This is a genomic window from Campylobacter felis (assembly GCF_030250085.1).
Taxonomy (GTDB): Bacteria; Campylobacterota; Campylobacteria; order Campylobacterales; family Campylobacteraceae; genus Campylobacter_D; species Campylobacter_D upsaliensis.
In genome coordinates this window covers 112116-158318 of record NZ_JANURX010000003.1, presented here as the reverse complement: position 1 = coordinate 158318, position 46203 = coordinate 112116, and the positions used below count along the sequence as shown (strand labels likewise).

Annotated in this window: 53 protein-coding genes, 1 tRNA gene and 5 pseudogenes (1 of these 59 cut by a window edge); 44 read left to right on the top strand and 15 right to left on the bottom strand. The window is 34.3% G+C overall.

Translation table 11 applies throughout. The features are described from left to right. The first annotated feature begins 100 nt into the window (after positions 1 to 100). The 9 genes and pseudogenes from NYG92_RS03120 (at position 101) to traT (ending at position 6261) form a co-directional block, all read left to right on the top strand. Positions 101 to 238: a globin family protein gene (locus NYG92_RS03120; RefSeq protein WP_289233502.1), complete on the top strand. Its 138-nt coding sequence runs from the start codon at positions 101 to 103 to the stop codon at positions 236 to 238. A 71-nt stretch (positions 239 to 309) separates the two neighbouring features. Then, positions 310 to 1432 (top strand): annotated as a pseudogene (locus NYG92_RS03115) (aminotransferase class I/II-fold pyridoxal phosphate-dependent enzyme). Beyond that, a pseudogene (locus NYG92_RS03110) lies at positions 1429 to 2027 on the top strand (pimeloyl-ACP methyl esterase BioG family protein). Before NYG92_RS03115 ends, NYG92_RS03110 begins: the two co-directional pseudogenes overlap by 4 nt. Continuing rightward, positions 2024 to 2707, top strand: a complete 684-nt coding sequence (locus tag NYG92_RS03105; protein WP_289233501.1) for a methyltransferase domain-containing protein — start codon at positions 2024 to 2026, stop codon at positions 2705 to 2707. The pseudogene NYG92_RS03110 and the gene NYG92_RS03105 overlap by 4 nt, the downstream one beginning before the upstream one ends. A gap of 49 nt (positions 2708 to 2756) precedes the next feature. Further along, on the top strand, positions 2757 to 3506 hold the full coding sequence (modA, locus tag NYG92_RS03100) for a molybdate ABC transporter substrate-binding protein (protein WP_270976509.1): 750 nt from the start codon (positions 2757 to 2759) through the stop codon (positions 3504 to 3506). Between the two features lie 26 nt (positions 3507 to 3532). Next, the gene (locus tag NYG92_RS03095; protein ID WP_289233500.1) at positions 3533 to 3895 is read left to right on the top strand and encodes a molybdenum-pterin-binding protein; all 363 of its coding nucleotides are present in this window, start codon (positions 3533 to 3535) and stop codon (positions 3893 to 3895) included. After that, complete coding sequence (gene modB / locus NYG92_RS03090; RefSeq protein ID WP_270976508.1) at positions 3888 to 4565, top strand: molybdate ABC transporter permease subunit; 678 nt, start codon at positions 3888 to 3890, stop codon at positions 4563 to 4565. The genes NYG92_RS03095 and modB overlap by 8 nt, the downstream gene beginning before the upstream one ends. A 2-nt stretch (positions 4566 to 4567) precedes the next feature. Further along, positions 4568 to 5452 (top strand): ABC transporter ATP-binding protein, encoded by an 885-nt coding sequence (locus tag NYG92_RS03085; protein WP_289233499.1) that lies wholly within the window; start codon positions 4568 to 4570, stop codon positions 5450 to 5452. A 38-nt stretch (positions 5453 to 5490) separates the two neighbouring features. Beyond that, on the top strand, positions 5491 to 6261 hold the full coding sequence (gene traT / locus NYG92_RS03080) for a complement resistance protein TraT (protein WP_289233498.1): 771 nt from the start codon (positions 5491 to 5493) through the stop codon (positions 6259 to 6261). Here traT and blaOXA read toward each other — a convergent pair. After that, entirely contained in the window at positions 6258 to 7022 is a 765-nt protein-coding gene (gene blaOXA / locus NYG92_RS03075; RefSeq protein ID WP_289233497.1) for a class D beta-lactamase, read from the bottom strand. The genes traT and blaOXA overlap by 4 nt on opposite strands. Before the next feature lie 156 nt (positions 7023 to 7178). Between blaOXA and NYG92_RS03070 the strand changes: the two genes are divergently transcribed. Both NYG92_RS03070 and NYG92_RS03065 read left to right on the top strand, forming a co-directional pair. After that, the gene (locus tag NYG92_RS03070; RefSeq protein WP_004277167.1) at positions 7179 to 7514 is read left to right on the top strand and encodes a F0F1 ATP synthase subunit C; all 336 of its coding nucleotides are present in this window, start codon (positions 7179 to 7181) and stop codon (positions 7512 to 7514) included. 30 nt (positions 7515 to 7544) lie between these two features. After that, positions 7545 to 7630: transfer RNA gene (locus NYG92_RS03065), tRNA-Leu, on the top strand. Between the two features lie 109 nt (positions 7631 to 7739). Here the strand turns inward: NYG92_RS03065 and ppa are convergent. Next, entirely contained in the window at positions 7740 to 8261 is a 522-nt protein-coding gene (gene ppa, locus NYG92_RS03060; RefSeq protein ID WP_289233496.1) for an inorganic diphosphatase, read from the bottom strand. 338 nt (positions 8262 to 8599) lie between these two features. On the opposite strand from ppa, the gene NYG92_RS03055 reads away from it, so the two are divergent. From NYG92_RS03055 to NYG92_RS03045, 3 genes are read left to right on the top strand one after another with little or no spacing between them, the layout of a single operon-like run. Next, a complete protein-coding gene (locus tag NYG92_RS03055; protein ID WP_289233511.1) occupies positions 8600 to 9376 on the top strand; it encodes a pyridoxine 5'-phosphate synthase in 777 nt (258 codons plus the stop codon). Beyond that, complete coding sequence (pdxA, locus tag NYG92_RS03050; protein ID WP_270960218.1) at positions 9360 to 10379, top strand: 4-hydroxythreonine-4-phosphate dehydrogenase; 1020 nt, start codon at positions 9360 to 9362, stop codon at positions 10377 to 10379. Before NYG92_RS03055 ends, pdxA begins: the two co-directional genes overlap by 17 nt. A 48-nt stretch (positions 10380 to 10427) precedes the next feature. Next, a complete protein-coding gene (locus tag NYG92_RS03045; protein WP_270972695.1) occupies positions 10428 to 10733 on the top strand; it encodes a hypothetical protein in 306 nt (101 codons plus the stop codon). 19 nt (positions 10734 to 10752) lie between these two features. Here NYG92_RS03045 and nusA read toward each other — a convergent pair whose 3' ends face one another. Beyond that, positions 10753 to 11829: a transcription termination factor NusA gene (nusA, locus tag NYG92_RS03040; RefSeq protein ID WP_270976504.1), complete on the bottom strand. Its 1077-nt coding sequence runs from the start codon at positions 11827 to 11829 to the stop codon at positions 10753 to 10755. A 114-nt stretch (positions 11830 to 11943) separates the two neighbouring features. On the opposite strand from nusA, the gene NYG92_RS03035 reads away from it, so the two are divergent. The 17 genes and pseudogenes from NYG92_RS03035 (at position 11944) to NYG92_RS02955 (ending at position 24598) form a co-directional block, all read left to right on the top strand. Then, positions 11944 to 12186 (top strand): HP0268 family nuclease, encoded by a 243-nt coding sequence (locus tag NYG92_RS03035; protein ID WP_004275100.1) that lies wholly within the window; start codon positions 11944 to 11946, stop codon positions 12184 to 12186. Then, positions 12183 to 13484, top strand: coding sequence for a tRNA (N6-isopentenyl adenosine(37)-C2)-methylthiotransferase MiaB (miaB, locus tag NYG92_RS03030; protein ID WP_289233495.1), 1302 nt, complete (start codon positions 12183 to 12185; stop codon positions 13482 to 13484). Before NYG92_RS03035 ends, miaB begins: the two co-directional genes overlap by 4 nt. Continuing rightward, the gene (locus NYG92_RS03025; protein ID WP_289233494.1) at positions 13468 to 14103 is read left to right on the top strand and encodes a lysophospholipid acyltransferase family protein; all 636 of its coding nucleotides are present in this window, start codon (positions 13468 to 13470) and stop codon (positions 14101 to 14103) included. The genes miaB and NYG92_RS03025 overlap by 17 nt, the downstream gene beginning before the upstream one ends. Continuing rightward, positions 14100 to 15110, top strand: a complete 1011-nt coding sequence (locus NYG92_RS03020) for a DUF8341 domain-containing protein (protein ID WP_270966420.1) — start codon at positions 14100 to 14102, stop codon at positions 15108 to 15110. Before NYG92_RS03025 ends, NYG92_RS03020 begins: the two co-directional genes overlap by 4 nt. Further along, the gene (locus NYG92_RS03015) at positions 15100 to 15624 is read left to right on the top strand and encodes a hypothetical protein (protein WP_139018189.1); all 525 of its coding nucleotides are present in this window, start codon (positions 15100 to 15102) and stop codon (positions 15622 to 15624) included. Before NYG92_RS03020 ends, NYG92_RS03015 begins: the two co-directional genes overlap by 11 nt. Beyond that, positions 15614 to 16132, top strand: a complete 519-nt coding sequence (locus tag NYG92_RS03010) for a hypothetical protein (RefSeq protein ID WP_289233493.1) — start codon at positions 15614 to 15616, stop codon at positions 16130 to 16132. Before NYG92_RS03015 ends, NYG92_RS03010 begins: the two co-directional genes overlap by 11 nt. Before the next feature lie 17 nt (positions 16133 to 16149). After that, a pseudogene (locus NYG92_RS03005) lies at positions 16150 to 16479 on the top strand (adenine-specific methyltransferase EcoRI family protein); the annotation flags it as partial. A gap of 38 nt (positions 16480 to 16517) precedes the next feature. Continuing rightward, a complete protein-coding gene (locus tag NYG92_RS03000; RefSeq protein WP_289233510.1) occupies positions 16518 to 17393 on the top strand; it encodes an adenine-specific methyltransferase EcoRI family protein in 876 nt (291 codons plus the stop codon). Between the two features lie 12 nt (positions 17394 to 17405). Then, positions 17406 to 18581, top strand: a complete 1176-nt coding sequence (locus NYG92_RS02995) for an HNH endonuclease family protein (protein WP_289233491.1) — start codon at positions 17406 to 17408, stop codon at positions 18579 to 18581. A 94-nt stretch (positions 18582 to 18675) separates the two neighbouring features. Then, complete coding sequence (locus NYG92_RS02990) at positions 18676 to 19503, top strand: substrate-binding domain-containing protein (RefSeq protein ID WP_139018185.1); 828 nt, start codon at positions 18676 to 18678, stop codon at positions 19501 to 19503. Positions 19504 to 19516: 13 nt separating this feature from the next. Further along, on the top strand, positions 19517 to 20359 hold the full coding sequence (gene pstC, locus NYG92_RS02985) for a phosphate ABC transporter permease subunit PstC (RefSeq protein ID WP_139018184.1): 843 nt from the start codon (positions 19517 to 19519) through the stop codon (positions 20357 to 20359). Further along, positions 20356 to 21171 (top strand): phosphate ABC transporter permease PstA, encoded by an 816-nt coding sequence (pstA, locus tag NYG92_RS02980; RefSeq protein ID WP_139022037.1) that lies wholly within the window; start codon positions 20356 to 20358, stop codon positions 21169 to 21171. Before pstC ends, pstA begins: the two co-directional genes overlap by 4 nt. 9 nt (positions 21172 to 21180) lie before the next feature. Continuing rightward, positions 21181 to 21933, top strand: coding sequence for a phosphate ABC transporter ATP-binding protein PstB (gene pstB / locus NYG92_RS02975; RefSeq protein ID WP_139018182.1), 753 nt, complete (start codon positions 21181 to 21183; stop codon positions 21931 to 21933). Positions 21934 to 21961: 28 nt separating this feature from the next. Then, positions 21962 to 22636, top strand: a complete 675-nt coding sequence (locus tag NYG92_RS02970) for a response regulator transcription factor (protein WP_270976496.1) — start codon at positions 21962 to 21964, stop codon at positions 22634 to 22636. Next, positions 22636 to 23997, top strand: coding sequence for a PAS domain-containing sensor histidine kinase (locus NYG92_RS02965; protein ID WP_289233490.1), 1362 nt, complete (start codon positions 22636 to 22638; stop codon positions 23995 to 23997). Before NYG92_RS02970 ends, NYG92_RS02965 begins: the two co-directional genes overlap by 1 nt. Positions 23998 to 24077: 80 nt before the next feature. Continuing rightward, positions 24078 to 24281 carry a hypothetical protein gene (locus NYG92_RS02960; RefSeq protein ID WP_270976494.1) on the top strand — a complete coding sequence of 68 codons (204 nt, stop codon included), beginning with the start codon at positions 24078 to 24080 and terminating at the stop codon, positions 24279 to 24281. Between the two features lie 5 nt (positions 24282 to 24286). After that, the gene (locus NYG92_RS02955; protein WP_270976493.1) at positions 24287 to 24598 is read left to right on the top strand and encodes a selenoprotein S family protein; all 312 of its coding nucleotides are present in this window, start codon (positions 24287 to 24289) and stop codon (positions 24596 to 24598) included. 22 nt (positions 24599 to 24620) lie between these two features. Here NYG92_RS02955 and NYG92_RS02950 read toward each other — a convergent pair. The 4 genes and pseudogenes from NYG92_RS02950 to rpe all read right to left on the bottom strand — a co-directional run bounded on the left by NYG92_RS02950 (position 24621) and on the right by rpe (position 28618). After that, a pseudogene (locus NYG92_RS02950) lies at positions 24621 to 25659 on the bottom strand (type I restriction endonuclease). Between the two features lie 96 nt (positions 25660 to 25755). Next, the gene (thiC, locus tag NYG92_RS02945) at positions 25756 to 27054 is read right to left on the bottom strand and encodes a phosphomethylpyrimidine synthase ThiC (protein ID WP_289233488.1); all 1299 of its coding nucleotides are present in this window, start codon (positions 27052 to 27054) and stop codon (positions 25756 to 25758) included. A 140-nt stretch (positions 27055 to 27194) separates the two neighbouring features. Next, a complete protein-coding gene (locus NYG92_RS02940; protein ID WP_289233487.1) occupies positions 27195 to 27974 on the bottom strand; it encodes a 3'-5' exonuclease in 780 nt (259 codons plus the stop codon). Further along, positions 27971 to 28618, bottom strand: a complete 648-nt coding sequence (gene rpe / locus NYG92_RS02935; protein ID WP_270976490.1) for a ribulose-phosphate 3-epimerase — start codon at positions 28616 to 28618, stop codon at positions 27971 to 27973. The genes NYG92_RS02940 and rpe overlap by 4 nt, the downstream gene beginning before the upstream one ends. A 109-nt stretch (positions 28619 to 28727) precedes the next feature. Here rpe and rpmB point away from each other — a divergent pair, with 109 nt between their 5' ends. The 7 genes and pseudogenes from rpmB (at position 28728) to NYG92_RS02900 (ending at position 32925) form a co-directional block, all read left to right on the top strand. Beyond that, entirely contained in the window at positions 28728 to 28922 is a 195-nt protein-coding gene (rpmB, locus tag NYG92_RS02930; RefSeq protein WP_004277192.1) for a 50S ribosomal protein L28, read from the top strand. A gap of 140 nt (positions 28923 to 29062) precedes the next feature. Continuing rightward, positions 29063 to 29278 carry an HP1242/YdcH family protein gene (locus NYG92_RS02925; protein WP_004277194.1) on the top strand — a complete coding sequence of 72 codons (216 nt, stop codon included), beginning with the start codon at positions 29063 to 29065 and terminating at the stop codon, positions 29276 to 29278. An 11-nt stretch (positions 29279 to 29289) separates the two neighbouring features. Continuing rightward, entirely contained in the window at positions 29290 to 30411 is a 1122-nt protein-coding gene (locus NYG92_RS02920) for a methyl-accepting chemotaxis protein (RefSeq protein WP_289233486.1), read from the top strand. Positions 30412 to 30536: 125 nt separating this feature from the next. After that, positions 30537 to 31061 (top strand): hypothetical protein, encoded by a 525-nt coding sequence (locus tag NYG92_RS02915; RefSeq protein WP_289233509.1) that lies wholly within the window; start codon positions 30537 to 30539, stop codon positions 31059 to 31061. A 9-nt stretch (positions 31062 to 31070) separates the two neighbouring features. Next, the gene (locus NYG92_RS02910; RefSeq protein WP_289233485.1) at positions 31071 to 31778 is read left to right on the top strand and encodes a hypothetical protein; all 708 of its coding nucleotides are present in this window, start codon (positions 31071 to 31073) and stop codon (positions 31776 to 31778) included. A gap of 31 nt (positions 31779 to 31809) precedes the next feature. Beyond that, positions 31810 to 31971 (top strand): annotated as a pseudogene (locus NYG92_RS02905) (site-specific DNA-methyltransferase); the annotation flags it as partial. 9 nt (positions 31972 to 31980) lie between these two features. Then, positions 31981 to 32925: a Ppx/GppA phosphatase family protein gene (locus NYG92_RS02900; protein ID WP_289233484.1), complete on the top strand. Its 945-nt coding sequence runs from the start codon at positions 31981 to 31983 to the stop codon at positions 32923 to 32925. On the opposite strand, the gene NYG92_RS02895 is transcribed toward NYG92_RS02900, so the two are convergent. Genes NYG92_RS02895 through NYG92_RS02860 form a run of 8 tightly spaced genes read right to left on the bottom strand, consistent with a single transcriptional unit; the run spans position 32907 to position 40539 of the window. After that, positions 32907 to 33848, bottom strand: coding sequence for an SAM-dependent methyltransferase (locus NYG92_RS02895; protein WP_289233483.1), 942 nt, complete (start codon positions 33846 to 33848; stop codon positions 32907 to 32909). The genes NYG92_RS02900 and NYG92_RS02895 overlap by 19 nt on opposite strands. Further along, positions 33848 to 34669 (bottom strand): peptidoglycan metallopeptidase Pgp3, encoded by an 822-nt coding sequence (gene pgp3, locus NYG92_RS02890; protein WP_289233482.1) that lies wholly within the window; start codon positions 34667 to 34669, stop codon positions 33848 to 33850. The genes NYG92_RS02895 and pgp3 overlap by 1 nt, the downstream gene beginning before the upstream one ends. Next, the gene (glyS, locus tag NYG92_RS02885; RefSeq protein WP_289233481.1) at positions 34666 to 36654 is read right to left on the bottom strand and encodes a glycine--tRNA ligase subunit beta; all 1989 of its coding nucleotides are present in this window, start codon (positions 36652 to 36654) and stop codon (positions 34666 to 34668) included. Before glyS ends, pgp3 begins: the two co-directional genes overlap by 4 nt. A gap of 41 nt (positions 36655 to 36695) precedes the next feature. Then, entirely contained in the window at positions 36696 to 37316 is a 621-nt protein-coding gene (locus NYG92_RS02880; RefSeq protein WP_289233480.1) for an HAD family hydrolase, read from the bottom strand. Continuing rightward, positions 37309 to 37644: a hypothetical protein gene (locus tag NYG92_RS02875; RefSeq protein WP_270960248.1), complete on the bottom strand. Its 336-nt coding sequence runs from the start codon at positions 37642 to 37644 to the stop codon at positions 37309 to 37311. The genes NYG92_RS02880 and NYG92_RS02875 overlap by 8 nt, the downstream gene beginning before the upstream one ends. 8 nt (positions 37645 to 37652) lie before the next feature. Beyond that, positions 37653 to 39275: a cation:proton antiporter gene (locus NYG92_RS02870; RefSeq protein ID WP_289233479.1), complete on the bottom strand. Its 1623-nt coding sequence runs from the start codon at positions 39273 to 39275 to the stop codon at positions 37653 to 37655. Next, on the bottom strand, positions 39275 to 39646 hold the full coding sequence (locus tag NYG92_RS02865; RefSeq protein WP_004275117.1) for a heat shock protein transcriptional repressor HspR: 372 nt from the start codon (positions 39644 to 39646) through the stop codon (positions 39275 to 39277). The genes NYG92_RS02870 and NYG92_RS02865 overlap by 1 nt, the downstream gene beginning before the upstream one ends. An 11-nt stretch (positions 39647 to 39657) precedes the next feature. Then, positions 39658 to 40539 carry a DnaJ C-terminal domain-containing protein gene (locus NYG92_RS02860; protein ID WP_257399432.1) on the bottom strand — a complete coding sequence of 294 codons (882 nt, stop codon included), beginning with the start codon at positions 40537 to 40539 and terminating at the stop codon, positions 39658 to 39660. Positions 40540 to 40690: 151 nt separating this feature from the next. Here NYG92_RS02860 and htrA point away from each other — a divergent pair, with 151 nt between their 5' ends. The 6 genes in view from htrA to NYG92_RS02830 are tightly spaced (at most 60 nt apart) and all read left to right on the top strand, a layout consistent with a single transcriptional unit that may run on beyond the window. Continuing rightward, positions 40691 to 42103: a serine protease HtrA gene (gene htrA, locus NYG92_RS02855; RefSeq protein ID WP_289233478.1), complete on the top strand. Its 1413-nt coding sequence runs from the start codon at positions 40691 to 40693 to the stop codon at positions 42101 to 42103. Between the two features lie 60 nt (positions 42104 to 42163). Next, positions 42164 to 42838, top strand: coding sequence for a response regulator transcription factor (locus NYG92_RS02850; protein WP_082199706.1), 675 nt, complete (start codon positions 42164 to 42166; stop codon positions 42836 to 42838). After that, positions 42835 to 44085: an ArsS family sensor histidine kinase gene (locus tag NYG92_RS02845; RefSeq protein WP_289233477.1), complete on the top strand. Its 1251-nt coding sequence runs from the start codon at positions 42835 to 42837 to the stop codon at positions 44083 to 44085. The genes NYG92_RS02850 and NYG92_RS02845 overlap by 4 nt, the downstream gene beginning before the upstream one ends. Before the next feature lie 54 nt (positions 44086 to 44139). Next, on the top strand, positions 44140 to 45117 hold the full coding sequence (locus NYG92_RS02840) for an agmatine deiminase family protein (protein WP_289233476.1): 978 nt from the start codon (positions 44140 to 44142) through the stop codon (positions 45115 to 45117). Then, on the top strand, positions 45114 to 46001 hold the full coding sequence (locus tag NYG92_RS02835) for a cation diffusion facilitator family transporter (protein ID WP_270960254.1): 888 nt from the start codon (positions 45114 to 45116) through the stop codon (positions 45999 to 46001). Before NYG92_RS02840 ends, NYG92_RS02835 begins: the two co-directional genes overlap by 4 nt. Beyond that, positions 45998 to 46203 carry the 5' end (the start) of an N-carbamoylputrescine amidohydrolase gene (locus NYG92_RS02830; RefSeq protein WP_289233475.1) on the top strand. It continues 667 nt past the right edge of the window, so 206 of the gene's 873 nt are visible here — the first part of the coding sequence; its start codon is at positions 45998 to 46000; the stop codon falls past the right edge of the window. Before NYG92_RS02835 ends, NYG92_RS02830 begins: the two co-directional genes overlap by 4 nt.

Here is a 46203-nt window from a genome sequence, read left to right as displayed (position 1 = left end):
CAAATTTTTGGGAGGGTTTATTGCTAGGAAGTGGAAATTTTAAAGGAAATCCTATGCGAACGCATATTGTTTAGCACCTTTTCCTAGAGAGCTTTTTGCTGTGTGGCTTAAGCTTTTTAAAGAAAGTATAGAATGCGTTTATAAAGAGCCAGAGCATCAAAGACTGATTTTTCAAAGAGCTGAAATGATAGCACAAAGATTTCAATATGTGCTGTATGAGAGTGAAATTGCATATTAAGATGATATTAAATTTATAAAGATATGAGATTTGAAGTTTATCTTCCTTAACTCTTATTTAAAAGGTTTTAAATGCAAGTGGAAAAAATTTTGCAAACTTTGGAAAATGAAGCGAATTTACGTACGCTTACCCCACTTAAACACGAGGGAAATTTCGTTTTTAAGCAGGGCAAAAAATTGCTTAACTTGGCTGGAAATGACTATCTGGGCTTGGCGACAAATTCCGTTTTAAAGAGGGAGTTTTTGGAGGTTGTGCGAGAGGAGGATTTGTATTTTTCAAGTTCAAGTTCGAGGAGTTTAAGTGGAAATTACGAAATTTATGAAAGGTTAGAAAATACGCTTAAACATAAAATTCAAAAAGAAGTTTTGCTTTTTAATAGCGGCTACCAGCTTAATAGTTCTTGCATCGCAGCCCTTGCTAGTGTGCCTCATACCCTTTTTTTGGCGGATAGACTTATTCACGCTAGTATGATTGATGGGCTTAGGGGGCAAATTTTTTGCGTTTTAGGCATAATGATATGGAGCATTTGCAAATCTTGCTAGAGAAAAATCACGCAAAATATGAAAACATCATCATTTTAAGCGAAGCACTTTTTAGTATGGATGGGGATTTGGTTAAATTACAAGAATTAGTTGGACTTAAAAAAAATATAAAAATGTTTTGCTTTACATTGACGAGGCACATAGTGTGGGGTGTTTTGGTGGAGGTTTGGGACTTGTAAAAGAATTAGAATTAGAAGTTGATTTTTTAATCTTTACTTTTGGAAAAGCCCTTGCCTTAATGGGGGCTTGTATGATAATAAGTAAGCAATTTAAAGATTTTTTTATCAATAAAGCTAGGGCTTTGATTTATTCTACCGCACTGCCACCCATTAATGTCGCCTTTAGCCTTTTTATCTTTGAAAAAATCGCTTCTTTTGAAAAGCAAAGGATAAAATTAAAAGCTTTAAGTGAGCATTTTAAGAAAATTTTAAGAGCTAAGGAGCTTGAATTTTTGGGGGATTATTATATCATCTCTCTTATTTTAAAAGAGAATCAAAAAGCCCTTGAAGTTGCTTTAAGGCTTGAGAAAAATGGCATTTTTGCTCCTGCGATTAAAACGCCCACTGTTCCTAAAAATAGTGCTAGAATTCGCTTTTCTTTGCATGCAAATTTGAGTGAAAGCGAATTGGATAAAATAGCGGAGCTTTTATGAAGATTGAGTTTTTACATCAAAATGCGAATTCTAAAGAGCTGATACTTTTTTTTCGCGGGTTTTGCTAGTCAGCCATCGCATTTTCTACATTTAAATTCACAAAAAAATGTGCTTATGGTTTATGATTATATGGATTTTGAATTCAAATTTGATCTTAATGCTTTTGAAAATATCACGCTTATAGCCTTTTCTATGGGGGTTTGTGTCGCTTCAAAAGTGCTTAAAAATTTTCATTTTAAAGCTAAAATTGCCCTTAATGGCACAAATTATGGCGTAGATAAAATAAGAGGAATTCCCCCTAGCATTTTTTTACGCACAGCACAAAATTTCAAGCTTGAGGACTTTAAAAAAGCTTTGCTTTACAAAAGGGCAAAATTTGAATTTAGAGCTGAAAAGGACCTAAAGGAGGAGCTTTTAGCTTTGTATGAGTTTTGTAAAAAGGACTTTGTCAAGAATTTTACTTGGGATAGGGCTTATATGAGCGAGGGGGACTTCATCTTTCCTAACCTAGCGTTAAAAAACACTTATGAGAATTTAATTTGCTTAAAAGAACCGCATTTTGCTTTTTGCTTTTGATAAGTGGGAGCAAATTTGAATTTTTTAAAAGCCAAAGATAGTTATAAATTTGCCGCTAAGGTGCAAGATATGATGGGGAAAAGCTTATGTGAGCTATTAAAAATTCATCGTTTGAAAGAATTTGATAGGGTGTTTGAGTTTGGTTGTGGGACGGGTGAATTTAGTCAGAAATTGCAGAAAAATATTATTTTTAAAGACTATGTGAGAAATGATATTTTAGATTATAAAAGCGAATTTGAGGTTGAAATTTTTGATATGAATTGTATCCCAAAAGCTTTTTTTGAAGGTCAAAAATTTGATCTTATCGCCTCAAATGCCACTTTGCAATGGCTTAAAAATGATATTTTTACAAATTTACACACCTTGCTTAAAAAAGACGGCTTTCTTTTGCTTTCAAGTTTTGGAGAAGAAAATTTAAAGGAAATTAAGAGTTTAACGGGACTTTCATTACCTTATAAAAGTCTTAAAGAGCATAGAACTTTGCTTAAGAATTTTGAAATTTTAGAGCTAAAAGAAGAATTAAACCAGCTGAAATTTGAAAGTGCTTTAGAGGCTTTTAGACACTTAAAACTTAGCGGAGTTAATTCTTTGGGGCGTTTTTATTTGGGGAAAGAAACGCTTTTAAAAATGCAAGAAAATTTTAACAATAGCTTAACTTATCATAGTATTTATATCTTATGTCAAAAAAGAATAAAATAGAAAAAAAATTTGTTATAATGTGCGAAATTTTAATAGTTAAGGAAAGATTATGAAACGCATTGTTGTTTTTTTGATTTTTAGCGTTTTTACGCTTCATTTACAAGCGGAGAAAATTAGCATTTTTGTTGCCTCTTCAGCTTCAAAGGCGATGAGTGAGCTTAGAGAAATTTTTATGCAAAATCACCCAAATGATGAGATAGAGCTTATTTTCGGAGCTTCCGGGAAGCATTATCAGCTTTTAAAAGAGGGTAGGGAGTTTGATTTATTTTTCTCAGCCGATGCAAAATATGCCGCACAAATCGCAAAGGATGGTAATGCCCTCAGTGAGCCTAAAATCTATGCTTTGGGCGTTGTAGTACTTTATAGTTTAGATGAAGCTTTGCTTAAGGGCGGGGTGGAAAAACTAGGCGAAAAAGCGGATAAAATCAAGCATTTAAGCATAGCAAATCCAAAGGTTGCACCTTACGGAGTGGCAGCTAGTGAAATTTTAAAAAATCTTCAATTAGAAAAACAATTTAAAAATAAAATCGTGCTAGGTGATAATATCTCTCAACCTGTGCTTCACATAGATAGTGGTGCGGCGGAGCTTGGGATAGTGGCTTATTCTCTCGTTTCTAGTGTGAATTTACCTAAAGGAAAAGCGGTTTTAATCGATCCTAAATTCTACACGCCGTTAGAGCAGTCTTTTGTCCTTACAAAATACTCTAAAGATAAGAAGTTAGCCTTGGAATTTGCGGACTTTATCATAAGTAATGAGGCAAAAGCTATTTTTAAAAAATATGGATTTGACACACCTTGAATATTTTAAAAGGTTATTTTAGCTCCTTGCAAAATGAGGGTGATGTTTTAAGCGTAAAGGTCGATGTTTTGGGAGTGGAATTTAGCGTTTTGATGCTGGATTTTTCTTCTTTTGATTTTAATGGCGAACTTGAGCTAATCTTTAAAGAACACGAACTTTGCTTTGCAAATTTAGGGGCAAATTTGAGTGTGGAAAACTGCTTTGAGGCTCGAATTTGTAGGATTAAAAAGGGGCGTATTTTATGGCATATTTTTTTCAAATTTAAGCATTTTGAATTAGGCTCTCTTATCGATGCTAAAAAGGGCGAAAAGCTTGATCTAAAGCTAGGAGAAAAAAGGCTTTGTTTTATTAAGGCAAATGACATCACCCTAAGGAAAGCAAGTGTTTGAGGTGGAATTTTTACAAACCTTATGGCTTAGTTTTAAGCTTTCTTTCATCACGACTTTTTTACTCTTTTTTGTCGGTGTGTTTTTGGCTTATTGTTTTGTTTTTACAAATTTTGCTTTTAAAAGCTTTTTGCAAATCATAGTCTCTATGCCCTTAGTTTTACCGCCTAGCGTTTTGGGCTTTTATTTGCTTATGAGCTTTTCGCCAAATAGCACACTTGGATACTTTTTAAAGGAGCAATTTAATCTTTCTTTAGTTTTTACTTTTGAGGGGCTTGTTTTTGCTTCGATGATTTTTTCTCTACCTTTTATGGTGCATCCTATACAAAGTGCTTTTGCTGCCTTAAATAAAAATTTGATTGAAGCTTCCTATACGCTAGGAAAAGGAAGATGGATAACTCTTTTTAAAGTTATTGTTCCAAATTCTAAGATTGGCATTTTTACAGGGCTTACTATGGCTTTTGCACATACTATGGGTGAATTTGGTGTTGTGATGATGATAGGAGGACACAAAAAAGGCGAAACTTTAGTCGCTAGTATAGCTATTTATGATGAGCTTGAAGCACTTAATTATACTCTAGCACATCAATACGCTTTCGCACTTTTTGCGGTAAGTTTTATCCTACTTTTTGCCCTTTATATGGTTAATAAAAAATTCACCTATCAAGGCTAAATATGCTAGAATTTTGTCTAAAACACACGATAAAAGGTATTGAGGGACCTATTAAACTTGATCTTGACATTATGCTAAATCAAGGCGAAATTAGTGCCATTTTTGGAGAAAGTGGAGCAGGTAAAACAACGCTTTTAAGGATACTTGCAGGTTTAATCACTCCACAAAAAGGCTTTATAAGAGTAGGAGATGAAATTTGGCTTGATCTTAAAAAGGGGATTAATCTCAGCCCACAAAAACGCTCCTTAGGCTTTGTATTTCAAGACTATGCCCTTTTTCCTAATATGAGCGTGAGAGAAAATTTAGCCTACGCTACTCAAAACCAAAGAAAAATTGACGAACTTTTAGAACTTATAGGTCTCAAGGAGCTAGCCAACTCACGCCCTAAAGAATTAAGTGGCGGACAAGCGCAAAGAGTCGCCCTTGCTAGAGCCTTGGCTAAAGAGCCTAAAATTTTGCTTTTAGATGAGCCTTTAAGTGCTTTGGATTTTAAAATGCGTTCACACTTGCAAGAAGAATTACTTAAAATTTTAAAACATTTTAAAACGACAGCCTTGCTTGTAAGCCACGATTTGGCTGAAATTTATAGGCTAAGTGCTAGAGTTTTGCAGCTAAGTGGCGGTAAAATCATCAAAGATTTACCAACTAAGCAATTTTTTACCCATCATAATTTAAGTGCTAAATTGCGTTTAAATGCCATTTTGCTTGAAATTAATCAAAGCGATATTTTAGTCGTTTTAACCCTTTTGCTAGGACAAGATATAGTTAAAATCACCCTTAGCGAAGAAGAATTTATAAAAGAATATAGCGAAATTAAAATAGGAGAAACCTTAATGCTTTCCATAAAAGCCTTTAATCCTCTTATCATAGGCAAGTTGAGCGATTAGATAAATTACGCTATACTTAATTAAAATTTAGGGAGTAAATGATGCGGTTTAAAATGATTTTTACTAGTGTTTTGGCGATGAGTTTATTAAGCGGGTGTTTGACAACAAGTTTGCAAACAAATAGCACGATGAGTCAAAGCATATTTTTAGATCCTGTGGCTAAGGAAAAAAGGGTGGTTTTTTTAAATATTAAAAATACTAGTTCTTGTCAAATTCATTTAGAGCATAAACTTAAAAGCAGTTTAGAGGCTAAAGGTTATCAAATTAGTGATGATTTAGAAAATAGCACCTATATTTTAAGCACAAATGTGCTTTATTGTGATAAAAAGCAAGAAAATAATACCGCAGGTGGAGCTTTAGCAGGTGGAGCTGTGGGTGCTGGCATTAGTGCTTATAATAGCTCTTCGGCAGGTGGGGCTATTGCAGCTGGTGCGGCTGGCGCTCTTTTGGGTGGGCTTTTGGCTAAGATGAGTGAGGATACGATTTATCAAATGCAAGTCGATGTTAATATCAAGCAAAAAATTCAAAATAAAGTCTTAAATCAAAATACAAATATCAATTCTCAAGCAAGTGTAAGAGACAAAAAGGCGAGTGGCTTTTTAAATAGCTTTGGCGGTAATGTAAGAAATGAAAAAGTAGGACAGCTTAATGCGAATTTGGCAAGTAGCACACAACAAAGCTATGAAAGCGATTATGTAGAAAGAAGCACAATTATCCTTGCAGAGGCTGTAAAAACTGGACTTAAGCTTGAGGAAGCGAGTGAAATTTTAGAAGATAAAATCATTGCTCAAATCGCAGGATTATTTTAAACCCTGCCCATTTTTATAAGAAATTTTAGATATTTTTCTAAAATTTCATCTCTTTTTGCCAAGCTTTTATAATCCTTAATGTCTAAATTAAGCCCAAAAGAAAAGGCTTGTTGATTTAACTCATAAAAACCCACAATACTAGCGATTTGTGCCTCATCATTAAAGCCTGTTTTGGCATAAATTTTAACCCCATTTATTTCTTTATAAAAGAGTAAATTTTTAAGAATTTTTTGACTTTTTAAAGAATAGGGCAAAGAAGTGGTGGCGAGTTTATAAAGCAAAATGGCTTGTTCTTTGGCATTAATTTTTAAAGAATTATCCAGCCAAAAGCTATCAATTTGAGAAATTTTTTGGTTACCATAATGGATTAAAGTTAAATTTTTTTGCATATTTTCTTTGCCGATTTTTCGAGCTAGAAATTTAAAAGCTGGGACTTGAGAGCGTTTGAGAGCGGAGCTTAAATTCGCGTCATTTTTCCAGCTTGGCAAAAAAACTTTTTCATTATTATAAAAATAAAAAATCTCTTTTTCATCTTGTATTATGCCCAAATTTAACGCAAAAAGAGCGTTGAAAATTTTAAAAGTTGAAGCTGGAGAAAAGCGTTTTTCCGCTCTTTTTTTATCGTTTGTAAGAAAGCTTTTGCCATCATAAAGAACAAAAACTCCTTTTGTTTCATAATCTTTAAAAAAATTAGGCAAAATATCCGCTTTTAAATTTGTAAAAAATGTAAAAATAATGAAAAATGTCAAAAAATTTTTCATTTTTATCCTTTCTTTTTGTATTATTATAATATAAATTGTATTATTATAATATAAATTTAAAGTTAAAATGTTAGAATATCGGCTCAAATTTGGGTTTTAAGTAGGGATACGCAAGCCGAACTAACTCAAATGAAAATTTCATAGAAAGGTTTTTCAATGAAAAAAGCTATTTTTTTATTGTTTGCTTTTGCAGCGGTTGCTTTTGCACAAACAAATGCTCCTGTTGAGCAAGAAGCTATAAATGTGTGGATTAAAGCGTTTTCTGTTTTAGCGGCTGGCTTGGGTCTTGGTGTGGCTGCACTTGGTGGAGCGATAGGTATGGGACATACAGCAGCAGCAACCATAGCTGGAACAGCTAGAAATCCGGGTCTTGGACCAAAATTAATGACGACAATGTTTATTGCCTTAGCGATGATAGAAGCTCAGGTAATTTATGCTCTAGTTATCGCTTTGATAGCTCTTTATGCAAATCCTTTTATCCCTTTTTCTTAAGTAGGGTTACTCCTCCTAAGGGGGAGTTTTGCGGTTATGGTGGAATTGGTAGACACGCCATCTTGAGGGGGTGGTGCGCTTCGCGTGTGCGAGTTCAAATCTCGCTAACCGCACCATATATTCAAATTTAGTTTGATTTTAAAATTTCATTAAATCCATTTTGCAGTTGTGAAGTAGTTTATATAAAATAGCAAAAAGAGAGATTAATAATCTCTCTTATCATCATTAAGCCTTGTAGTTTTTAACGGCTTTTTCTAAAATTTCTATTGCGGCATTAATATCTTTAAAATCTTGCACTTTAACCCATTTGTTAGGCTCTAAAATTTTGTAAGTTTCAAAGAAATTTTTAATTTTATTTAAAGTGGCTTGCGGTAGATCTGTGTAGCTTTTTATGTCTGTATATCTTGCGTCGATTTTATCTACTGGCACGGCTAAAAGCTTTTCGTCCATACCGCTTTCATCTTCCATTATCAAAACGCCTATTAAACGACAAGGAATCACAGCACCCGCTTGAATAGGATATTCATTTAAAACCAAAATATCCACAGGATCACCATCATCAGCTAAAGTATTGGCGATAAAGCCGTAATTTGCAGGATAAAACATCGCACTAGCCATTACTCTATCTACAAAAATCGCTCCGCTATCTTTGTCAAGTTCGTATTTGACGCTTGAGCCGTAAGGAATTTCTATTACGGCATTAATTTTATTTGGGATCTCTCCTACCTTGATTTTGCTTAAATCCATTTTTTCTCCTTATTTGATATAGTTTTTACAAATCGCTATTTAGCAACACTTTCTTTATAAAATGCTTAGACAGAATTTCTAAAAGTGCCATTAAACTTAGGATAAATTTATCATTTGTTTTTGCAAACGCTACTTTGCCACTGCATTAAGTTGCTTTTTCATTAGCTACTTTTTGAAATTAACCCTCAATTATAGCGGAAAAAGGTCTCTTTGGCAATGATCTATTTTAAAGAAGTTTAATTTGGCTTGACAAAAGAGCTGTTTTAACATACAATTTTTAGCGTTTGCGAAAAAAAGAATTTTACGCTTTTTTACAAAATTTATAAAAGGATTTGATGATGTTATTAGGTTTTAATATTGACCACATTGCTGTTTTAAGAGAGGCTAGAAGGGTTAATGACCCTGATGTTTTAGAAGCGGTTTTCTTAAGTGCTAATTTTTGCGATCAAATCACTCTTCATATAAGAGAAGATCGCCGTCATACGCAAGAATTTGACCTTGAAAATTTGACTCGATTTTGTAAAATTCCTATCAATTTAGAATGCTCAAATGATGAAGAAATGATAAAAATTGCCCTAAAATACAAGCCAAATCGCGTTACCATAGTGCCGGAAAAAAGAGAAGAACTAACGACTGAGGGCGGTTTAAATTTAGCAAATGACAAGCTAAAAACAAATATAGAGCTTTTACATAAGGCAAATATAGAAGTTTCGCTTTTTATTAATCCAAATTTAAAAGATATAGAGAAGTCAAAAGAGCTTGAGGCTGATTTTATCGAGCTTCATACGGGACATTTTGCAAATTTATATAATGCCCTTTTTAGCAATATTACAAAAACGCCTTATAAGGTGCTAGATATGGATAAAAAAGCGTTAGAATTAGGTCTTAAAGAGGAGTTGGCAAGACTTGAGCTTTGTGCTAAGAAGGGAGCAAATTTGGGACTTAAAATCGCCGCTGGACACGGACTTAATTATAAAAATACAAAAGAGCTTCTTTTCATAAAAGAAATTTGTGAGCTTAATATCGGTCAAAGCATAGTTGCAAAAGCTGTTTTTATCGGGCTTGAAAGGGCTTTAATTGAGATGAGGACTTTATTAAATGAAAGTGGCTATTAGCATAGGCGATTTAAATGGCATAAGCTTGGAGCTTGTGCTTAAGAGCCATAAAAAGCTTAGTCAAATTTGTACGCCTTATTATTTTTTACACGAAAGTCTTTTAAAGCAGGGCTTAAATCTTTTAAAAAAGAAAGAAATTGCCCTAAATTTAGTCGAATTTAGCCACGCGAAAATAAGCAAATTTGAAAAAATAAAAGAGGATAAAAATGTAAAAATTTTTTCCTTTCAAACTCCGCTTTCTTTAGAGCTTAATGCAAATTTTACTATTAAAGCTGGTGAGATTGATGCGCAAAGTGGAACATATAGTTTTTTGAGTTTTGAGGCAGCTTGTGCCTTTACTCATCAAAAACACGCCGCCGCTCTCATTACCTTACCTATCCATAAAAAAGCTTGGAATTTGGCTGGAATTTCGTTTAGGGGACACACGGACGCATTAAGAAGTTTTTATGGGAAAAATGCCATAATGATGTTAGGTTGCAAAAAGCTTTTTGTAGGGCTTTTTAGTGAACATATCGCCTTAAGAGATGTTTCAAGTCAAATTAAACTTGAGCCTTTAACGCAATTTTTAATCGATTTTTATCAAGAAAGTGGATTTAAAAAAATTGGTGTTTTGGGTTTTAACCCTCACGCTGGAGACTTTGGCACGATAGGGGGTGAGGAGGAGAGCATTATAGAAGAGGCGATTAGATGTGCAAATTTGCATCTTCAAAAAGAAATTTATTTGCCTCAAATTCTAGTCGCAGATAGTGCTTTTACGCCAAATTCTCTTAAAAAATGTTCGCGTTTGGTGGCGATGTATCACGACTTAGCTCTTGCTCCGCTTAAGGCTTTATATTTTGAAAAAAGTGTTAATGTGAGTTTAAATTTGCCTATTATCCGCACTAGTGTTGATCATGGAACAGCTTTTGATAAAGCGTATCAAAATGCAAAAATTAGCACGAAAAGCTATAAAGAAGCCGTTAAAATAGCTCTCAATTTGGCAAAGAAAAGAAAGAAGATATAAATTTGGAACAATTTTTGCTTGTATTTTTGTAAAATACAAGGAGGAAAAATGTTAGTCGATAAAGTGCAAAATAATGGCTCTTTTTTTAATGCAAAGATTAAAGAAAAGGAAAGGTCTGCTGAAGAATTTCAAGCGACTTTAAATGAGATTAAAGAGGAGCAAAAGCAAGAGCAAAAAGCTACTTCAAAAAAGGATAAAAGCCTTGTTAATGAGGACTTAGACCTTAGTGCTTTGCAAAATGACTTTAGCCTTTATGCTTGGCAGAAATTAAGAGAAAGTCAGCATAAGAAAAATGAAGAAACTATGCTAAACAATCTTTTTAGTATGATAGACGCCAACACGGCTAATCGCTAATTCCGCTTTATTTGCGGGTTTAGATTTTAAAGAGATCTTGTAAATTCTTCATCGCTTCTTCATTGCTTATTGTTTTAGCCCCAAGTTCTTTAAGCTCAATCTCAAAACCACTTAGCATAGAAGTAAGGCGTATATTAATGCCATTTTTTCCTATGGCTTTGCTTTTTTGTTCGCTATTAAGACTGACTACGGCTGTTTTATCTTCAATTTTAACGGAATTAATAATGGCTGGAGCTAAGGCACGAGCAATTAAGATTTCATTTTCGCTTGAGTATTCTATGCAGTCTATGTTTTCGTTATGAATTTCTTTACTCACAGCATTAATTCTCACGCCCTTAACGCCCACAGTAGCACCAACTGGGTCGATATTTGAGCTATTTGCTTGCAGTATGATTTTCGCTCTTTCGCCCGGAATTCTAGCGCATTTTACTACGCTTACAAGTCCGTCTTTAATCTCAGGCACTTCGGCTTCAAGTAAGCATTCTAAAAATTTGGGACTAGTCCTTGAAAGCTCCATTTTAATGCCCTTATCCGTATAAACACGGCGTATCACAGCCTTAACTACATCGCCGACCTTAAATTTTTCGCCTTTAATACGATTTTTACGCGGTAAAAAAGCTCTTAACTCATCGATTTCTATGAAGGTATTTTCCTCGCTATCCACACGCACAACGCTACCAAAGACTATTTGACCAACTTTGTTTTTATATTTCTCAAAAATAGTTTGCTCTAAAAGCTTTTGGATATGATATTCTAATTCTTTATGTAGGGTATTAACAGCTGTGCGACCTAAATTTTCTAAGGAACATTCATAAGTTAATTCATCGCCTATTTCTACATCTTTTGCCTCTTTTTTGGCTTTAGAAATGGCTATAAAACTTTCTTTATTTTCATCAAGCCTTTCATCATCATCTGCTACGATTAGTATTTTTTGATACAAGCTAAGCGTTTTTTTATCGACAAAAAATTCATATTCTTCGCCATAAATTTTTTTTGCCGTGTTTATAAGTGCCGTAATGACCTTATCTTTCACGCTTTCAAGTTCTAAATTTTTTTCATTAGCTATGGACTCTATGATGTCTGCTATTTTTTCCATTTAATACCTTTTTTGGGAATTTTTTAAAAAGTAGAGTAAAATTATAATTTAATAAGTTTAATTAAAAGTAAAATTTGCTAGAATTGGCGATTTAAAATAAGCTAAGGATAAATTATGGACTTAAAATTAGCAAGAAATTTAATCAATGACAAGCCTAAAAATATAAGCTTGAGTAAGATTGAGGATGCGGTGGAGAAGGAAGGGCAGAAATTTTTTTATTTTGATAAGGAAAATTCGCACAAGCAACTCATCGCTTTAGTAGAACATTTTGAAAAAAAAGGTTTAAATGTCTATCATAGAATTATTCGCTATGGACTTGACGAGCAAGATTATATGTATGAGGTGCATATTCTTTGAGTGCTAAGAAATTATTTATCCAAACTTTGGGTTGTGCGATGAATGTAAGAGATAGTGAGCATATCATCGCTGAATTAACGCAAAAGGAGAATTATAGCCTCACAGAGGACATAAAAGAGGCGGATTTAATTCTCATTAACACTTGTTCCGTGCGTGAAAAACCCGTGCATAAGCTTTTCTCAGAAGTCGGTGGCTTTGAAAAAGTGAAAAAGAAGGGTGCTAAAATAGGCGTTTGCGGTTGCACGGCTTCGCATTTAGGAGAGGAAATTTTCCGCCGTGCGCCTTATGTGGATTTTGTTTTGGGAGCTAGAAATATTTCTAAAATCACTCAAGCGGTCAAAACTCCAAAATTTGTTGGGGTTGATTTAGATTATGATGAAAGTGAGTTTGCTTTTAGCGATTTTAGAAATAGTCCTTACAAATCCTACATTAACATTTCCATAGGTTGCGATAAACATTGCACTTATTGCATAGTCCCACATACTAGAGGAGATGAAATTTCTATCCCTTTTGAATTGATTTATAATGAAGCTAAAAAGGCGGTAGAAAAGGGTGCGAAAGAGATATTTTTACTTGGGCAAAATGTCAATAATTATGGCAAAAGATTTAGAAACGCTCATAAAAAAATGGATTTTTCCGATTTGCTAAATGCCTTAAGTGAGATTGAAAATTTAAGACGCATTCGTTTTACAAGCCCACATCCTTTACATATGGACGATAAATTTTTACAAACTTTTAGTCAAAATGAAAAAATTTGCAAAGCTATGCATATGCCTTTGCAAAGTGGCTCAAGTGAAATTTTAAAAGCGATGAAAAGAGGTTATAGTAAAGAGTGGTATTTAGATAGGGCTTTAAAGCTTAGAGAGCTTTGCAAAGATGTCAGCATTTCAACAGATATTATCGTAGCATTTCCGGGAGAGAGCGAAAAGGACTTTGAGGACACTTTAGATGTTTTGGAAAAGGTGCGTTTTGAGCAAATTTTTTCTTTTAAATACTCCAAACGCCCCCTAACTAAAGCTGCTACAATGCCTAATCAAATTCCAGAAGATATTGCCTCAAAAAGACTAAGTTTTTTACAAAATCGCCACGCAGAAATTTTAGATGAAATCACAAAAAAGCAGGAAAATCAAACTTTTGAAGTGCTTTTTGAAGAGCTAAGGGCAAATAATGCCGTAGCAGGTCGCACGGATAATAATTTTTTAGTTCAAATCGAGGGCAGCGAAGAAATGCTAGGCACAATGAAACAAGTGAAAATCACAAACGCAAAACGCATGGTGCTTTATGGGGAAATTGTTTAAAAAAACGCTTTTTATAAGACTTGTCTTTTTTTTGCAATGGCTCATTTTTTTAAGTTGCTTTAAGCGTTATCATGGCAAGGAGGTCGATGATGAGCCTTGCGTTATCCTTTTTTGGCACGGACGCCTTGCTTTGATGCCATTTGCTTTTAGGCGTTTTAGAAAAAAAGGCAAAAGAGCTTTTGTGATGATTTCTCATCATAATGATGGGGAATTAATCGCCAGACTTATTCATCTTTATGGCTTAAATGTGATAAGAGGTAGCACTTTTAGGGGTGCTAGCACTGCTCTTCGCTCGGCTTTTAAAGTATTGGAGCAAAAAGACGATATAGTTATAACGCCTGATGGTCCAAGAGGTCCAAGACATAGCATTTCAGATGGAGCGATTTTAATCGCGCAGAAAAAAAATGTTAAGATAAGAATTTTAAACTACGAAGCGAGTCGCTTTTGGGAATTTAAAAGCTGGGATAAAATGCTTTTACCTAAGCCTTTTAGTAGGGTTGTTTATAGCTTAAGTGAGCCTTTTGATGTTTCTAATTTGGAGAAAGATGAGGCTAAAGTTTTGATTAAAAAAGAATTTGAAAAAATTTGCCAACGCGATAGTTTTAAGGAGAAGATATGACGCCATTTTTTAAAAAAATCTTGCCGCAAATTTTTATAAGTGCGATTTTAGAAGATAAAAAAAATACGCTTAAAATTTGCACTTATCGTAATAAAAAGCTCATTAAAAAATTAGAAAAAACCTTTGACAAAAGCGAACAACTCATTACCTTTATCAAAAATTATGATAAAAAATTTTTCCCCTATTATATAGCCTTATTTTTAGATAGCGAGGAGCAAGGAATTTTACCAAGTGGGGAGCAAAATTATGATGAATTTGGTATAGGCAAGATGAGCATTAAAACCCTGCCTTTGGCGAATGTTTTGCTTTACACGGCGACTGAGCATATAGAGTATTTTAGCGAGTTGTGTGAGGATTGTGGGGGGCTTGATTTTCTATTTTCACCTTTTGCCTTGCTTCATTTTTGCATACAAAAGGAAAAACAAGATGATAAAACAAGGCTTTATGTCTTTAAAAATTCTCAAAGTTTAGCTCTAATGGTCTATAAAAATGGCGAAATTCTTATAGGCTCTTACAAGCTTTTTGAAAAGACTTTAAGTTTTCAATTTGATGGTTTTGATGATGGTGAAATTTCAGGCGATGATGGTTTGAGTGCGGAAACTACGCCTTTAGAAGAGGGCGAAGAAAAAAAAGAAGGCGAAATCACTTTGGATAATTTTAACGAAATGTTAGGAGATAAAATAGACGCTTTAGACCAAGAGCAAAATGATGGTGAGAGTATCGTAGAAAAGCCGCAAGAAGATGTAGAGATGGATGATTTGGGAAAATTTGGTGCAGATATGGAAATTTGTCGCTTTATCATCTCAAGCATAGAAAGCTTTTATCGCGATTCGCATTATGGGGGAGATTTTATCGATGAGCTTGTTATTTTTAGTGATGAGATGTTACTACAAAGCACCTTAGAATTTGTGGAAAGTGAAATCTTTTTAAAGCCTCAAATTAAGCTCATTGATACCCATGAGCTAATGCAAGAAGTGATGCAAAAGGAGCTAAAATATGACTTATAGTTTTACAAAACCACAAAAAAGACCTTTATTTAGCCTTTTGGATAGAATTTGGATAGTGCTTTTTGGCTTTGCTTTTGTTTTTATCTTTTTTGTTTTTGTGATTTATGAATTTCGTATCATTTTTACGCATAATGCGATTGATAATAAAAAAGAAGAGGTGATTTTAACCACGCAGCAAATCAAAAAAAATGAGGAGCTTTATCTTGTCTTGTTAAAACAAAGTCAAATCGCTGCAGAATTTAAGGATAAAAATCAAAACACCAAAGATAGCCTTAAAAATCTTTTTGATATGACTTTAAAAACGGGTAGCATAAGCTTTGATAGTGTCGAGCAAAGTGCCACTATGCTTAAGCTCACGGGAGTAAGTCCTACGAAAGAAATGTTTGCCTTGCTTTTGGAAACCCCTTTAAAAAGTATATTTGACGAGACAAATACAAGTTATTATAAGTTGGGTAATGGCTGGTATCGTTTTGTAAGCATTAGTAAAATTTTAGGAATGAGTTATGAAAGATAAAAGTTTTGAAGAGATAAATATAGTCAAAATTCTTATATTAACTTTAAGTTTTATCAGCGTTTGCACGGCTTTGATTTTATTTTTACTTTTGCCGACTTTAAAAAGCTATAAAGAACTTAGCCTTAAGGATAATTCTCAAACAGCTCTTCTTAATGCCACCAAAGCGAAATTAAACGCAAGTGAAGACAAAATAGCCGTCCTAAGAGGCGAAAATAATAAAAGCTTAGAGCAGTTTCAAACGAATTTTAACGAGAAAAATTTTCAAACTTTTTTAACGCTTTTTTTTAAAAATATTAAGATAAAAACCCTTGAAAATGCGAACGAACTTTACCTAAAACACACGCTTTTAGTTCAAGCCGATTTAGCTTCTCCTAAAAATTTATATGATTTTATTGACGCTTTGCAAAATTATGATAATCTCATCAAAATAGACTATCCCTTAAACTTAAAAGCAAAAAAAAGCGGCATAGAGCTTAGTTTTATCGCTAAAATTTATGGGGAAAAGTAATTTTTAAAGGAGTAACAATGCAAAAAGTAGCCAACTCAAACCTCCACGATGCAAAGAAAAATAAAAAAGATGAGTTCTACACGCAACTAAGCGATATAGAAAACGAGCTGCAACACTACAAAACACATTTTAAGGACAAAATTGTGTATTGCAACTGCGATGACCCACTACAAAGTGCCTTTTTTGAATACTTTTTCAAAAATTTCAAATGGCTTGACTTAAAGGCTCTTATCACCACTTGCTATAAAAGTCAAAATTATAGAGAAGTAAGCACAGAAGATTCCCCCAAGAAAGCCTATGCGATAAAAATCCACAGAGATGATGTGATAAAAGATGAGCTTATCAACCCACAAAAGCACTCCATTGATGATGTAGATAAAGTTTTATCCCAAATGCACCCACTGCGAGAAGTGGAAGCTACTCTCTCTCTCTCTCTGCTAGCAAATCGCAATCCCAAGAAACGCTAAAAGCCTTTGAAAACAACAAACACAAGCTTTTTGAAAACTTTAGAGCCGAGCTAGAATCTGACCCCAAAGATTTACAAGCTACACAAAACAAAAGCACAAAATCCCCCAAAGAGCCTAGCCTTTTCCCACTTGATGAAGATAAAGGGCTAAATAATGCAGGGGATTTTAGAAGCAAAGACTGCATAGAGCTGCTTAAACTAGCCGATATTGTCGTTACAAATCCGCCTTTTTCACTCTTCCGTGAGTATGTCGCACAATTAGTTGAGTATAAAAAGAAGTTTTTGATAATAGGGAATAAAAATGCCATTACTTATAAAGAGACTTTTTCTTTAATCAAAGAAAACAAAATATGGCTAGGGATAACTTCCGCAAATGTCTTTTTAAAGCCTAATGAAAATCGCACAGGCTTTATACTTACCAAGCAAGTAAATGGACTTACAAGGTGGTTTTCAAATTTAACGCATAAAAAACGCACGGAGATTTTAGAAACTATCGCTAGTTACAAAAAGAATCCAGAGCAATACCCAAAGTATGATAATTATGACGCTATCAATGTGGATAAAACCATTGAGATTCCGCTAGATTACGATGGCATTATGGGCGTGCCGATAACTTTCTTAGATAAACATAATCCTAAGCAGTTTGAGATAGTGGCAAAAATGACTACAACAGGAATTGATGAATTTAATTTTGGCTATCCCTATATAAATGGCAAGAAAATTTACGCCAGAATCCTAATCCGCAAAATCGCCGAAGTAGCTGAGCTAAGAAAACTTGAATTTGAAAAAATGTAATAAGGAGCAACAATGCAAATAGACAAAACAGAAATCAAAATAAAAGAGCTAGTAGCAGGATACACAAGAGATGAGGAGAGTAGCCAAGTAGTCGCCTATGCAGATTCTAGCGGAGTAGCAAGGCTTAATATCCGCCCCAAATATCAAAGGGAGTTTGTGTATAAAGAAGCCCAAAGAAATGCCGTGATAGATACGATACTAAAGGGCTTTCCTTTAAATATAATGTATTGGGTGAAAAATGTGGATTTTGGTGCGGAGTGTGAATATGAAGTGCTAGATGGACAGCAAAGGACTATAAGTATATGCGAGTATGTTAAAGGGAGCTTTTCTATCCAGTGGAATGATAAATCGCAGTATTTTCATACTTTATCCAAAGACTTGCAAGAGAAATTTTTAGACTACAAGCTTGATGTGTATGTGTGTCAGGGGAGTGAGAGCGAGAAGCTAGAGTGGTTTAAGACTATCAATATCGCAGGAGAGACACTAACTAACCAAGAGCTAAGAAATGCGGTATATGCAAGTGTGTGGCTAAGTGATGCAAAAAGGCGATTTTCTAAGCCTAATGGACTAGCGGTGCAAAGGGGAGCTAAATATCTAAATGGCAGTGCATTGCGGCAGGAGTTTTTAGAGAGTGCTATTGCTTGGAAAGTGGATTCTAGGAAAGATGAAAAGATTTGTGAGTATATGGCTAAAAATGCCAAAGATTCTAAAAATGCTGATGAGCTGTGGGAGTATTTTGCAAAGGTGATAGACTGGGTGGAGATGAAGTTTGAAAAATATCGCAAAGAGATGAAAGGGCTAGAATGGGGGCTTTTCTATAATACATATAAAGATAAGCCACTAGATGCCAAAGAGCTAGAATCTAAAATTATAGAGCTTATGCAAGATGATGAGGTGGGGAATAAAAAGGGCGTGTATGCGTATGTGCTAAGTGGTGATGAAAAGCATTTAAGTCTAAGGGCATTTAGCGATAGTATCAAAAGGGCGGTGTATGAGAAGCAAGGGGGTGTGTGTGCCAATAGTGATGGGCATATAAAGGGCGTGAAATGCCCACACGAAAATGAAAAGTTAGAGCTAGAGCAAATGGAAGCAGACCATATAATCCCTTGGAGTAAAGGTGGAAAAACGGAAAAGGAAAATTGTCAAATGCTTTGTGTGGAGTGTAATAGGGCAAAGAGCGATAAATAAATTTAAACTTTACACAAATTTTACATTCCGCACATTTTGTTTTTACATCGTTTTTTTATACTTTCATCAACTTTTAATTTTTAAGGAGAGTTGTATGAAAAAATACGCATTAGGTTTATTAGCAGGATTGGTGCTTAGCACGAGTGTGATGGCTGAAAATATTTTTCCAATTTCTAGGGAACAGGGTTCTGGAACGCGTGGAGCATTTGTGGAAATTTTTGAAATTCAAAAAAAAGTTAAAGACAAAAAAGTCGATGCGACCACTCAAAAAGCTGAAGTTACAAATTCAACAGGAGTAATGCTAACAACGGTCGCAAATTCTAAAAATTCTATCGGCTATATTTCTCTTGGCTCTTTAAATGACAGCGTTAAAGCGTTAAAGATAGATAATGTCGCACCAAGCGTGGAAAATATCAATAATAAAAGCTATAAAATTTCTCGTCCTTTTAATGTTGTTACAAAAACAACAAATCCGCTTATTGAAGACTTCCTAAAATATAGCACTTCAATAGAAGCAAAAGCTATTGTAGAAAAAGCAGGTTATATTGCAGTTGCAAAAGATAGCTTTAAAAGCACTCAGCCGCAGGGAAAATTAATCATTTCAGGCTCTAGCTCTATCACTCCTTTAATGGAAAAGCTTACAGAATCTTATAAAATCATCAATCCTAACGCAACAATAGAAATTCAGCAAAGCGATTCTACAACGGGTGTAAATAGCGTTGTGGAGGGGATTGCGGATATTGGAATGGTAAGCCGTGAGCTTAAGGATAGTGAGCTTAAAAAGGGCGTAACGCCACTTGTTTTAGCCATTGATGGTTTAGCAGTAATTGTTAATAAAAGCAATGGCGTAGAAAATCTTTCTAAAGATTCTGTTAAAAAAATCTTTATGGGAGAAATTACAGATTGGCAGGATGCTAAATAAGAAAGCTTGACTAATGCAAGAAAAAATTTTTAAGGGCATTTTTGCCCTTTGTGCCTTACTTTCTATTTTTGCCGTTTTGATGATTTGTTTCTTTTTGTTTGCGAATGCTATTCCAACGATTACTCAAATAGGACTTTTTGATTTTATTTTTGGTTTAGACTGGTATCCCACAGAGGAGATTTTTGGAATTTTTCCTATGATAGTGGGAAGCATTTATGTAACAGCTCTTGCGATTTTAATCGGCGTGCCGCTTGGTGTTTTAAGCGCCATTTATCTTTCGCGTTTCGCAAATAAAAAGGAACAAAAATATATCCTACCAGCAGTAGAATTGCTAGGAGCGATCCCTTCTGTTGTGTATGGATTTTTTGGGCTTGTGGTAATAGTCCCACTTCTTGCGACGACTTTTAGCGGAATTCCGGGCAAAAGTGTCTTGGCAGCGGCTTTAATTTTAAGCATTATGATTTTGCCGACTATTATTTTGGTTTCAAAAGCTGCGATTGACGCTTTGCCAGAGAGTTATTATGAGGGAGCTTTAGCACTTGGAGCGAGTAAGGAGCGAAGTGTGTTTTTTGCACTAATTCCAGCCGCAAAGAGTGGAATTTTAGCCTCCATTATCCTTGGCGTTGGGCGTGCCATTGGCGAGGCTATGGCGGTGATTATGGTTGCTGGGAATCAGGCTTTAATCCCAACAAGCATCTTAGACGGCGTAAGAACGCTAACGACAAATATCGTGCTTGAAATGGGTTACGCGCAAGACTTGCATAGAGAAGTATTAATCGCAAATGCTGTTGTATTGTTTGTCTTTATCTTACTCATTAATACCTGCTTTAACGCACTTAAAAAGGAGGCAAAATGAAAGATAATGTAACGCTTATTTTATCCTTTTTAATGCGTGTTTCTATGCTTTGCGTGATGTTTATTTTTTTAATTCTCATCGGTTTTATTTTTGTGAAAGGAATGGCGCATTTAAATTTAGAAATGTTTGCTTGGGAATATAATAGTCAAAATATCTCAATGACTCCAGCCATTGTTAATACCCTCAATATGGTTCTTTTTGCTCTCATTCTTGCCATTCCGCTTGGAATTTTTGGGGCGATTTATTTAAGCGAGTATGGCAAAAAGAGTAGTAAAATTTTAAATCTAGCAAGAATCGCGTCCGAAACGCTTGTTGGAATTCCTAGTATTGTTTATGGTTTGTTTGGGTATTTGGCTTTTGTCATTTATTTTGGTTTTAAAACAAGTTTTGTGGCGGGGGCTTTAACGCTAGCGATTATGATTTTACCTCTTATTTTAAGAAGTGCAGAAGAGGCTTTAAAATCTGTCCCACTTAGCTTTAGAGAGGCGAGTTTTGCATTAGGTGCTGGGAAATTACGCACGATTTTCATTGTGATTTTACCCGTTGCGATTCCGGGAATTTTAGCGGGAATCATCTTAAGCATAGGTAGGATTGTGGGAGAGTCTGCTGCCTTACTTTATACTTCAGGAAGCGTTGCAAAAGTCGCAGGACTTATGGATTCTGGTAGGACTTTAAGTGTACATATGTATGCGATTTCGAGTGAGGGACAGCATATCAATGAAGCTTATAGCACAGCGATGATACTTATTATCATCGTGTTTTTAATAAATCTTGGCTCAAATTATATTGCGAAAAAATTGATTAAGGCGTAAGGAAATAAAATGAAAAATTGCTTTGAAATTAAAAAAATGTCTTTAAATTATGGAGAATTTCTTGCCTTAAAAGACATTAATATGGACATTAAAAAGGGCAAGGTAACTGCTTTTATAGGACCTAGTGGCTGTGGGAAATCGACTTTTATAAAAAGTTTAAACCGAATGAATGATTTGGTGGAAAATTGCAAAATTAAAGGCAAGATTTTATTTGATGGCAAAAATATCTATAAAGATTATGATGTCAATCTTTTGCGTAAAAAGGTGGGTATGGTTTTTCAAAAGCCAAACCCCTTTCCTATGAGTATTTATGATAATATCACTTTTGGACCAAAAACACACGGCATTAAGAAAAAGTCTAAATTAGATGAAATCGTAGAAAGCTCTTTAAAAGACGCAGCCCTTTGGGACGATTTAAAAGATAGGCTTAATAAATCCGCTCTTAGTCTCAGCGGAGGACAACAACAACGCCTTTGCATAGCAAGAACTTTAGCGGTTAATCCAGAAGTGATTTTAATGGACGAGCCAACATCAGCACTTGATCCCATCTCAACACTTAAAATTGAGGAGCTTATTTTACGCCTTAAGAAAGAATATAGCATTATCATCGTTACGCATAATATGCAACAAGCCGCTAGAATTTCGGATTATACGGCATTTTTTCTATTAGGAGAAGTGATAGAATTTGACGATACGAATAAAATTTTTAATAATCCTAAAAATAAAAAAACTCAAGATTATGTTAATGGAAGATTTGGCTAAAATATAGTTTTATTTTTAGGAGTTTTGTTTGGTTTTTGTTTTAGAAGATGATGCAAATATTTTAGAGCTTGTTTTATATGCGTTAAAAAGCCAAAACATTAACGCACAAGGCTTTTTAGATATAGAAAGTTTTAAAAAGGCTTTAAAGGCTGAAATTCCGCAAATTTTGGTGCTTGATGTTATGCTTCCTAATGCTAGTGGCTTTGAAATTTTAAAAGAGCTTAAAGCAAATGCTAATACTAAGGATATTTCTATTTTAATGCTCACGGCTTTAAATCACGAAATTGATAAGGTCAAAGGGCTTGATTTGGGTGCTGATGATTATATCACTAAGCCCTTTAGCGTAATGGAATTTATCGCTAGAATTCGGGCGATTTTAAGACGCACATCACAAGAGCAAAATGCTGAAAATATCGTTTTAGATGAGCTTGAGCTATCTTACAAAACGCGTGAGGTTAAGGTCTGTGGTGCGGTAATTGTGCTAACTCTTAAAGAATTTGAGCTTCTTGGCTTTTTACTTAAAAATCAAAATAGAGTCTTTAGTCGCGATGATTTGCTAGAAATTCTTTGGGGGTATAGTTATAGTGGTGAGAGTAGGACTATTGATATACATATCAAAACTTTGCGTCAGAAGCTAGGCGTTGCAAGTCGTTTTATTAAAACAATCCGCGGTGTAGGCTATAAAATTTCTAAAGATTCTTAATGCAAAAAAAGCTTTTTTTCATTATTTTTAGTGTCATTTTTGCTTTGTTTTTTTTTATTAATGCTTTTTTGATTTTAAGTGAAGAAGAATTTTTCATAGGGCAAGATTTTTCTTGGCTTTTATCTTGTGTTTTAGCTGAATTTTTTTTAGTTTTTTTATGCAGTTTTTTCTTGGCTAGATTTTTGTCCTATATTTTTTTAAAACCTTTAGAAAAGATCGATTTTGAAAATTTAGAGCATATTCCCTACCCAGAGCTTAAAAAAATGCTTGAAAAAATCAAGCTAGAAAACAAAGCCTTTAAAATTCAATTCAAACACCTAAAAAGAAAAAAACAAGAATTGCAATCTTTAACGCAAAATATGAACGATGGCTTAATTTTCATCTCTCGCACAGGAGAAATTTTAAGTGAGAATTTGAGTGCGGAAAAATATTTTGCCAATCTCAATTTAATTCATAATATTTTAGAGCTTAAAAATTCGCAATTTTTAGAATTAGTTTTGAAATATCTTAAGGAATTTAAAAAGGGGAAATTAAAAAGCGAAATAAGAGAAAATTTCACTTTCCATTATCCTAATAATTTAGAATGTGAGCTTGTTTTCTCTCCCATTTTTTCGCAAAAAAAGAAATTTAAGGGTATGCTTATCGTGCTTTGTGATATCACAGAGCTTAAGCGTTTGCAAAATTTACGCAAGGAATTTAGCGCCAATGTAACCCACGAGTTAAAAACTCCGCTAACCTCCATTATGGCAAGCTCTGAGATGATTAAAAACAAGCTTGTAGCTCCTCAAGATTTGCCCAATTTTGTCGATAAAATTCATTTAGAATCTAAGCGTCTTTTAGATATGATTAATGAAATTTTAAAAATTTCTTTTTTGGACGAAACGCAAACCCTGCCTTTTCATAGGGTCAATCTCAAGGAGGTCGTAGAACGCGCTTACAAACGCCTAGAACTTCTTGCTAATCAACACACAATTCGTTTTGAGTTAGACTTAGAAGATGCTTATATTTTAGGCATTGATGAACTTTTAGAAAATTTGGTTTTTAATCTTTGTGATAACGGCATTAAATATAACCATAAAGGCGGTTTTGTCAAAGTGAGACTTAAAAAACTTAACAATTTTGTGGAACTTAGCATTAAGGATAATGGCATAGGAATTCCTAAAGAATTTCAAGAAAGGGTGTTTGAGCGCTTTTTTTGTGTGGATAAAAGTCGCAGTAAGAAAATTGGCGGAAGCGGACTTGGACTTTCTATCGTTAAATCTGTCTTAAAACTTCACAATGCCACGATAAATTTAAAAAGCGATGTGGGAAAGGGTAGCGAATTTAAAGTGTGTTTTGCAAAGAATTTTCAAAAAAGCTAAAGTTTTTTAAAAATTTGCCGATGTGTTTTGTAGGATATTTGCATAATATCTTAAAGAATTTATTTTATAAGGAGGCAGAGATGAAAAAAATTCTTTTTTCATTGGTATGTTTAGGTGCATTTGCTTTTGCAAATGAATTTTCTAGCGATGAGTTTGAGGGTAGAAATGCCTATTATTTAGGTTGTAAGGCTTATCCTCCTGGGCATTATAAAGCTTGCCAAACAGGTAATCAGCACATTTATCAGCAAGCAGCTTGCAAAGCTTTTGGTTTATGTCGTTGGTAAGCTAAATGGCTCTTATAGAAGTTTGCGGTAAGCTTGTCGATACAAGGCTTAAATTTAGCGGAAAACCAGCCCTTGATTTTGCTCAAGTTGCCCTAGAAAAAGAAAGGCTAAGGCAAAAAGAAGAGGAGAAAAAGGCTATAAGTATAGAATATAGCGAAGAGTATCTAAGCATTAAAACTTCCAAAGCGTGGCTTTCGCAAGAAAGTGGAGAAAATACTACTCAAGAAGTGGAAAATCCCCAAAAATCTAGAAAAGCTACTAGCACCCTAGAAGTGGCTTACTCCAAAGTCGACCTCAAGCTCGATATGCTCATTTAAGCCCTAAATTTAGGGCTTATTTTCAAGCCTTTCTACTTTCAAAAGCTTTGATAATGTCAGCCCCATATTTGTAAATATCCTCTAGCTTTTCTAGATTATAATTTTGCCCATCGGGAAAACTGATGGATTTTTTAGCCGTGTTAAAATATAATCTACAAATCCACTTCGTAACCTTACTTTGATATAAAATGTTAAAATAACTTAAAGTATCCTTATAGTCTATATCGTTAAGCTCCGCACCCGCATTTGCAAGGATTGATTTTACTATATAAAATCCTTGCAGTTGTGGTGATGATTTCTTTACTCTCATCGACTTGCTCCACATTTTCATCATCATTAATATTTTGAAGATTATTTTTTATATTAGTAATTTTTTCATAAGCTATATCATTGATGATTTCTTTAAAAGACTTTTTAATATGCGTTCTAAATTCATCAATAATTTTAGCAGTCATCTGCTTTTCCGTCATTTGCCTAGCAAAGAATTTTACAAATTCATCGCTAGGATTTTCTATTTCATTTTTAAAAATTTCTTGTATGCCTCTATAATATTTCTTTTCCATAGCTACATTTAAAATTTCATCTAAATTTAAATCTGTATAAATAAAACGCTTCAAATCTTTAATGTCTCTGGGTTTTAGCTTTTCAAGATTGACGATTAAAAAAGGAATTTTATCCATTAAATTTTGTCGCTCAATATCCGTGAAAAATCTATACTCAATTCCATTAGTAAGGATGGCAAATTTAATGCTTGGATTGGTGTTAAAATATCTTACGAGTTGATTATTATGATTGTCTAAATTTTCGGTGTGATTTTTCGCCTCAATCAAAATAAAAGGCTTAGCATCCTTAAAAATCGCATAATCAACCTTCTCCCCCTTTTTAGTCCCTATATCTGCGGTATATTCGGGCACAACGACGCTAGGATTAAACACATCATAGCCTAGTGCTTTTAAAAAGGGCATTATAAAGGTCATTTTTGTGGCTTCTTCAGTATTGACAAGTCCCTTACGCTCTACAATAGTCTCAACAATAGAATTTAATTGATTTTCAAAATCCATTTTTTGTAATCCTCCTAAAAAATTTTAGTTAAGATTATTTCAAAAAAAAAAAAAAACGATTAGTAAATTCTAGTATTAAGCCCTAAATTTAAGGGCTTAATCTTTCACCAGACTGACATCTTCACCTTTTAGCACTTGATTCATTGTATTCATCGCACACATTTTTCCACACATCGAGCAAGAATTTAGCTCCTCAGGTCGCCTTTCATTAAACATTTTTTTCGCTTTTTCTCCATCAATAGCAAGTTTAAACATACTTTCCCAGTCAATCTCTTGCCTTGCCACACTCATCGCATCATCTCTTGCTCTTTCCTTAGGAAGCTTGGCTAAGTCTCCTGCGTGAGCGGCGATTTTAGTTGCCACTATGCCGTCTCTTACATCTTGTAAATTTGGGAGTCTCAAATGCTCGGCTGGGGTTACATAGCATAAAATATCCGCTCCAGCCGCCGCCGCTACCGCTCCCCCAATTGCCCCACTGATGTGGTCATACCCAGCCCCTATGTCAGTTACCAAAGGTCCTAAAACATAAAAAGGTGCTCCCTTGCAAATGCGTTTTTCTATCTGCATATTTGCCTCTATCTCATTGATAGCCATATGTCCCGGTCCTTCTATCATCACTTGCACTCCAGCATCCCACGCTCTTTGTGTTAAAAGTGAAAGTTCGATAAGCTCGGCAATCTGTGCCGCATCGCTTGCATCGTGAGTAGAGCCCGGACGCAAAGCATCTCCTAAAGAAAGCGTTACATCGTATTTTAAACAAATTTCAAGCAAGTCATCATAATACTCATAGAAAGGATTTTCCGCTTCTTTCATCGCCATCCAAGCATACAGCACCGAGCCACCTCGTGAGACGATATTTGTGAGGCGTTTTGTTTCTTTAAAAACCCTAGCCGCGCGTGAATTTATCCCTGCGTGTATGGTCATAAAATCCACTCCGCTTTTAGCGTGATGCAGTGCCACATCTAAAAAGTCCTTCGCCTCAATTTGCTTTAAATCCTTTTCTAAAAAGCCCACCGCATCATACACAGGCACCGTGCCTATCATCGCTTTAGCTTTTGCGATAAGCTCATCTCTAAAGCGGCTTGTTTTGCCGTAATTGCTTAAATCCATAATGGCTTCAATGCCAAATTTATGCGCTAAATCTACCTTTTGCATTTCTTCGGTGTAATCCACGCAGTCGTTTGACACGCCTAAATTTACATTGACCTTAGTGCGAAGTCCTAAGCCTATGCCGTTTGGCTCTAGGGCGGTGTGGTTGATATTTGCAGGGATAATAATTTTTCCCGATGCTAAATTTTCAAGCAAAAAATCCTTGCTCACTTGCTCTTTTTTTGCAACTTCTTTCATTTGTGGGGTTAAAATACCCTCTTTTGCGTAAAGCATTTGTGTTTTCATAATTTATCCTTGTAAGAAAATTTGGATAAATGAAGGGGTGTAGTAAAAAGTGATAAATCTTCCCAACGCTAGCATTATCTAGTTCTGGTTCGGTCTAAGCTTTTAGCTTACTCTCAGCCTGTCCCACAAGCTCCCGTCATCTATGCTTTTTTATTATAGCATTTATTTTTTAATTTTGCTGTTTTTGTAAAGGTGATAAGCTCTTCTGTTGTTTTGATATGAGGGGGGAGTTTGCTAAGGCAGTATTTAAAAATTTCAGCTGCTGCTAAGGCGTCATTTAAGGCTCTATGATGTGTGCTTTCTATCTTTAAAATTTCTTTTAAAGCGTCTAGTTTGTAATGTGAGCTTTGGATGCAGCATTGTGCGAAATCTATCGTGCAAATTTTGCGGTTGAGTAAAATGCCAAAGCCACACTCATAAAGACTTTTTGAGATGAAATTATAATCAAATTTGACATTATGTGCGACAAAAACACTATCCTTTAGAAAAAGTCTAAAAGCCTCTAAAACTCGCGTTAGATTAGGTGCATCTTTGACCATATTTAGTTCTATGCCTGTAAGTTCGGTAATATTTAGTGGGATTTCATCGACTTTTACAAAGCTTTCAAAGCGGTCTAATTCTTTATGATTTTGAATTTTAACAGCACCTATTTCTAAAATTTGTCCCGAGTTTATCCCGCCTGTGCTTTCTATATCTACGATACAAAAAACTTGCTCTTTGATTTTATTTGTGCGTGTTTTAAGGCTTAAAACATTATCTTTATGAAGATGAAAGCTAAGTCCAAGAAGTTCCAAAATTTCGAGGTCTAACTCATAGTCTTTTAGCTCTTCAACCTTAGCAAATTTCTTCATCACCCAAGGATAAGGCTTACTTTCTTTAACTAATTTAGCAAGGATTTGGTCAATTTGTTGCAAACTCAAAATTCAAGCTTTAAAGAAGAAATTGCGGCTTTGTAGTCCTCAGAAGAAAAAATATAACTGCCAGCGACCAAAATATCGGCTCCAGCTTCTTCTAAATCCGCCGCATTTAAGCCATTAATCCCCCCATCGACTTCGATGAAAACTTTAGCTTGTTTTTTTTCTATCAAAGCTCTAAGTTCTCGTATTTTATCATAAACTAAGGGCAAAAATTTCTGTCCTCCAAAGCCCGGATTAACACTCATTAAAAGCACCATATCCACAAATTCAATTAAATGTTCTAATGAACTTATGGGCGTGTGAGGATTAAGGGTGATAGCAGGATGAATTCCTTGCGTCCTTAAATACTCGCAAAGTTTTATAGGGTGGGCTTCTGCTTCAATGTGAAAGGATAAGAATTTGGGCTTTAAGGGTAAAAAAAGCTCGACAAATTTTGACACATCTTTTACCATCAAATGCACATCTAAAGGCACGGAACTCACGCTTGAAATTCTTTCAAGCACACAGGGACCAAAAGTCAAATTTGGCACAAAATGTCCGTCCATTACATCAATATGCAAAAGGTCCGCTCCCGCTTCGCTGACAGCTTTAATTTCTTCTTCCAATTTTAAAAAATTCGCCGATAATAAACTCGGTGCTACATACATTGCAAAACCTTAAAAATTTTAATCAAAATGCTAATTTTAACCTTTTTTAGATTAATTTTAAGCTTAAATTGCTATAATTTGCGTTTTAAAAAATTTAAAAGGATAAAAAATGGCAAGAATCTGTCAAATCACAGGAAAAGGACCTATGGTAGGTAATAATGTCAGCCACGCGAACAATAAAACTAAAAGACGCTTTCTACCTAATCTTCGCACCGTTCGCATTACTTTAGAAGACGGCACAACGAGAAAAGTAAGAATTGCCGCTTCAACTTTAAGAACACTCAAAAAACAAAATTCTAAATAATCTTTGAGGAGTAAATCCTCAATTGATTAACTTGCAAATTTTTACAAGTAACAAGTATAAACAATTTTTGAAAATTTTTAAACAAAAATTATACTTTTTTTGTTATAATCTAGCTTCTAATATACAAAAAAGGAGTTTTTATGCTACATGAATTTAGAGACTTAATGTCGGAGCTTAAGGGAAAGGATGCTCATTTTGATAAGCTTTTTGAGCGTCATAATGAGCTTGATGATAAGATTAAAGACGCTGAAGAGGGTAGAGCTTTTTTAAGTGATGCGGAAATTTCTACACTAAAAAAAGAAAAACTCCATGTTAAAGACGAGTTAGCTCAATATCTTGCAAATTATAAAAAATAGGGAGAATTTATATGTTTAATACAAAAAGTAGTGGAGCAGATTTACAATCCTTAAAAGATGAAAATCAAAAATTACTTAATCAGGTTTCAAATCTACAAGTTGAAAATTTAGAGCTTAAAAATAAAATTGCCAGTTTGGAAAAGGCGGATTCAGAATCGACTCTAAAAACAGATCTTTTGGATATTTTGCTTAAGGGCGTTTTAGAAAATATCACCATAGTACAAAATGATATGCTTGAAAATGTTAATAAGGCTGAAGTGATTTCTACCTATTCTCAAACTTCTCTTGGGGCGATGGATGAGCTAAATCACATCACGCACTCTATTAACGCTTCTTTGAGCGATATTATAGAGTCTGCAAACAAATCGAGAGATACCGCAGGAACGCTACATAGAAGCGTTGATGAAATTTCTAATGTTATTAATCTTATTAAAGATGTTTCCGATCAAACAAATCTTCTTGCACTCAATGCCGCTATTGAAGCTGCAAGAGCTGGGGAACACGGAAGAGGCTTTGCTGTCGTGGCTGATGAAGTAAGAAAGCTTGCTGAAAAAACTCAAAAAGCCACAGCTGAAGTTGAAATGAATATTAACTTACTTAAGCAAAATGCCAATGAGATGTATTCTCAAAGTGAGCAAGTGGAAAAAATCTCAATGGATTCTAACGCGCACATTATGAATTTCTCTGACAAATTTAGCAATCTTGTCAGCGAAGCACACTCGACAAATGCAAATGCTGTTGGCATTGCTTCGGAAGCTTTTGTTTCTTTAGCTAAACTTGATCACATTGCCTTTAAACTTAACGGCTACAAGGAAATTTTTGCCAAATCAAATAAAGCCCTTGCAGACCACTTTAGTTGTCGTCTTGGCAAATGGCTTGCCAGCACTGGTAAAGAAAGATTTGGACAAAGCAGAAGTTTCCTAAACATTAATGAGCCACATCAAAATGTTCATGAAAATATGAACTCAGCTATTCAAATTGCTGGCACAGAAGATGTAACAAGCAAGGCTACGCAACATAAAATCGCCGAAAAATGCAAAACAGCAGAAATAGCTTCGCTAAGACTTTTTGAAATTTTCAAAACTATGATTACAGAATCGTATCAAGCTCAAACTCAACAAACCCAAGCATAATATCGCCACCTCTTTTGAGGTGGGTGCTATCGATTTCAACTTATAAAATTAAAGAGTTTTTGTCGTTTAAATATGTTACAATTCAAATTTTATTCATAATATGAGATTAAATTAAAGAGGAATTGATGATAGCAAATGGCATTGGTGGAGCAAACACAAAAACAGGGCTAGTTTTTGAAGGCAAGGTGGATTTAGCGACATTTTTATCTCAGCAAAGTGGATATGTCGTTGATAGCGATGGGAAGGTGTTTTATGATGATGAGTTGGTAGCGCAAATCTTTAAAAAGCATAAGTTTTATAGCTTTTTAGAGGAACGCGGAGTAGATTGGCGAAATATTATTTCCAAAAGACTTTTGCCTGATGATAGTATTTATATTATTATCAACAACACATTTTTTATCATTGAGTGTAAGTTTCAGCGAGTTGCAGGATCGGTTGATGAGTTACTAAGTTGCGATTTTAATAAGAAACAATATCAAAAACTTCTCTCTAATCTTAATATGGAAGTGGAGTATGTGTATTTACTAAGTGATTGGTTTAGAAAGCCAGAATATAGAGATGTTTTAGATTATATTATTAGTGTGAATTGCAGATATTATTTTGAGTATATTCCGTTGCAAATTTTTGGCTTACCAGTATCAAGTTTATAAGGTTTAATTATGGCACAAAAAGAATGCGTAATCCAAATATTTGAAACATTACAAGGTGTAGCGACACTAGGGCAGCTTTATGCTCTTGTAGATACTTCAATATGGAAAACTAAAACGCCCTATGCTTCCATAAGGAGAATAGTGCAAACCAACAAAGAATTTTTTAAAATTAAACCCGGCTTGTGGGGATTATCTCATCAAAAAGATATGATTTTAAAAGACCTGCATATCAATCTAAATACCACTGAAAATCTGCACTTTACTCACACATATTATCAAGGAATTATCACTGAATTAGGGGCATTAAGAGGATTTCAAACATTTATACCCGCACAGGATAAAAATAAACTTTTTATCAACAAGCCACTAAAAGACATAGCAACCTTAGACACAATTTGCACTTTTACTTATTTAGAGCTAATAAACAAGGCAAAAACTATTGATAGTATATGGTTTAATGAACGCAAAATGCCACACGCATTTTATGAAGTGGAGCATTCTACGGATTTTAAAAATTCTTTAAATAAATTTTTTGAGCTACAAGATTTTCGTTCAAAATTTTATATTGTTGCTGATAAAAAACGCAAGGCACAATTTCTTTCTATAATGGAAAATTCAATTTATAAGCCTATTAAAGATTTTGTGAATTTTGCAGATTATGAAAGTATTGTAAAACAATATGAAAATGAAAGTATGAAATATGAAATGGGCATTTAATGGCAAATTTTATAATTTGCGATCCATTTATAGCACCACAGGGATTGCCGCAAATCTTTTACATAGACAATTTATAGGTATTGAAAAAGAAAGTGAATTTATCAATTTAAGTATAAAGCGTAAAAATGAATTGAATACTAAATTTGAAGAATTTAAAAGAAAAATTAAAGATTTGCAGCAAACACTTTTTTAAAGGACAATAATGCTAGGCATAGATTTAGGCTCAAATACTTTAAGAGCTGTGAAAATGAACGAAGCTTTGGAAAAGCTAGAAAAGTATGAATTTATCATAGCTGCGGCGAGGAATTTAAGCCAAAGTAAAGTGATAGGAAATGAAGCGATAGTAAGACTTAAAAACGCCTTGAGAGAGCTTGGTAAAAAGCACGATTTAAGCAAGGCTTTAGCCGTAGCTACCGCTGCTTTTAGAAAGGCAGAAAATACAAATTTGATTTTTAGGGAGCTAAAAGAGGAATTTGGTATTACTTTTAAACTTATCTCCGCACAAACGGAAGCTAAACTTAGTGTTTTGGGGATGCAAAGCGGACTTTTAGCTCTTAATTTACATCAAGAATTTGGCTTTTGCGACTTGGGGGGAGCTAGTTGCGAGCTGTCTTTTGGGGAAAATTATTTAAGTTTTGATTTTGGTATTATAAGCTTTTATGAGGGCTTTAAAATGACTAGCAATGAGACTTTTAAAGCTCTGCCGCCACTTCAAACAAAGGATAAAAAACTCCTTATTCAAACTCTCATTAAAGATAAGAAGCTCAAAGCCCTTGCTTTTAGGGCTTTTGAAGCAGTTAAAGAGCCAAAAAAGGTTTTAAGAAAACAAAAGATAAAACGCATAGTCTTAAATTCCGGCGTTCCTACTAGCTTGGCTGCTTTTAAACTAGGGCTTTCTTATGAAAATTATGACGCTAAAAGGGTCAATGGTATGCGAGTTTTATCTTGGGATTTTTTAAATTTCGCACTCAAACTTTGGCATATGAGTGAGAGTGAGGCGTGTTTTTGGGTGGGAAATATGCGTAAAAATTATCTTATCGCCGGTGCGTTTTTGCTTTTTGCTCTTTTTGATAAAGAGGAGCTTATTATCATCGATGAAGGCTTGAGAGAGGGTGTTTGTGTGGCGTATTATAAAGGACTTTTTTGAAACTCAAAAAAGTGAAATTTTGCGTCAAAATTGAAAAATAAATGCTTGGCTTGAGAGAGTAGTTTTTCTTTATTTTTACTTTGCTCTATAATGCTTTCAAGCCCAAATTCAAGCAGAGCTTTGCTTTGTTTTTCTAAGCTTAAAAGCTTAAAATGATATTTTTCGATAAGATATTGTAAGTGTGTAAAATTGACATTATAGGTTAAGTCGCTTTTGCCAAAAAATGCCCTTAAATCTACTTCAAAAGGATCAAAAAGTTGATGATTTTGATAAATTCTTAAACTAAATCGTTGTGGTAAAAATTCTCCATAATCAAACCCCGCAAAAATAAAGCTATCGCAAGCCGCGTTTAAATCCTCAAAAAAATTTGACAAATAAAAGCTAAATTCGCCTTTTTGTAAATTTAAAAGCTCACATTGCTTTTTAAGTGCGGGACTTAGAGGCTTAAAAATAAATTTAAAATCCTCAATAAAAGCCATTTTGCCATTATCTATCAAATCGCAAGCAAAGCTATCAAATAGCTCATTGCAAAAGATAAAAGCATTTTGAAAATGCGTCTCTTTGAAAGAGTGATGATGGGTAAATTCTACGCCTTTTAGGGTTTGTTTTTGTAAAATTTGCAATTTTTCGTGAGGTTCTATGATGTGAAATTCTAGCTTTTCAAAAATGCTTGGACGAAATTGCACTAAGGCACTTAAAAAATCGCGACTTAAGTAGCCCTCATTAGCGCCTATCTCGACTACTTGTAGGGGGGGTGTTAGAATTTGTTTGTCAATAAGACTTAAAAAATGCTTTGCTAACAAAGAGCCAAAAAGCTCTCCCACGCTCACAGCCGTGTAAAAATCGCCCCTTTTGCCGACAAAAACGCCGTTTTTATAATAGCTCTCATAAAGCCATTTTTGAAAAAATTCGCTAAAAAGCATTAGAAAAGGGCGTTAAATTTTTGCATAAAATCTAAAGGGTCGATTTGCTTTCCTCCTGCAAAAATTCCAAAATGCAAATGCGGACCGCTCACCCTGCCACTTGCTCCACTAAGTCCTATAATTTGTCCCTTTTTGACTTTTTCACCTACTTTAACGCTTAATTTTGAAAGATGATAATACTGCGAATAAATGCCATATCCGTGGTCTATAATGACAGAAAGCCCTGCATAATAGCGGTCTTTAGCCAGTCTTACTATGCCTGAATTTGCAGCTTTAATTTTCGTGCCTATGGCAGCTCTAAAGTCTGTTCCGCTGTGATAGCTTGCCACTTGCTCGTTAAAAATTCTAGCCCTACCAAAATCACTTGTGATAAAACTATCAAGCGGCTTTATAAAAGCACCATTAAATAAGGCTTCTGGGGTAAATTTCGCATAAATGGCATTGGCTTCTTTTAGCTCGTTTTGTATGCGTTTTTGCACCTTTTGGGGAGGGAAAACTTTTTGTGCTTGGACGATGATTTTCTCGCTTGTATAATGACCTTCTAACATAGTGATGTGAAAAATTTCTTTTTTCTTATCCTTATAAAAAGCTTCTATTTGAGTGTTTTTGGTAGGATTTTTATAGGGTAGGGAAAAAATGGCTAAAACTTTACCATTATCTTTTGGATGGGTAAAATAGGGCAAATTTTGATCTTTTATTTTTAATTCTTTCAAATTTGCTTTTTCAAATTCTAAAAATAAAGCCTGTCCTTTAACAAGCTCCAAATTGGTATCTGCAAAGCTAAAAAGTGTGAAAAATGCTAAAAAAACGAGTTTTTTCATAAGCTTAACTCTTTAATGTCAGCGATCTTTAAAAATTCATTATAAATAGCAAAAATAAGGGCTTGGCGATTATTTTTAAGTTTCTCATTTTCGCTATTAATCATCACATTTTCAAAAAATTCGTCAATAAAAGGCTTTAGAGCAAAAAGACTTTCTAATTTTTGCTTAAGATTTTGCACCTTTAAGCTTTCCTTAAAGGCGAGATAAAGTTTTTTCTCTGCTTCATTTTCAAACAGGCTTTCATTGATTAAATTCTCATTTTTTGTAGCGATATTTGCAAGGCGTTTAAAGGTGGAAAAATTTTCGTTAAAATTTGTTTTTTTGCTTAATTCTATAAGGGCTTTTACGGCGGCGTCTATATGGATAAGATCGCTATTTTTTGTGCTTAAAACAGCCTTGATAAAAGATGGGTTAGCCTCATAAAAAGGATAAATTCTTTCTAAAATAAAATCATAAAATAAGTTTAAATCAAAGCTTTTATAAGTTTTACTAGCCTCCTTTAAAAAGGCGTTTAGATCAAATTTTTTACCCAAATGAAGCAAAATTTTTAAAATTCCATTTGCCGCTCTTCTTAAAGCGTAAGGATCTTTCGTGCCACTTGGAATTTTACCTATGGAAAAAAGTGAGAGTAGAGTGTCAAATTTGTAAGCAAGAGCGACTATGCTTGAAAATTCACTACTTGGAAGAGTGGATTGATTTGGCAAATATTGTTCTTTTATGGCTAAAGAAATTTCATAGCTAAGTCCCATTTTTTCCGCATAGTAAGATCCCATAATGCCTTGTAAATTTGGGAATTCATAGACCATTTGCGTAGCTAAATCGGCTTTGGAAAAATGCACGGCTTGTAAAATAGCTTCTTGTTTGTCATTATCTAAAAACTTACATAAAAGAAGTGCCAATGCCTTCTCCCTTTCGACCTTATCCATCACCGTGCCAAGCGAGTCAAGGTAGAGCATTTTGCTTAATTTTTCAGGCTCTAAGCCCTTTTGCAAGTCATTTTTGTAGAAAAACATCGCATCACTTAGCCTTGCACGAAGCACTCTTTCATTGCCGTGTATAATTTTAGAATAATCTTTGCAAACAGCATTGCTAACCACTATGAAATGATTGCTAAGTCCCTTTTCATCGAAAGTAGCGAAGTAGCGTTGATTTTCACGCATTGAAGTGATGATGACTTCGCTAGGAATTTCTAAAAATTCGCTCTCAAAGCTACCAAGTAGCGCGTTTGGATATTCTGTGATAGCGATGACTTCTTCTAAAAGCTCATCATCTTGTGCTATGTTTAAATTTTCTTTTGTTTCGATGAGCTTAAAGCTTTCTATGATTTTTTCTTTTCTTTTTTCAGGGTCTAAAATGACAAAATTTTCTTCCAAAAGCTCAAAATATTCTTTAGCATTTTTAAAGGCAAAAGCCTCATAACTCACGCTTCTATGCACGAAAGTTTGTTTAGAGCTTTGCACTCCATAGCTTTGAAATTTGACTAAGTCCTCACCCAAAACGCAAGCAATATTGCGAATCGCACGGATAAATTCAAATTGATACGCTCCCCAACGCATACTTTTACCAAAATGAAGACTTTTTAAAAAGCTTTCTATCATCTCGCCTAAAACTTCGCTACTTTCTTTACCTTCAAGCTCTTTTTGATAATATAAAACTTCTTTACCCTTAATCTCCCTAAAGCAAATTTGTGTCTCATCAATGCCTACTTTTTGGATAAAGCTAAGTCCAGCTTGGCTTAATTTCCCATCTTTATAAGCGACATTTTTTGGCGCTCCTATAAACTCAACAAGGCTATTTTCTTGCTTTGTTTTAAAATAAGGGTGAAAAAAAACTAAGCGGCGTGGAGTATAGTAAAAGTCAAACTCAGCTTCTAGGCGGTATTCTTTTAAAAGTTTTTCCCATTTTCCTTTGATGTTAGGAAGTTCTTTAAGGAAGGGAATGGCTGGAAGCTCTTCTGTGAGAATTTCGATTAATAATTCTTTCATTATGCACTCTTTTGGTAAATTTTCATTATTGTAACTTTTCTTTACAAATGATTTTTAAAAAAATTTAGTAATTCTTTGGCATTGCTAAATTCGTTTTCTTTGAGGTCTTTTTCATACCACTTAGCGTGATAATAGGGTATATCAGCTCTTTGTGCGGCTTCTTTGTCTTTAGCACTATCGCCTATAAAAAGGCTTGTTTGATAGGGTGCTTCTTCTTTTAATAAATGAAGCATCATTGGACTTGGTTTAGGCTCTATGCCGACACTCACTCCTAAAATTTTGTCAAAATAAGGCAAAATATTATGCTTGTTTAAAATCTGCGTAAGTGAGCTTTGTGGAGCATTTGTAGCTATGGCTAGATAGCATTTTTGCTCTTTTAAAAAGTCTAAAATTTCTTTAATGCCCTCAAATAGCACAACGCTTTGCTGATAATGCTTAATGAAGTATTTTTCAAAGCCATCTTTAAAGCTTGAATGATTGAAATTTTTGATTTCGTAAAGCTCTTTTGCCCAGTCAATTTGCGGGGTATTGATGATACGCATTATATCCTCACGCTTCATTGGACTTAGTTTTAATTCTGCTCTTATTTCATTGACTGCCGCACTAATGGCATTTGCGCTGTCTATTAAAGTGCCGTCCATATCAAAAAATACATTAATCATTAAAATCCTTTAAATAATTTTTATGTTTTTCTTTTTTTCCGCTTTGTTTTTTCTGCTTATCGAGAGCGTTTGCAAGGCTTAGTAGATCTTCTTTTGAGCGTTTAAAATCCAAACAAGCATTAACAAAACTTTCCAAATTTTTTGCGTAGCTTGAATTTAAAAAGACTGCTTCATTTTCTTTAAAAAATTTGGAATTTTTAAGCATTCTTTCTTGGAATTTTTGCTGGTCAAAATCTTCTTTTTTAAGTCCATTGATGGCGGAATTTGCAAATTTCTCTAAATTTCTTAGATATTTAACTCTTAAACTTTTTTCTTTATCAAAAGCCATATTTTACCTTAAGCATTTTTACTAATGCGTTTTTCAAGGGCTGCACTAATTAAAGCTCTTGCTAAAACTCTTTCTGTTTGCACGATTTCGACATTTTTGTCTATTTTAGAATAAAAGAGTTTTTTGGAGCTATTATTTGTATAAATCACAATATCAACCTCACCATAACTTTCTAAGGCTTGCTGGAGCATTGCTAGCCGTGCTTCGTTAAAAATAGTGATGATGGCGACAGCACATTCTTTAATGTTGGCTATTTTAAGCGTTTCTTCTTGTGCGGCATTAGCAAAATAGACATTTTCACCCCGACTTAAACCAAGTTTGACTAAATTTAAATCATTTTCTAAAACCAAATAAGGCACACCGCTATTTTTAATCTTTTGCACAACCTCTTGACCGATGATTCCATAACCAAAAATAACTATATGATTTTTAAGCGTAGAATTTACGACTTGTGGTTGCACTGCTTCTTGCGTTTGTATAATGTCTTCAACGGCGTTTGAAATGCGTCTAATATTATTTAAAACAAAGGGAGTTAAAATCATAGTGATGATAGAGACGACAATGAGAATTTGAGCGGTTTGACCATCAAGCATATTTTTTACCTGTAAAAGAGAAAAAATGGCTAGTGCAAATTCGCCTATTTGCGCTATACTAAAAGCGGTTTTAATGGCAACTCGTTTTTTATTATAAATTGCCAAAATTCCAAAAATAACGCCAAATTTTAAGAGTCCAACAAGCAAGGTTAAAAGTAAGATAAGATCCCAATTTTCAAAGATGATTTTAAAATTAATCTGCATACCCACAGAGATAAAGAAAAGTCCTAAAAGTAGATCTCTAAATGGCACTAAATCGGCTTCTATTTTATGCTTATATTTAGTTTCTGCTATCAAAACGCCAGCAATAAAAGCTCCAAGCGAGTAAGAAAAACCAAAATAATGTGCTAAAAAACTCGCCCCCATAACGATAAAAAGCACGGTTAGGATAAAAAGTTCATTTGATGAAGCACGGATAACAAAGTGAAAAATTCTATCAATTAGGTATTTTCCTATCAAATAAAGCAAGGTAAGTAAAATCACAACGCTAATGAGTGTGGTAAGTATGAGTTGGGTGATGTTTTGATTGTTTGAAGAAAAAATATCTACAAGAAGTAAAAGTGGTATCACGGCTATATCTTGGAATATTAAAATTCCTAGCGTTTTTCTGCCATATTGCTCTTTAATGTCGCCACTATCATTTAAAATTTTAAGCACCACAGCTGTGGAGGAGAGTGCGAGGGCAAAGCCTACGATAATGCCTACCTTACCGCCAAGTCCTAAAATTCCTAGCACGAGTAAAAAGCATACTAAGCCACAAATTGTAACTTGTAAAGAGCCATTTAAAAAAACTTCCTTTTTCATCGCCATTAAATGCGTAAAGGAAAATTCAAGCCCTATGGTAAACATTAAAAAAACAATTCCAAATTCGGCGATGTGCGTAAGCTCTTCACTGCCACCAAAACCATAAGCATAAGAGATGATAATGCCGACTAAAATATAGCCTATAATGGTAGGAATTTCAAATTTTTTAAAAAAGACATTTAAAAGAACAGCAAGCCCTGAAGTGATTAAAAAAATTTCTAAAAAATCACCCATTAATTTTTCTCATAAAAAATTAAATCAAAGCTATTTTTATGCTTAACTACGGCTTTTGATTTGCCATTATTATCCCTTTTATCAAGCTCTAAGCGAAGCTCGTCAATCAAAGCTTCAAATTCGCTTAGTTGATTTTTAAGCTTTAAGATAACATCGACCCCAGCTAAATTCACGCCCATATCACGCGTAAGTCTTAAAATAAGCTTAATTCTATCGATATCGCGTTGCGAATAAAGTCTAATTTTACCATCCGTTCTGCTAGGCTCTACAAGTCCTTCTCTTTCATACTGCCTAAGTGTTTGTGGATGGATACTTAAAACCTTTGCCACCACGCTTATAAGATAAACAGGCTCATCGTAATTATGTTGCATTGTTGCTCCTTTTAAGATAATTTTTCTTCTAAAATTTGACGCACTTTAGGGTCTAAATCTTCAGCATTAGGTAAAAGCACATTTAAAACAAGATACAAATCTCCAAAAATTCCACTCTTTCTATTTTGCACACCATAACCCTTGAGGCGAATTTTTTGTCCATTTTTAGAATTGGGAGGGATTTTAATGCTGACTTCTTTTTTGGGTGTTTTAAGATTTATTTTTCCGCCAAAAAGTGCCGTTTTTAAACTAATATCAAGCTTTCTTGTCAAATCATCTTCATCACGCTCATAAAGTTCGCTTTTTTCTAAACTCACTTTGACGATTAGATCTCCTACTTGAGAGCCTAGTTTTTTGCCTTTACCGCGAATTCTTATTTTGTCATTATTTTTAATGCCGTGTGGAATTTTTAATTTAATTGTTTCGCCATTGAAATTAATGCTATGCTCTCCTCCTAAAATTCCCACTTCAAAGGGTATGCTAATGCTCGCACTTAGGTCTAAATCTTCCCCAGAAAAGCCACCAAAACCCCCTCCAAATCCTCCAAAATTTCCGCCTCCAAAGCTACTGCCCCCAAAACCTTTTGCACCAGAGAAGCCTCCGCCAAATAAATTTTTTAAAATTTCATCTAAATCCATATCGCCAGAATTTCTAGAAAAATCGCTAAAACTTTGCCCTCCAAACATAGAGTCTCCATATCTATCATATTGAGCGCGTTTTTTTTCATCGCTTAAAATTTCGTAAGCGGCGTTAATTTCTTTAAATTTTTCTTCTGCACCTTTTTCTTTATTAATGTCTGGGTGATATTGTCTAGCAAGGCGTCTATAAGCTTTTTTAATTTCATCATTGCTAGCATTTTTGCTAACGCCAAGTGTTTCATAAAGACTATTCATTATTTTTCCTTAAAAAATTATAGGGCGTGATTATAGCATAAAGTTTAGTCTTAGTCAATCAAGTTTAATATATTTTTACACTCAAGGTTTCATTTACAAATTTTTAAAGTTTGAGTTTTATACTATCAAGCTAATTTTTAAGGAGAGTATAATGAAAAAAATTATTTTATCGCTTTCATTGGCGAGTATATTATGTGCGGCAAATGTAGAATTTAATGAAGTAGATTCTAAAATCGAAAGGATCAATCCAGCAAATGGCGTTTTGCTGTCTTATTATGATTCTATCAAAGAGGTTAAAAAATCGGTCGTTAATATCTCAACTTCAAAAACGATTACGAGAGCAAATTCGCCTTTTGATGATTTTTTTGACGATCCATATTTTAAGCAATTTTTTGGTTTTGACCCTTTTCAAAGAAGAGGGCAAAATGAAAAAGAGGTGATTGCTAGTGTGGGTTCTGGTGTGATTATTTCAAAAGATGGTTATATCGTTACAAATAATCATGTGGTCGAAAATGTCGATAGCATAAGCGTTACCCTGCCGCAAAGTGATATGGAGTATAAGGCTAAATTGATAGGAAAAGATCCTAAGACGGATTTGGCGGTTATCAAAATTGAAGCAAATAACCTTTCGGCGGTGAGTTTTTCAAATTCGGACGAGTTGTTAGAGGGTGATGTTGTTTTTGCTCTTGGCAATCCTTTTGGCGTGGGTTTTAGTGTAACAAGTGGGATTATTTCAGCCCTTAATAAAGACAATATAGGCTTAAACCAATATGAAAATTTCATACAAACGGACGCTTCGATTAATCCGGGTAATTCAGGTGGTGCTTTAGTTGATACTAGAGGTGCTTTAGTGGGGATTAATTCGGCTATTTTATCAAGGGGCGGTGGAAATAACGGCATAGGCTTTGCTATCCCTTCTAACATGGTCAAAGATGTAGCAAAAAAACTCATAGAAAAAGGCAAGATAGAAAGAGGCTTTTTGGGTGTGAGCATAACAGCACTTAAGGGCGATAGTAAAAAGGTTTATAAAAATAGCGAAGGCGCTTTAATCACCGATGTGCAAAAAGGGTCATCAGCCGATGAAGCGGGACTTAAAAGGGGCGATTTGGTTTTAAAAGTCAATGATAAAAACATTAAAAGCCCAAATGATTTAAAAAATTATATAGGCACACTCGAACCTAATCAAAAAATTTCACTGCTTTATGAAAGAGATGGCAAAGAAAATCAAATCAATTTCATTTTAAAAGATGATGAAATAAGCGATGTGAAGAGCGTTCAAGATAGTTTAATTGAAGGCTTAAATTTAAAAAATTTAGATAGCAATTTAAAAACGCGTCTTGGTGTGCCAAGTGAGATAAATGGCGTTTTAATTGATAGTGTCAAGCCTAAAAGTAAGGCTAAGGATGCGGGTTTTAAAGAAGGTGATATTATCATAGCTGTAGGGCAGAGTGAGGTAAAAGACCTTAAAGATTTGCAAAATACTTTGAAAAATCAAGCAAAAAATGCGTGGATTAAAATTTGGGTATATCGCGGAGGTGTGATAACTTTGCTTGTGTTAAAATAGGCGTTTTCTTTTTGTTATGAAATTTATTTTAGAATTTTTTATTTTAGTCAAAGGAGTAAAATGACTAATATTCTTATGATAGAAGATGATTTAGAATTAGCTGAAATCACGGCGGAGTATTTGGAACAATTTGATATGAAAGTCGATATAGCTCACGAGCCCTATATAGGGCTTTCAAAACTTGCTTTAAAAGAATATCAGCTTATCATACTTGATTTATCATTGCCGGGGATTGACGGACTTGAAGTGTGCGAGGAAATTCGTAAAAAATATGACACGCCTATTATTATTTCAAGTGCCAGACACGATATTAGCGATAAAGTTAATGCTTTGGAGCTTGGGGCAGATGATTATTTGCCTAAGCCTTATAATCCAAAAGAACTTCAAGCTCGTATTAAAAGTCATTTAAGACGCATTTGCCATACAAAAAATGCAATCGCAAAAAGCGTAAAAGACTTGGTTTATGACCAATATAAGCATATCATTACGATGAGGGGCGAGGAACTCACACTCACAAATGCTGAATTTGATATTTTAAGCTATCTTATTAAAAAAGAAGGCGGAGTGGTAAGTCGTGAAGAGCTTGTGTATAATTGCTCTTCCATTAGTGAGGATAGTTCTAATAAAAGCATTGATGTTATTATTAGCCGTATTCGTCAAAAAATGGGCGATGATCCTAAAACGCCAAAATATATCCACTCCATACGCGGTATAGGCTATAAGCTTACGCAATGAACCGCTCGTCCATTTTTTATACTATAACTTTCATTTTTCTTTTTGCTGGAGTGAGTGTAACGCTTGGCTTTTTGTGGCTTATAGCCTATGACCAGCAAAACTACACAAGAGAGCTTAATGCCAAATACTCTCTCATTGCTAATGTCAAGCTTTTGCAACTTAATGGTATGATAAATGAAAAAGAATTTGAAGAGCAAACTAAAGCCTACAATAAGATGATAAGAATTGAAGATGAAAAAGAACTTCAAGGCATTTTAAAACAGGGTGAAGTTTTAGAAAAAGTTGCCATAGATAAGGGTAGAGTGGAGATCATTTCCTATAAAGATGCGGTTTATTTAAATATAGTTTATGATGATGAAATTTATCTCTATGAAGACCAAGAATATCAAAGCTATCGTTATTTTATCATTAAGGTTATAGGGGTTGGCGTTTTTATTATGCTTATTTTGCTTTATTTTTTTACACTTAAAAAATTAAAGCCCTTAAGAGCTTTAAAAAAGCAAATTGACCGCTTTGCACGAGGCAAACTTAATGAAGTCGAAAATGTCAGCACGGGAAATGATGAAATTTCACAAGTATCCGAGGCTTTTTATCGTGCCATCTTGCAAATCATAAAGCTTAATCAATCGCGGCAATTTTTCTTAAGAAATATGATGCACGAGCTAAAAACACCTATCACAAAAGGACTTATAACGCTTGAAATGCTTGAAGATGATAAGTATAAAGAAAGACTTGAGGGGATATTTAACCGCCTTGAAATTTTAATTAATGAATTTGCGGCGATTGAGCAAATTACTTCGGGTGCAGCCTTTATTAACCGCAAAAAATACAATATTTTAGACATTTTAGACGAAGCTAAAGAAATTTCTATGCGTGATGAAAGCAGTATGCGTATTTTTATGGGGGAAAGTTTTTTTGTCAATGTTGATTTTAAGCTTTTCACCACAGCGATTAAAAATATGATTGACAATGGCATTAAGCATTCTCTTGATGGTTTTGTGCAAATTGACATTATGGAAGATTATATTTGTTTTAAAAATAGGGGCGATGAGCTTAATAATACCTTAGAATATTACACACAAGCCTTTACGCAAGGCTCAAAACAAAAATCAAGCTTTGGACTTGGACTTTATATTGTAAATACTATACTTGAAAGCCATAATATGAAGCTTGATTATGCTTATGAGGACGGAGTGAATTTATTTTATTTTAGAGGTTTAAAAGAGATTATCATAGGCGAATCTTGACAAAAGCTATAAATTTGCTACAATTAGCTTTTTATTATCAAAAAAGGTATGTAAATGATAAAATCAATCGCCGAATGGAGTGAGCAAGAGTGTTTAATGCTTGCTTTACCGCATAAAAATACGGACTGGAAGCCTTATTTAAGTGAAATTATTGAAGCCTATAAGGAATTTGTAGAAACTGCAAGTCATTTTCAAAAGCTTTTGCTTATAGCACCAAATGATGAGGACTTTACGCCCTTTAAAGAATTTGACAATGTGGAATTTTTTAAATGTGAAACAAATGATACTTGGATAAGAGATTTTGGCGCTATTGATGTGCTTGAAAATGGGAGATTGAAAGCTCTTGATTTTACCTTTAATGCTTGGGGAGGTAAATTTCAAAGCGATTTAGATAATGCCCTTAACACTAAGCTTTTTAAGGAAAAATTTCAAACTAGGCTTGAAAAATGTGATTTTATTTTAGAGGGCGGGAGCATTGATTTTAATGGAGCTGGCACAATGCTAACAAGCTCTTTTTGTCTGCTTAACTCAAATCGTAATGCGAATTTAAATCAGGTGAAGATAGAAGAAAAGCTTAAAAATTATTTTGGACTTGAAAGAATTATCTGGCTTGAAAATGGCTTTATAAAAGGCGATGATACGGACAGGCACATTGATACCTTAGCGCGTTTTATCGATGAAAATACCATAGCTTACTGCATTTGCGAAGATGAAAAGGACGAGCATTACGCACCCTTAAAAGCTATGGAAAAAGAGCTTTTAAAAACAAATTTTAATCTTATCCCTCTTCCTATCCCAAAGCCTTTATTTTACGAGGACAGAAGACTTGGGGCAACTTATGCAAATTTTGTTTTTGTCAATAATGCTCTTATTGTGCCTTTTTATAAGGATGAAAATGATGAAGTGGTGCAAAAAAGACTCCAAGCTCACTTAAAAAATCGCGAAGTTATCGGTGTCGATGCAAGGGTATTTCTAAGACAAAATGGCTCCTTACATTGCTCTTGTCAAAACCGCTTTAAGGGACCTAGATGAATTTAGCCAAACAAGCGACCATTATAGCAACTTGCTGTGCGTTTTTTTTAGCCATTGTGAAATTTATCGTGGGGATTTTAAGTGGTTCTGTGGCGGTGCTTTCGAGTGCGATTGATTCTATGATGGATTTTGTTATTTCTGCCTTTAACTTCTTAGCCCTTAAAAAATCAGCCCAAAAACCAAACGAGCATTATAATTTCGGTTTTTCTAAAATCGAAGCTTTAATGGGCTTTTTGGAAGGTTGTTTCATAGTGGGGGTAGGGATTTTCATCTTTTATCAAAGTGTGATGAAAATTTATCATAGAGAAAATGTTGAGGATTTAAATTCAGGCATAGCTGTGATGATTTTTGCTCTTGTTGTTACTTTTTTGCTTGTGTTTTATCTTTCTTTTGTGGCGAAAAAAACAAAGAGTTTGATAGTGGAGAGTGATTGCTTACATTATAAGAGCGATTTTTTGAGCAATTTTTTCACACTTCTTGCTTTGATTTTGATTTATTTTACAAATTGGCATATTATTGATGCGATTTTTGGGATTATTGTGAGTATTTATACTAGTTTTAGTGCGAGTAAAATCATCAAAAAAGCCCTTACTTTCTTAATGGACGAGGCTTTAGATGAAGAAATTTTAGAAAAAATCAAAACTTTAATCAACAATCACCAAGAAGTCATTTCCTTTCATAATCTTAAAACAAGAAAAACGCCAAGCACAAATTATATTAGCGTTCATTTAGTTTTTTGTCCCATAATTTCACTTTTAAACGCACATCAAATTTCTGATGAAATTGAGCAAAAAATAAGAGAAATTTCACAGGAGCAAAAATGGGAAATTCATATTCATCTTGATCCTTACGATGACCAAGATGAAGAAAGGGACAGGATATGAAAATAGCACTTATTCAGCAAAAATTCCACAACACTAAAGAAAAGACAATGCAAAAAACTTGCGAATTAATCATCAAAGCAAAAAAAGAAGGTGCAAAGCTCGTATGTTTGGGAGAATTACATCAAAATGAGTATTTTTGTCAAAGTGAAGATGTGGCAAATTTTGATTTGGCAAAAGATTATGAAAAAGATGTGGAATTTTG

What these genes read in the sequence shown, in the direction of transcription:
- modA (WP_270976509.1), top strand. Translation starts at nt 2,757, where the DNA reads ATGAAACGCATTGTTGTTTTTTTGATTTTTAGCGTTTTTACGCTTCAT.
- NYG92_RS03085 (WP_289233499.1), top strand. Translation starts at nt 4,568, where the DNA reads ATGCTAGAATTTTGTCTAAAACACACGATAAAAGGTATTGAGGGACCT.
- traT (WP_289233498.1), top strand. Translation starts at nt 5,491, where the DNA reads ATGATGCGGTTTAAAATGATTTTTACTAGTGTTTTGGCGATGAGTTTA.
- blaOXA (WP_289233497.1), bottom strand. Translation starts at nt 7,022, where the DNA reads ATGAAAAATTTTTTGACATTTTTCATTATTTTTACATTTTTTACAAAT.
- NYG92_RS03070 (WP_004277167.1), top strand. Translation starts at nt 7,179, where the DNA reads ATGAAAAAAGCTATTTTTTTATTGTTTGCTTTTGCAGCGGTTGCTTTT.
- ppa (WP_289233496.1), bottom strand. Translation starts at nt 8,261, where the DNA reads ATGGATTTAAGCAAAATCAAGGTAGGAGAGATCCCAAATAAAATTAAT.
- NYG92_RS03055 (WP_289233511.1), top strand. Translation starts at nt 8,600, where the DNA reads ATGTTATTAGGTTTTAATATTGACCACATTGCTGTTTTAAGAGAGGCT.
- pdxA (WP_270960218.1), top strand. Translation starts at nt 9,360, where the DNA reads ATGAAAGTGGCTATTAGCATAGGCGATTTAAATGGCATAAGCTTGGAG.
- NYG92_RS03045 (WP_270972695.1), top strand. Translation starts at nt 10,428, where the DNA reads ATGTTAGTCGATAAAGTGCAAAATAATGGCTCTTTTTTTAATGCAAAG.
- nusA (WP_270976504.1), bottom strand. Translation starts at nt 11,829, where the DNA reads ATGGAAAAAATAGCAGACATCATAGAGTCCATAGCTAATGAAAAAAAT.
- NYG92_RS03035 (WP_004275100.1), top strand. Translation starts at nt 11,944, where the DNA reads ATGGACTTAAAATTAGCAAGAAATTTAATCAATGACAAGCCTAAAAAT.
- NYG92_RS03025 (WP_289233494.1), top strand. Translation starts at nt 13,468, where the DNA reads ATGGGGAAATTGTTTAAAAAAACGCTTTTTATAAGACTTGTCTTTTTT.
- NYG92_RS03020 (WP_270966420.1), top strand. Translation starts at nt 14,100, where the DNA reads ATGACGCCATTTTTTAAAAAAATCTTGCCGCAAATTTTTATAAGTGCG.
- NYG92_RS03015 (WP_139018189.1), top strand. Translation starts at nt 15,100, where the DNA reads ATGACTTATAGTTTTACAAAACCACAAAAAAGACCTTTATTTAGCCTT.
- NYG92_RS03010 (WP_289233493.1), top strand. Translation starts at nt 15,614, where the DNA reads ATGAAAGATAAAAGTTTTGAAGAGATAAATATAGTCAAAATTCTTATA.
- NYG92_RS02995 (WP_289233491.1), top strand. Translation starts at nt 17,406, where the DNA reads ATGCAAATAGACAAAACAGAAATCAAAATAAAAGAGCTAGTAGCAGGA.
- NYG92_RS02990 (WP_139018185.1), top strand. Translation starts at nt 18,676, where the DNA reads ATGAAAAAATACGCATTAGGTTTATTAGCAGGATTGGTGCTTAGCACG.
- pstC (WP_139018184.1), top strand. Translation starts at nt 19,517, where the DNA reads ATGCAAGAAAAAATTTTTAAGGGCATTTTTGCCCTTTGTGCCTTACTT.
- pstA (WP_139022037.1), top strand. Translation starts at nt 20,356, where the DNA reads ATGAAAGATAATGTAACGCTTATTTTATCCTTTTTAATGCGTGTTTCT.
- pstB (WP_139018182.1), top strand. Translation starts at nt 21,181, where the DNA reads ATGAAAAATTGCTTTGAAATTAAAAAAATGTCTTTAAATTATGGAGAA.
- NYG92_RS02965 (WP_289233490.1), top strand. Translation starts at nt 22,636, where the DNA reads ATGCAAAAAAAGCTTTTTTTCATTATTTTTAGTGTCATTTTTGCTTTG.
- NYG92_RS02960 (WP_270976494.1), top strand. Translation starts at nt 24,078, where the DNA reads ATGAAAAAAATTCTTTTTTCATTGGTATGTTTAGGTGCATTTGCTTTT.
- NYG92_RS02955 (WP_270976493.1), top strand. Translation starts at nt 24,287, where the DNA reads ATGGCTCTTATAGAAGTTTGCGGTAAGCTTGTCGATACAAGGCTTAAA.
- thiC (WP_289233488.1), bottom strand. Translation starts at nt 27,054, where the DNA reads ATGAAAACACAAATGCTTTACGCAAAAGAGGGTATTTTAACCCCACAA.
- rpe (WP_270976490.1), bottom strand. Translation starts at nt 28,618, where the DNA reads ATGTATGTAGCACCGAGTTTATTATCGGCGAATTTTTTAAAATTGGAA.
- rpmB (WP_004277192.1), top strand. Translation starts at nt 28,728, where the DNA reads ATGGCAAGAATCTGTCAAATCACAGGAAAAGGACCTATGGTAGGTAAT.
- NYG92_RS02925 (WP_004277194.1), top strand. Translation starts at nt 29,063, where the DNA reads ATGCTACATGAATTTAGAGACTTAATGTCGGAGCTTAAGGGAAAGGAT.
- NYG92_RS02920 (WP_289233486.1), top strand. Translation starts at nt 29,290, where the DNA reads ATGTTTAATACAAAAAGTAGTGGAGCAGATTTACAATCCTTAAAAGAT.
- NYG92_RS02915 (WP_289233509.1), top strand. Translation starts at nt 30,537, where the DNA reads ATGATAGCAAATGGCATTGGTGGAGCAAACACAAAAACAGGGCTAGTT.
- NYG92_RS02910 (WP_289233485.1), top strand. Translation starts at nt 31,071, where the DNA reads ATGGCACAAAAAGAATGCGTAATCCAAATATTTGAAACATTACAAGGT.
- NYG92_RS02900 (WP_289233484.1), top strand. Translation starts at nt 31,981, where the DNA reads ATGCTAGGCATAGATTTAGGCTCAAATACTTTAAGAGCTGTGAAAATG.
- NYG92_RS02895 (WP_289233483.1), bottom strand. Translation starts at nt 33,848, where the DNA reads ATGCTTTTTAGCGAATTTTTTCAAAAATGGCTTTATGAGAGCTATTAT.
- pgp3 (WP_289233482.1), bottom strand. Translation starts at nt 34,669, where the DNA reads ATGAAAAAACTCGTTTTTTTAGCATTTTTCACACTTTTTAGCTTTGCA.
- glyS (WP_289233481.1), bottom strand. Translation starts at nt 36,654, where the DNA reads ATGAAAGAATTATTAATCGAAATTCTCACAGAAGAGCTTCCAGCCATT.
- NYG92_RS02880 (WP_289233480.1), bottom strand. Translation starts at nt 37,316, where the DNA reads ATGATTAATGTATTTTTTGATATGGACGGCACTTTAATAGACAGCGCA.
- NYG92_RS02875 (WP_270960248.1), bottom strand. Translation starts at nt 37,644, where the DNA reads ATGGCTTTTGATAAAGAAAAAAGTTTAAGAGTTAAATATCTAAGAAAT.
- NYG92_RS02870 (WP_289233479.1), bottom strand. Translation starts at nt 39,275, where the DNA reads ATGGGTGATTTTTTAGAAATTTTTTTAATCACTTCAGGGCTTGCTGTT.
- NYG92_RS02865 (WP_004275117.1), bottom strand. Translation starts at nt 39,646, where the DNA reads ATGCAACATAATTACGATGAGCCTGTTTATCTTATAAGCGTGGTGGCA.
- NYG92_RS02860 (WP_257399432.1), bottom strand. Translation starts at nt 40,539, where the DNA reads ATGAATAGTCTTTATGAAACACTTGGCGTTAGCAAAAATGCTAGCAAT.
- htrA (WP_289233478.1), top strand. Translation starts at nt 40,691, where the DNA reads ATGAAAAAAATTATTTTATCGCTTTCATTGGCGAGTATATTATGTGCG.
- NYG92_RS02850 (WP_082199706.1), top strand. Translation starts at nt 42,164, where the DNA reads ATGACTAATATTCTTATGATAGAAGATGATTTAGAATTAGCTGAAATC.
- NYG92_RS02845 (WP_289233477.1), top strand. Translation starts at nt 42,835, where the DNA reads ATGAACCGCTCGTCCATTTTTTATACTATAACTTTCATTTTTCTTTTT.
- NYG92_RS02840 (WP_289233476.1), top strand. Translation starts at nt 44,140, where the DNA reads ATGATAAAATCAATCGCCGAATGGAGTGAGCAAGAGTGTTTAATGCTT.
- NYG92_RS02835 (WP_270960254.1), top strand. Translation starts at nt 45,114, where the DNA reads ATGAATTTAGCCAAACAAGCGACCATTATAGCAACTTGCTGTGCGTTT.